General features: G+C 65.5%; 54 protein-coding genes, 2 tRNA genes and 1 pseudogene (2 of these 57 cut by a window edge). 23 read left to right on the top strand and 34 right to left on the bottom strand.

The genetic code is table 11. From position 1 onward, the window contains the following. Together H7K34_RS10705 and H7K34_RS10700 are read right to left on the bottom strand one after the other, a co-directional pair. A protein-coding gene (locus H7K34_RS10705) for an ATP-binding protein (RefSeq protein WP_264061871.1) crosses the window boundary here: on the bottom strand, nt 1–441 show its start. Its footprint begins 1,872 nt before the window's first position; the window shows 441 of its 2,313 coding nt (coding positions 1–441); the start codon lies at nt 439–441; its stop codon lies beyond the left edge, outside the window. A 156-nt stretch (nt 442–597) separates the two neighbouring features. Beyond that, the gene (locus H7K34_RS10700) at nt 598–1,308 is read right to left on the bottom strand and encodes an alpha/beta fold hydrolase (protein ID WP_264061870.1); all 711 of its coding nucleotides are present in this window, start codon (nt 1,306–1,308) and stop codon (nt 598–600) included. 188 nt (nt 1,309–1,496) lie between these two features. Here H7K34_RS10700 and H7K34_RS10695 point away from each other — a divergent pair, with 188 nt between their 5' ends. Both H7K34_RS10695 and H7K34_RS10690 read left to right on the top strand, forming a co-directional pair. Continuing rightward, nucleotides 1,497–2,441, top strand: coding sequence for a LysR family transcriptional regulator (locus H7K34_RS10695; RefSeq protein ID WP_264061868.1), 945 nt, complete (start codon nt 1,497–1,499; stop codon nt 2,439–2,441). Between the two features lie 195 nt (nt 2,442–2,636). Then, entirely contained in the window at nt 2,637–3,494 is an 858-nt protein-coding gene (locus tag H7K34_RS10690; RefSeq protein ID WP_264061867.1) for an alpha/beta fold hydrolase, read from the top strand. Between the two features lie 53 nt (nt 3,495–3,547). Here the strand turns inward: H7K34_RS10690 and H7K34_RS10685 are convergent, their stop codons facing one another. Beyond that, a complete protein-coding gene (locus H7K34_RS10685; RefSeq protein ID WP_264061866.1) occupies nt 3,548–4,567 on the bottom strand; it encodes a methyltransferase in 1,020 nt (339 codons plus the stop codon). Between the two features lie 1,565 nt (nt 4,568–6,132). Between H7K34_RS10685 and H7K34_RS10680 the strand changes: the two genes are divergently transcribed. Further along, nucleotides 6,133–7,317, top strand: coding sequence for an acyl-CoA dehydrogenase family protein (locus tag H7K34_RS10680; protein ID WP_264061865.1), 1,185 nt, complete (start codon nt 6,133–6,135; stop codon nt 7,315–7,317). 54 nt (nt 7,318–7,371) lie between these two features. Here H7K34_RS10680 and H7K34_RS10675 read toward each other — a convergent pair whose 3' ends face one another. After that, entirely contained in the window at nt 7,372–8,451 is a 1,080-nt protein-coding gene (locus tag H7K34_RS10675) for a DUF475 domain-containing protein (RefSeq protein WP_264061864.1), read from the bottom strand. A 221-nt stretch (nt 8,452–8,672) separates the two neighbouring features. Between H7K34_RS10675 and H7K34_RS10670 the strand changes: the two genes are divergently transcribed. The 3 genes from H7K34_RS10670 to H7K34_RS10660 are packed head-to-tail and all read left to right on the top strand — an operon-like array spanning nt 8,673 to nt 10,954. Next, nucleotides 8,673–9,884 carry a hypothetical protein gene (locus tag H7K34_RS10670; RefSeq protein ID WP_264062426.1) on the top strand — a complete coding sequence of 404 codons (1,212 nt, stop codon included), beginning with the start codon at nt 8,673–8,675 and terminating at the stop codon, nt 9,882–9,884. 13 nt (nt 9,885–9,897) lie between these two features. Next, nucleotides 9,898–10,599: a glycosyltransferase family 2 protein gene (locus H7K34_RS10665; RefSeq protein WP_108920277.1), complete on the top strand. Its 702-nt coding sequence runs from the start codon at nt 9,898–9,900 to the stop codon at nt 10,597–10,599. A gap of 13 nt (nt 10,600–10,612) precedes the next feature. Next, a complete protein-coding gene (locus H7K34_RS10660) occupies nt 10,613–10,954 on the top strand; it encodes a DUF2304 domain-containing protein (RefSeq protein WP_108920276.1) in 342 nt (113 codons plus the stop codon). On the opposite strand, the gene H7K34_RS10655 is transcribed toward H7K34_RS10660, so the two are convergent. Next, a complete protein-coding gene (locus tag H7K34_RS10655) occupies nt 10,951–11,895 on the bottom strand; it encodes an NAD-dependent epimerase/dehydratase family protein (RefSeq protein WP_264061863.1) in 945 nt (314 codons plus the stop codon). The two genes, H7K34_RS10660 and H7K34_RS10655, sit on opposite strands and share 4 nt — an antisense overlap. A gap of 32 nt (nt 11,896–11,927) precedes the next feature. Here H7K34_RS10655 and H7K34_RS10650 point away from each other — a divergent pair, with 32 nt between their 5' ends. After that, entirely contained in the window at nt 11,928–13,718 is a 1,791-nt protein-coding gene (locus tag H7K34_RS10650; protein WP_264061862.1) for a hypothetical protein, read from the top strand. Nucleotides 13,719–13,816: 98 nt separating this feature from the next. Here H7K34_RS10650 and H7K34_RS10645 read toward each other — a convergent pair whose 3' ends face one another. From H7K34_RS10645 to H7K34_RS10635, 3 genes are all read right to left on the bottom strand, one after another. Then, entirely contained in the window at nt 13,817–13,984 is a 168-nt protein-coding gene (locus H7K34_RS10645; protein WP_264061861.1) for a hypothetical protein, read from the bottom strand. A 128-nt stretch (nt 13,985–14,112) separates the two neighbouring features. Next, nucleotides 14,113–14,188: transfer RNA gene (locus H7K34_RS10640), tRNA-Thr, on the bottom strand. A 55-nt stretch (nt 14,189–14,243) separates the two neighbouring features. Beyond that, nucleotides 14,244–15,461, bottom strand: coding sequence for a DNA polymerase III subunit delta' (locus H7K34_RS10635; protein WP_264061860.1), 1,218 nt, complete (start codon nt 15,459–15,461; stop codon nt 14,244–14,246). Nucleotides 15,462–15,615: 154 nt separating this feature from the next. On the opposite strand from H7K34_RS10635, the gene H7K34_RS10630 reads away from it, so the two are divergent. Beyond that, on the top strand, nt 15,616–17,232 hold the full coding sequence (locus H7K34_RS10630) for an adenylate/guanylate cyclase domain-containing protein (RefSeq protein ID WP_264061859.1): 1,617 nt from the start codon (nt 15,616–15,618) through the stop codon (nt 17,230–17,232). Nucleotides 17,233–17,243: 11 nt separating this feature from the next. Here the strand turns inward: H7K34_RS10630 and topA are convergent, their stop codons facing one another. The 3 genes from topA to cspA form a co-directional block, all read right to left on the bottom strand. Continuing rightward, nucleotides 17,244–20,033 (bottom strand): type I DNA topoisomerase, encoded by a 2,790-nt coding sequence (gene topA, locus H7K34_RS10625; RefSeq protein WP_264061858.1) that lies wholly within the window; start codon nt 20,031–20,033, stop codon nt 17,244–17,246. Nucleotides 20,034–20,305: 272 nt separating this feature from the next. Beyond that, nucleotides 20,306–20,896 carry a hypothetical protein gene (locus H7K34_RS10620; protein ID WP_264061857.1) on the bottom strand — a complete coding sequence of 197 codons (591 nt, stop codon included), beginning with the start codon at nt 20,894–20,896 and terminating at the stop codon, nt 20,306–20,308. A 166-nt stretch (nt 20,897–21,062) separates the two neighbouring features. Continuing rightward, on the bottom strand, nt 21,063–21,266 hold the full coding sequence (gene cspA / locus H7K34_RS10615) for a cold shock protein CspA (RefSeq protein WP_090607448.1): 204 nt from the start codon (nt 21,264–21,266) through the stop codon (nt 21,063–21,065). Nucleotides 21,267–21,514: 248 nt separating this feature from the next. Between cspA and H7K34_RS10610 the strand changes: the two genes are divergently transcribed. Beyond that, a complete protein-coding gene (locus H7K34_RS10610; RefSeq protein ID WP_264061856.1) occupies nt 21,515–23,830 on the top strand; it encodes a DEAD/DEAH box helicase in 2,316 nt (771 codons plus the stop codon). 300 nt (nt 23,831–24,130) lie between these two features. Continuing rightward, entirely contained in the window at nt 24,131–25,168 is a 1,038-nt protein-coding gene (locus tag H7K34_RS10605; RefSeq protein ID WP_264061855.1) for a PAS domain-containing protein, read from the top strand. Here the strand turns inward: H7K34_RS10605 and H7K34_RS10600 are convergent, their stop codons facing one another. From H7K34_RS10600 to ssd, 7 genes are read right to left on the bottom strand one after another with little or no spacing between them, the layout of a single operon-like run. Beyond that, nucleotides 25,169–25,465: an Rv3654c family TadE-like protein gene (locus H7K34_RS10600; RefSeq protein ID WP_276059524.1), complete on the bottom strand. Its 297-nt coding sequence runs from the start codon at nt 25,463–25,465 to the stop codon at nt 25,169–25,171. A gap of 31 nt (nt 25,466–25,496) precedes the next feature. Continuing rightward, nucleotides 25,497–25,799 (bottom strand): TadE family type IV pilus minor pilin, encoded by a 303-nt coding sequence (locus tag H7K34_RS10595; RefSeq protein ID WP_264061851.1) that lies wholly within the window; start codon nt 25,797–25,799, stop codon nt 25,497–25,499. A gap of 23 nt (nt 25,800–25,822) precedes the next feature. After that, nucleotides 25,823–26,023 (bottom strand): DUF4244 domain-containing protein, encoded by a 201-nt coding sequence (locus H7K34_RS10590; RefSeq protein WP_108920268.1) that lies wholly within the window; start codon nt 26,021–26,023, stop codon nt 25,823–25,825. A gap of 24 nt (nt 26,024–26,047) precedes the next feature. Then, nucleotides 26,048–26,641: a type II secretion system F family protein gene (locus H7K34_RS10585; protein ID WP_264061850.1), complete on the bottom strand. Its 594-nt coding sequence runs from the start codon at nt 26,639–26,641 to the stop codon at nt 26,048–26,050. Continuing rightward, complete coding sequence (locus H7K34_RS10580) at nt 26,638–27,444, bottom strand: type II secretion system F family protein (protein WP_264061849.1); 807 nt, start codon at nt 27,442–27,444, stop codon at nt 26,638–26,640. Before H7K34_RS10580 ends, H7K34_RS10585 begins: the two co-directional genes overlap by 4 nt. Continuing rightward, a complete protein-coding gene (locus H7K34_RS10575; protein WP_264061848.1) occupies nt 27,441–28,616 on the bottom strand; it encodes a TadA family conjugal transfer-associated ATPase in 1,176 nt (391 codons plus the stop codon). The genes H7K34_RS10580 and H7K34_RS10575 overlap by 4 nt, the downstream gene beginning before the upstream one ends. Beyond that, nucleotides 28,613–29,662: a septum site-determining protein Ssd gene (gene ssd, locus H7K34_RS10570; RefSeq protein ID WP_264062425.1), complete on the bottom strand. Its 1,050-nt coding sequence runs from the start codon at nt 29,660–29,662 to the stop codon at nt 28,613–28,615. Before ssd ends, H7K34_RS10575 begins: the two co-directional genes overlap by 4 nt. Nucleotides 29,663–30,166: 504 nt before the next feature. Here ssd and H7K34_RS10565 point away from each other — a divergent pair. After that, nucleotides 30,167–31,024, top strand: a complete 858-nt coding sequence (locus tag H7K34_RS10565; RefSeq protein ID WP_108920546.1) for an HAD-IB family hydrolase — start codon at nt 30,167–30,169, stop codon at nt 31,022–31,024. Nucleotides 31,025–31,453: 429 nt separating this feature from the next. Here the strand turns inward: H7K34_RS10565 and H7K34_RS10560 are convergent, their stop codons facing one another. The 6 genes from H7K34_RS10560 to H7K34_RS10535 form a co-directional block, all read right to left on the bottom strand. Continuing rightward, a complete protein-coding gene (locus tag H7K34_RS10560; RefSeq protein ID WP_264061847.1) occupies nt 31,454–32,215 on the bottom strand; it encodes an oxidoreductase in 762 nt (253 codons plus the stop codon). A gap of 11 nt (nt 32,216–32,226) precedes the next feature. Further along, entirely contained in the window at nt 32,227–33,864 is a 1,638-nt protein-coding gene (locus H7K34_RS10555; protein ID WP_264061846.1) for a dipeptide ABC transporter ATP-binding protein, read from the bottom strand. Then, complete coding sequence (locus H7K34_RS10550) at nt 33,861–34,724, bottom strand: ABC transporter permease (RefSeq protein WP_264061845.1); 864 nt, start codon at nt 34,722–34,724, stop codon at nt 33,861–33,863. The genes H7K34_RS10555 and H7K34_RS10550 overlap by 4 nt, the downstream gene beginning before the upstream one ends. Then, on the bottom strand, nt 34,717–35,643 hold the full coding sequence (locus H7K34_RS10545; protein ID WP_264061843.1) for an ABC transporter permease: 927 nt from the start codon (nt 35,641–35,643) through the stop codon (nt 34,717–34,719). The genes H7K34_RS10550 and H7K34_RS10545 overlap by 8 nt, the downstream gene beginning before the upstream one ends. A 3-nt stretch (nt 35,644–35,646) precedes the next feature. Beyond that, the gene (locus H7K34_RS10540) at nt 35,647–37,269 is read right to left on the bottom strand and encodes a peptide ABC transporter substrate-binding protein (protein WP_372510764.1); all 1,623 of its coding nucleotides are present in this window, start codon (nt 37,267–37,269) and stop codon (nt 35,647–35,649) included. Between the two features lie 158 nt (nt 37,270–37,427). After that, entirely contained in the window at nt 37,428–37,973 is a 546-nt protein-coding gene (locus H7K34_RS10535; RefSeq protein ID WP_372510763.1) for a DUF4232 domain-containing protein, read from the bottom strand. A 131-nt stretch (nt 37,974–38,104) separates the two neighbouring features. Here H7K34_RS10535 and acs point away from each other — a divergent pair, with 131 nt between their 5' ends. Further along, entirely contained in the window at nt 38,105–40,063 is a 1,959-nt protein-coding gene (gene acs / locus H7K34_RS10530; RefSeq protein WP_264061841.1) for an acetate--CoA ligase, read from the top strand. Nucleotides 40,064–40,082: 19 nt separating this feature from the next. On the opposite strand, the gene H7K34_RS10525 is transcribed toward acs, so the two are convergent. After that, nucleotides 40,083–40,781: a S1 family peptidase gene (locus H7K34_RS10525; protein WP_264061840.1), complete on the bottom strand. Its 699-nt coding sequence runs from the start codon at nt 40,779–40,781 to the stop codon at nt 40,083–40,085. A gap of 209 nt (nt 40,782–40,990) precedes the next feature. On the opposite strand from H7K34_RS10525, the gene H7K34_RS10520 reads away from it, so the two are divergent. Next, complete coding sequence (locus H7K34_RS10520) at nt 40,991–41,533, top strand: phage holin family protein (RefSeq protein ID WP_264061839.1); 543 nt, start codon at nt 40,991–40,993, stop codon at nt 41,531–41,533. Continuing rightward, on the top strand, nt 41,534–42,484 hold the full coding sequence (locus tag H7K34_RS10515; RefSeq protein ID WP_264061838.1) for an alpha/beta fold hydrolase: 951 nt from the start codon (nt 41,534–41,536) through the stop codon (nt 42,482–42,484). It begins immediately after the preceding gene. A 7-nt stretch (nt 42,485–42,491) separates the two neighbouring features. Here H7K34_RS10515 and marP read toward each other — a convergent pair whose 3' ends face one another. The 4 genes from marP to nth are packed head-to-tail and all read right to left on the bottom strand — an operon-like array spanning nt 42,492 to nt 45,862. Continuing rightward, on the bottom strand, nt 42,492–43,685 hold the full coding sequence (gene marP, locus H7K34_RS10510; protein WP_264061837.1) for an acid resistance serine protease MarP: 1,194 nt from the start codon (nt 43,683–43,685) through the stop codon (nt 42,492–42,494). Nucleotides 43,686–43,690: 5 nt separating this feature from the next. After that, a complete protein-coding gene (locus H7K34_RS10505) occupies nt 43,691–44,536 on the bottom strand; it encodes an NUDIX hydrolase (RefSeq protein WP_264061836.1) in 846 nt (281 codons plus the stop codon). After that, nucleotides 44,533–45,168, bottom strand: coding sequence for a TlpA family protein disulfide reductase (locus H7K34_RS10500; RefSeq protein ID WP_264061835.1), 636 nt, complete (start codon nt 45,166–45,168; stop codon nt 44,533–44,535). Before H7K34_RS10500 ends, H7K34_RS10505 begins: the two co-directional genes overlap by 4 nt. Before the next feature lie 13 nt (nt 45,169–45,181). Next, the gene (gene nth / locus H7K34_RS10495) at nt 45,182–45,862 is read right to left on the bottom strand and encodes an endonuclease III (RefSeq protein WP_264061834.1); all 681 of its coding nucleotides are present in this window, start codon (nt 45,860–45,862) and stop codon (nt 45,182–45,184) included. Between the two features lie 161 nt (nt 45,863–46,023). Here nth and H7K34_RS10490 point away from each other — a divergent pair, with 161 nt between their 5' ends. Together H7K34_RS10490 and crp are read left to right on the top strand one after the other, a co-directional pair. Beyond that, nucleotides 46,024–46,410: a hypothetical protein gene (locus H7K34_RS10490; RefSeq protein WP_264061833.1), complete on the top strand. Its 387-nt coding sequence runs from the start codon at nt 46,024–46,026 to the stop codon at nt 46,408–46,410. Between the two features lie 87 nt (nt 46,411–46,497). Then, entirely contained in the window at nt 46,498–47,172 is a 675-nt protein-coding gene (crp, locus tag H7K34_RS10485) for a cAMP-activated global transcriptional regulator CRP (protein WP_036465140.1), read from the top strand. Between the two features lie 93 nt (nt 47,173–47,265). On the opposite strand, the gene H7K34_RS10480 is transcribed toward crp, so the two are convergent. Genes H7K34_RS10480 through H7K34_RS10470 form a run of 3 tightly spaced genes read right to left on the bottom strand, consistent with a single transcriptional unit; the run spans nt 47,266 to nt 48,698 of the window. Continuing rightward, on the bottom strand, nt 47,266–48,060 hold the full coding sequence (locus tag H7K34_RS10480) for an MBL fold metallo-hydrolase (RefSeq protein ID WP_264061832.1): 795 nt from the start codon (nt 48,058–48,060) through the stop codon (nt 47,266–47,268). A 5-nt stretch (nt 48,061–48,065) separates the two neighbouring features. Next, nucleotides 48,066–48,521 carry a RidA family protein gene (locus H7K34_RS10475; RefSeq protein WP_264061831.1) on the bottom strand — a complete coding sequence of 152 codons (456 nt, stop codon included), beginning with the start codon at nt 48,519–48,521 and terminating at the stop codon, nt 48,066–48,068. 15 nt (nt 48,522–48,536) lie between these two features. Continuing rightward, nucleotides 48,537–48,698, bottom strand: a complete 162-nt coding sequence (locus H7K34_RS10470) for a DUF4177 domain-containing protein (RefSeq protein WP_108920250.1) — start codon at nt 48,696–48,698, stop codon at nt 48,537–48,539. Nucleotides 48,699–48,808: 110 nt separating this feature from the next. Between H7K34_RS10470 and H7K34_RS10465 the strand changes: the two genes are divergently transcribed. Next, nucleotides 48,809–49,831: an ArsA family ATPase gene (locus H7K34_RS10465; RefSeq protein WP_264061830.1), complete on the top strand. Its 1,023-nt coding sequence runs from the start codon at nt 48,809–48,811 to the stop codon at nt 49,829–49,831. Beyond that, the gene (locus H7K34_RS10460; protein ID WP_264061829.1) at nt 49,828–50,985 is read left to right on the top strand and encodes an ArsA family ATPase; all 1,158 of its coding nucleotides are present in this window, start codon (nt 49,828–49,830) and stop codon (nt 50,983–50,985) included. The genes H7K34_RS10465 and H7K34_RS10460 overlap by 4 nt, the downstream gene beginning before the upstream one ends. A gap of 251 nt (nt 50,986–51,236) precedes the next feature. Here the strand turns inward: H7K34_RS10460 and H7K34_RS10455 are convergent, their stop codons facing one another. Beyond that, nucleotides 51,237–51,587, bottom strand: a complete 351-nt coding sequence (locus H7K34_RS10455; protein ID WP_108920246.1) for a WhiB family transcriptional regulator — start codon at nt 51,585–51,587, stop codon at nt 51,237–51,239. 361 nt (nt 51,588–51,948) lie between these two features. Between H7K34_RS10455 and ponA2 the strand changes: the two genes are divergently transcribed. The 4 genes from ponA2 (at nt 51,949) to H7K34_RS10435 (ending at nt 56,626) form a co-directional block, all read left to right on the top strand. Further along, entirely contained in the window at nt 51,949–54,369 is a 2,421-nt protein-coding gene (ponA2, locus tag H7K34_RS10450) for a transglycosylase/D,D-transpeptidase PonA2 (RefSeq protein ID WP_264061828.1), read from the top strand. Nucleotides 54,370–54,426: 57 nt separating this feature from the next. Beyond that, nucleotides 54,427–55,386 carry a metallophosphoesterase gene (locus H7K34_RS10445; protein ID WP_264061826.1) on the top strand — a complete coding sequence of 320 codons (960 nt, stop codon included), beginning with the start codon at nt 54,427–54,429 and terminating at the stop codon, nt 55,384–55,386. Continuing rightward, nucleotides 55,383–56,489 (top strand): L-cysteine desulfhydrase Cds1, encoded by a 1,107-nt coding sequence (gene cds1, locus H7K34_RS10440; protein WP_264061825.1) that lies wholly within the window; start codon nt 55,383–55,385, stop codon nt 56,487–56,489. Before H7K34_RS10445 ends, cds1 begins: the two co-directional genes overlap by 4 nt. Before the next feature lie 60 nt (nt 56,490–56,549). Then, a tRNA-Pro gene (locus tag H7K34_RS10435) sits at nt 56,550–56,626 on the top strand. Between the two features lie 53 nt (nt 56,627–56,679). Here the strand turns inward: H7K34_RS10435 and H7K34_RS10430 are convergent. Beyond that, a complete protein-coding gene (locus tag H7K34_RS10430; protein ID WP_264061824.1) occupies nt 56,680–57,243 on the bottom strand; it encodes a helix-turn-helix domain-containing protein in 564 nt (187 codons plus the stop codon). Nucleotides 57,244–57,298: 55 nt separating this feature from the next. Here H7K34_RS10430 and H7K34_RS10425 point away from each other — a divergent pair. Further along, nucleotides 57,299–57,671, top strand: a pseudogene (locus H7K34_RS10425) (benzoate/H(+) symporter BenE family transporter); it runs 850 nt beyond the window's last position.

Genomic DNA, 57,671 nt, shown 5'->3' with positions numbered 1-57,671 from the left:
GACACGAAGACCCGGAGCTCCGCGCAGCAGAACCGGCAGAATGTCGCGCACCGAGGCTAGGACGTGCTCGCAGTTGTCCAGCACTAGAAGCAGTGTGCGAGGTCCTAAAAACGTGAGCAGCTTTTCTCGCGGACCGATCGCCGACTGGTCGCTGATACCTAGGACGCTGACGAGCGCCGACTCCACCTCAGCGATATCGGCCCCGACGCTTAGCTCAGCGAGGCATAGCAGCCACGCCCCATCGGCGTAGCGGTCACGGGCACGGTAGGCCACCTCCAGCGCCAGCCGGGTTTTGCCCACACCACCGAATCCGGTGAAGGTCAGCAACCGGGTGGTCGACAAGCTTCGCTGCGCAGCAGCCATGTCCTGCCGGCGTCCCACGAAGCGGTTCAGCGGAGGATCAACGGGTATTCCGCGCCGATAGCCCACGACCTCGCTCACAAATGCAATATTAGGTCGCACACGTAGCGGCCTGTTCCGCTTGGCGCTCGCACACTTTAGCTCCGATCTCAATCACGTCTGCTTTGCTGGCTTTCGTTGCGGATGACAGCGGGGCCGACGGGGTGCTGTGAGCAGTTTTGCTCAGGCGCACACCGGTTACGTCTTTGACGCAGCCTCGATGATTAGCTCCGTCAGTTGGCCTGGGGCCGCAAGGAAGGGCGAATGACCGGTAGGCAGTCTGCGCACATGAGTTGCGCGCGCAGCGAGAGCTTCCTGCAGCCGGACCGGAACGGCACGATCCCTTTGACAAACAATGTAGGTGCTGGGCGCCGTGTGCCACGCGGACGCGGTCAAGGGCTGCTGAAAGCTCATGAAACTAATGGGTCGGAGTTTGGTCAGAGCTATGCGAACCTCAGCTGCAGGGACATCTTCATAAAGAATCTCGTGGGGCTTACCCGGGGAGACCACCTCGCCATCGATCACCCACCACTCCGGCACCCGACCGGAAGCCAGCCCCAGGACCGACTCGCCAATGTCGAGTGCGAAGGCTGCGAGATAAACCAGATGCCGCACCTGTTGCATGTGTGCCGCTCCCTGCGAGACCGCCGCGCCGCCATAGGAGTGAGCAACAACGACCACGGGACCGCCGATCTGTTCGATGCGCCTGCGGATGACGGCAGCGTCGTCATACAGGCCCTTCCGCGACGACCCAAATCCACTGGTGCTGGGGAGTTCGGCGACGTGTGTCCGCCAGCCGCGGGCAGCAAGTGCGGGTTGTACTTTGTGCCACGACCAGCGGCCATGCCAAGCGCCGGGAACCAATAGCACGTCAGGCCTTGCAGCCGCATCCACGGAAGCGTCGATCAAAGCGGTATCCCATCCGTGCAAGTACCTGATTTACGTTTTGAAATGAACAGCATCGCGGCATTACCCACTTCGCACACCGGTGCAATTACCCCAAGCCATACCTGTCGATATACCTGTCTTTGCTTATAACCATTGCGGGAGAGGGGTTTTCACCATGCATCTGCAAAACCATGAGCTACATTTGAAGAATGCCAACGTTGCGCGCTTTGGAGTGCTTAGTGGCTCTTGTGGAGCACGGCTCAATGAGTAAAGGCGCTGCCGCGATGTATATGTCGCAGCCAGCGATGTCGCATCACATTGCTGCCCTGGAGCGAGAATTGGGAGTTCCACTGGTTGAGCGGCTGTGGCGTGGGGTACGCGTGACCGCGGCCGGCCGCGCCGCCGCCGAGCAAGCACGCCTTGCGGTGCGGGCATCCGAGCGGGTGGTCGAAGTTGGCCAGCGTGTTGGCAGTGGTCAAGCTGGCCGACTGCGTATCTCTTGTGTTGAGACGATGACGGGGTGGTTGTTGGCACCCACGTTGCGCCTCTGGGCGTCTCAGCGCCCAGAGGTAAGCCTCGAACTATCAGAGTACACCAGCACTGACGTCATGGCCAAAGTCCTCGAGACGGGAGGAACGGATGTTGCCGTGGGGTCTCGGCCGGCTCAAACAGATGCACACGTCGCAGTCATCGGACAGCAGGAGATGGCAGTCGTAGCTCCTGCCGGACACCGGTTCACTGCCATGGCCGAGGTACCGATACAGGCATTCGTCGACGAGGCGTTTGTCCACTACGACCCCGCGAACGCGATGGCAGCGTGGATCGATCAATTTACTGCCTTTCACAAAGTCGTTTTGAAACCGGCCGTGCGGACCCGTAGTCCGCGCACAGCTGCGCACCTTGCCGCCGCGGGCCTCGGTGTGGCCATCGTCCCGGTATCTGCCCTGGCGCCACGACCGATCGGGGTCGTGCGGCGCCTGCGCCCGGTGGTCAAAGGTGACGTCGTCGCAATGGTCGCCACACCCTCCGACACGCTGGTAGGAGCATTCGTCACCGATCTCCAACATCGCGGAATTCCAAGTTGGTCGTGGCCCGCGGCAAATGAGTTGCTAAGTCAGGTGCCGGCACAGTCGCATCGACGAGTTGTCAGCTGATGCGAAAACACATTTATTGAATCATGTGAGAGTCGTATGTTCTTTTGCTGCAAGAGAACAGAACGGCAAGACCGAAGCGGTCGGCCCAAAGTTGTCTCGACGATATGGCCTACGCCACTGTTGGTAGTAAGGACTTGCACACATCTCGCTAAGTGGCCGAGAATCAGACCATTCCACGGCGGGGGGTTACGTTAGATGCGGCGCGACGGTCCACTAGCTCAAGGTTGGCACACGACTTCCATCAACGGCGTCAAACTTTCCTACGAAGTTGCGGGCAGTGGCCCGGTGTGCGTAGTGCACTCGGGTGGTCCCGGGATCAGTTCAGGGTATCTGCGTATGCCGCTACTTGCGGGGTATCTCACCATGGTTTACCTCGACCCAATCGGCACCGGCGAGAGTGACTTGCTACCGGGTGGCGAGTACGACATGGCCACTTACGCAAGCTATCTCGAGGCCTTTGTAAATCACCTCATGGTGCCGCAGCCGTTGATTCTCGGACATTCTCACGGTGGCATGGTTGCGTTGGAACTGGCGATGCAGAATCCGGGGCGTCTCGGCGGAGTCATAGCTTATGACGCCGCACCGGTGTACAACGACGAGCTGTGGGATGAGGCATTTCGCCAGATGGCAGCCTTTGCGCAGCGGTGGCCCGAGCGACCCGAAGCTATCAAAGCGGCCCGCGCATGGCACGCCACGGGCGGCGGCGAACCACACGCTGATGACAAGTTTCTCGCTGACGTCTTCCCCGCCTATTTCGCCGACTATCGGCAAACCTTGGCTCAGTCCAGTCTGCCCAGGCTCCAGATGACTTGGGATCCCAACAGAAAGAGCAAGCCATGGTCGGCAAGGGGCCGCCTCGGTGCCATAACAGCTCCCACGTTGCTCATCTGTGGTGATTTCGACTTCGTCTGCCCGCCGCGCTGGTCCAGAGAGATGCGCGCCGCCATAGGTGGTTCGCAGTTGCGCGAACTTCATAACAGCGGTCACTTCGGCCACCTGGAACAGCCCTGGGACTTCACTGACGCCGTGGTGAAGTTCGTTTGGGGACCCTAGTAAACGCGGTGGTTTCAGACGTCCGGGCTGTGTCTAGCGGCTAACATGTCGCGCTACTTCGCGACGGTCTCGATAACGTGGTAGCCACCGTGTAGCGGCTTGACACTACTGACACGCATCCCGGCTTGTTCGAACAGGTCCTCGAACTCAGACATGCCGCGCTCTTTACCACCGAGACCAAAGAGCATCACTAGATCCATCAGTGCGGCATCGATTGTCGCAGAATCATTTTCGAGGAGCATCTCAACGATGAAGAGCTTGGCGCCCGGATTCATTGCGCTCCGAATGTTGGTGAGCAAGGTTACGCATCTTTGGTCGTCCCAGTCATGCAAGATGAACTTGAGAAGGTACATATCGGCGCTCGGCACCGACTCGAAGAAATCGCCGGCGATCCCCGAGACCTGCTGTCCAAGCCCTCGGCGCTTGGCTTCTTCCACCGCCCCCGGAATCACGTGAGCGAGATCAAAAACGGCTCCCGTCAGCTGAGGGTTTTGCTCCACCAACTCACTCACGAAAATTCCGTTCGCCCCTCCAATGTCGAGCGCGTACTTCGCTGACCCCGGATCGATGACGGAAACAGCCTCGCGGATGACAGGTGTCGACAACTCGGTCATCGCTTCGGTGAATATCCGTCTCTCATCGGGGTGCGACGCGTAGTGTTCCCACAGATCTTGACCGAGCGCATCTGCTGTCTGGGTACGGCCTTGTGCGACGGCCTGAGGCAGACGAAAGCCGGGAAGCCAGAAGGCTTGTCCCATAGCGGCTTGCACATAGTGTTTGAGCGACTTGGAAGCATCCTGATGGAGCACACGAAGCGCCGGTGTCGTCGAAAATGTATCGGTAGTAACGTGGTAGCGGACCAATCCCATTGCCGCACCGGCCCGCAAGAGCCGAAAGAGCATAGCCGGGTCAACCGACTCGCGTTCGGCTATCTGCTGAGCACTCAAGGCCGCCTTCTCAAGGTGCTCGGCGATAGACAGGCTGGCCAAACAACGTATCGCTTGGCTTCCCCACGCTGCCATGACCAACCGGTAGATTCTTGTGTAGCTGTCGCTATCGCTTTCGATGTCCACCGAAGTGACTCCAATCTGTCGCGTTTAGTGAACGCTGAGACCGGCATCGAGTCTTCCTTCACGACCAACCTGCCTGTCGCCCTGCGGTATCCAATAAACACGTCACCGTTTACACACCACCGTATATGGCATCGGCGGCGCCGGCCAGTGACTTCTTGCGCGGGCGCACGTTGCGGTTTGACCAAGATGCACCGTCGGTACAATAGTCCGAGTCCCGCGGAGATTGATACGAATTATGCTGTCCCACAGTGATTTACATGTTGATTATCTCGACGTTGGCCCGATTGCCGGTGACACATATCGGAGTTTTTTGACTGTCGATGGAGTTCACCGGTTATTTGTCAAACATTCGTTTATTCGAGGCCGGCATAAGTGCGGACAACCTGTCCGGGGACAAATGTGAGCCATGGACGTGAGCGGCAGCAGCGTGTTTCTTTGAGCAATCCGTTGGCCCCGAACAGAAGTCGAAAACACAAGGGTGTGAGACACGCTCAGGCAATTGCCGGTCAGTACTCTCTGCGCAACCAGTTCTGGTCTTCAGCTTGGAATTGCAGGTAGTCCCCGAAAGCCATCAAGCTCGCGCGCCCCACATCACCGCCCCCGGGTTGCTGTCGCCCGGTTGCGCGGACGCGTTCGGATCGATCGAGGCACCTCTGCAGCAGACTGTTGGCGATCACACTCATCGTGTTGGTGTTGGTGTCGGCAGGGGTTTTGCGCGGGCTTGCGCCGCGCTGAAGTGCCCTGCGCACCGTACTTCGTCTCATCAGACCAATAACCGTCCGATCCTCTGCGTTATTTCCATATCGTTGCGCCGATAGCTCGCAATGCAGCAATTTGTTTGCGTGGCGCAAAGCGAGGAACGTAAATCCCTTGAACAGTAGTCGATTACGGCGCGCTCGGAGGCTTCGGCTCAGACAAGCTTGGAGCGCCAAGAGTACGCATAGGCGATGCTACCGACGGCGTTGTGACATGGTCGCTGGCATTCGAAAATTTGTAACTGAAAACCGCTTCAGCGAAAGCCACCACCGCCGATCCGGATTTCAGTGTCAACCGCAGCCTCGAGGATTGACGAGCCGTGGCGACACTGCGCCAGTGTCAAACGGTTGAAAGGGACACGGTTGACATTCGCCCGACTTGACCATCCCAAAGAATTTGGTGTGGTCTTCCTAACTGGTTGAGACACCTTTGGGGCTTCGTCACGGAGTCGAATCAAGCTATGGTGCAATCAAATTGGCTTCATAATGGCGATGGGCGGCGATGCGCTCCTCGCGTCCGAGGAGCAGGCGGGCGAGGTTGATGCAAGGTGCCCGCTAGGGCACAAGGGCGTACGGTCTGTCGCGTGAATATCAATCTCGGACTACCGCCGGAGGCCCAGACCGGATCGCGAATGAAATTGGGCGCAACGTGGTCGACGTGGGGCTTCACGGAGTTGTGGTTAGTCACGTGAAGCATCAAAGCGCTCCAAATCACGAGCAGACCAACCTGATTGACCGAGGAAGCAGCGACTGATTCGGTGATCGGCGGGCGAGCCAATGCTCGCCGTGCTGTTGAAAGGAGGGCTAGACATGACAGGATCCGACGTGCACCGCAATGGGAAGTTTCTCCACGCAGCGGACTTGTCAGTAAAGGCTGCGGCACTCATTCCTTGGATCGACGAGCGAGCCGCGGAGGCGGCCGCCGCCGCGACGCTGCCTGGTGACGTGATCGATGTCCTGGTTGCTCAAGGGTTCTTCCGCCTGGCTCTTCCGCGCAGTCTTGGGGGACTCGAACTCGACCCGGTCGCAACCCTAGTGGCGACCGAGACGTTGGCGTGGGGTGATGGTTCCACAGCGTGGGCGGTAGCAATTGGAAACAGCTCGTTTATTTTCGCCTGGCTAGATCAGGCCGTCGCAGCCAAGTTGTTGGCGGGTCGCGCTGGTCAGCCCGTAGCATCCATGCTCGCCCCGAGCGGCGACGGTGTCGAGGTGCCCGGTGGGTACCGACTGTCTGGACGCTGGCACTACGTGACCGGGTCGCCGCATGCATCGCTCTTTGTTGTCGGCTTCGCCGTCATAGGACCCGATGGGGAGGTCCAACACACATCGGGCGGTCCGGCATTCCGGTGGGCGGTGCTCGACGCCGCCGACGTGAGAATCGAGACCACCTGGCTGGGCGCTGCGGGAATGCGTGGTTCAGGCACCCATGACATCACTGCTCAGGATGTGTTCGTCCCAAACGCGCAGACGCTAGCGCCATTCGTCGGGCCGCCGCGAGTCGAAGGCCGCCTTTACCGGATGCCATTCTTCATGGGGACAGCAATGTTGACTGGAATCCCGCTCGGCGTGGCCCGGCGCGCCCTCGATGAGCTCAACACCCTATGTCGCCGGAAGACTCGAGAGGGCATGCTTCTGGCCGAGGATCCAGATATGCAGGTGAGGCTCGCCGAGGCAGAGGCCTCGTTGCGGGCCAGCCGCAGCTTCGTACTGGAAAGCCTCGAACGAATCTGGAAAGTCGTCCAGGTCTGCGATGCACCACTGGATCGTCGCATTGATTTCGCGCTGGCTGCTCAGCACGCAATGCGCAGTGCCGTTAACGCGGTCAACGTTGCCTTCGAAGTCGGCGGAGCGTCGGCAGCCAAGGCAGATTCGGTGATCCAACGGTGCTGGCGCGACGTCAACGTCATGAGCCAGCATGTTTCCTTTCATCGGGCGCGCTTTCGTGAGGCCGGCCAGGCTCTGTTGGGCGTGGTGGACGAAGTGCCCGACTTTTAGCCCCCAAGCCGGCGTCGACTCGTCGCCGGACAAATCGAGGCATAGCCGGAAGGCTCAGGAAGGCTCGGCGTCGCGCCGGTTGCGCAGCACGCTCCACCCGAAGGCCGCCCCGATGAAGACCACGCCCACCGAGGCGGTGGCGATTTCAGGAATCCGGTAGTGCTCCTCGATGGACAGCAGCATGATCACCGCCAGTGCGCCGATCGCCCAGTGCGCGCCGTGTTCCAGGTATACGTAACGGTCCAACGTCTGCTGCTGGACCAGGTAGATCGTGATCGACCGGACGAACATCGAGCCGATCAACCCCAGACCCAGGGCGATGACGATGGGGTCCGACGTGATCGCAAAGGCGCCGGTAACCCCGTCGAACGAAAACGCCGCGTCCAGTACCTCGAGGTAGACAAACAGCGTCAAGCCGGCCTTGCCCACCGCCAGGGCCGGCGCGGAGGCCTCGTCGCCGGCGACCTCCTGCGGGCGAAATGCCTGGCTCAAACCGTTGACGATCAGATACGTAACCAGGCCGAGCAGCCCGGCCGTCAGCACCGTCGCGCACTCCTCGGTGGAGTGGGTCAACTGCGTGCCGACCAGAACCAGCGCGATCGCGGTGGCCACCACCGGGACCTGTCCAAGCTGCCCGATGCGCGCAAATGGGATCTCAATCCACTTGAGCCACTTGATGTCTCGGTCATGAACAACGAAATCCAGGAACAGCATCAGCAGGAATATCCCGCCGAATGCCGCGATCTGCGGATGGGCCGCCAACACCAGCTTCTCGTAACTGGGCGAGCCGTCCGCGAATACCAGTGCGCCGTGTGGCGGCGGGTTGAGCGCCAAGTCCAGCGCGCGGACCGGGTGTACACCCGCACTCGCCCATACGATCAGCAACGGGAAGACGAGCCGCATACCGAACACAGCGATCAAAATCCCGATGGTCAAAAACATCTGCCGCCAAAACGAGCTCATCCGCTTCAGCACACTGGCGTTGATGATCGCGTTGTCGAACGACAGCGACACCTCGAGAATGGCCAGGGCTATCAACAGGAAGAGGGCATTGAGGCCGCCGTGCGCGTAACCGAGCGCGAGCGCCGCCAAGGTGACTAGCAGCGAAATCCCGAAGATGCGAGCGGCGGCCATAAGTCCTCCCTGACAGCCGACCACATTAGGGCGAACCCGGTCGTCGCCGCCAGCCATCGCACGCGCCGCACTTACTATTTTCAAATTGTGGCGATACTGGCGATATATCGGGGCAGCCGGCCGAAGGCGCCACCCCGGTGACCAAAGTCGGCGGCGCGGCGTCTCCCCTGGGCGCTGCCGGGGCCGCGGGAGTGGCACAGGGGCCGGTTGCACGCAGCAGCATGGCCCGGGTCGGCATCGCAACCGCGCTGACTGCGGTGTGCGGCTACGCGGTGATCTATCTGGCGGCTCGCGACCTCGCTCCGAGCGGCTTTTCGGTGTTCGGGGTGTTCTGGGGCGCGTTCGGCTTGGTCACCGGCGCCGCCTTCGGCCTGCTGCAGGAAACCACCCGGGAGGTGCGCGCCACTCGCTACATCCAGGCAGCGCCCACCCCCGGATCAGGTAACCACCCGCTGCGCGTCGCCGCGATGGTCGGCGTCGCCGCGGCCGTCGTGATCGCGGGCAGCTCACCCCTGTGGGGCGGGCGGGTATTCGTGGAACAACGCTGGCTGTCGGTGGTGCTGCTGTCCGTTGGCCTGGCCGGGTTCTGCCTGCATGCCACGCTGCTCGGCATGTTGGCCGGCACCGATCTGTGGACCCCGTACGGGGCGCTGATGGTGACCGACGCCGTCATGCGGGTGGCAATCGCCGCGGCCACGTTCGTGCTCGGCTGGGGGTTGACCGGATTCCTCTGGGCGACGGTGGCCGGCGCGGTGGCCTGGCTGATCATCCTGGCGGCGTCACCCGCGGCCCGCGCAACGTCGCGCCTACTCACACCCGGCAACACCGCGACGTTCTTGCGGGGCACCGCGCATTCGATCACCGCGGCCGGAGCCAGCGCGATCCTGGTGATGGGTTTCCCGGTGCTGCTCAAGCTGACGTCGAATGAGCTTGGGGCACAGGGCGGTGTGATCATCCTGGCCGTGACGTTGACCCGGGCCCCGCTGCTGGTGCCGTTGACCTCCATGCAGGGCAACCTGATCGCGCATTTCGTGGACGAACGCAGCAACCGGCTGCGGGCACTTATGGCGCCGGCGGCGATCATCGGCAGCATCGGTGCGATCGGGGTGCTGGCGGCCGGCTTGGTGGGCCCATGGCTGCTGCGGGTCGCGTTCGGATCGCAGTACGACGCCAGCAGTGCGCTATTGGCGTGGCTAACGGGCGCCGCGTTGTCGATCGCCATGCTGACGCTCACCGGTGCCGCCGCGGTGGCCGCCGCGCTGCATCGCGCGTACGCGCTGGGGTGGGTCGGGGCGACTGCCGCATCGGGACTGTTGTTGCTGCTGCCGCTGCCGCTGGAGACCCGCACCGTGGTCGCTCTGCTGTGCGGTCCGCTGGTCGGAATCGGCGTCCACCTGGTGGCGCTGGCGCGCGCCGGACACTTAACCGGCTGATCCTGGCTACCCTGTGAACATCGAAACGGATTATGCCGGCGCCTGGATCGTCATTCCCGCCTTCAACGAAGCCACGGTCATCGGCGAGGTGATCGCCGATGTGCGTTCGGTCTTCGACCACGTCGTGTGCGTCGACGACGGCAGCGCCGATGACACCGGCGAAATCGCCAGACGGGCGGGGGCTCATCTGGTCCGCCATCCGGTCAACCTGGGTCAGGGAGCGGCCATTCAGACCGGTGTCGAGTACGCCCGTAAGCAGCCCGGGGCGCGGCTGTTCGCGACTTTCGACGCCGACGGGCAGCATCGCGTCAAAGACGTGGCCGCGATGATCGACCGACTCGTCGCCGAGGACGTCGACATCGTCATCGGAACGCGGTTCGGCGGGCAGGAGAGCAGTCGGCCGCCACTACTGAAGCGGATCGTGCTGCAGACCGCCGCGCGGTTGAGCCCACGTGGTCGACGGCTTGGCCTGACCGACACCAACAACGGGCTGCGGGTGTTCAACAAGACAGTCGCCGACGGGCTGAACATTACGATGAGCGGCATGAGCCACGCCAACGAATTCATCATGCTGGTCGCCGAAAACCATTGGCGCGTAGCCGAACAGCCGGTTGAGGTGCTGTACACCGAATACTCGAAGTCGAAGGGCCAGCCGCTGCTCAACGGTGTCAACATCATTTTCGACGGGTTCCTGCGAGGGAGGATTCCGAAATGAAAAGGACCGAAAGATGAACTGGATCCAGGTGCTGCTGATCGGGTCGATCATCGCGCTGTTGATCTACCTGCTGTGGTCACGCCGCAGCTCACGCTCGAAAGCCTGGGTCAAGGTCGGCTACGTCTTCTTCGTGCTCGCCGGCATCTACGCCGTACTGCGGCCCGACGACACCACCGTGGTTGCGCACTGGTTCGGCGTGCGCCGCGGCACCGACCTGATGCTCTATGCACTGATCATGGCGTTCAGCTTCACCACGCTGAGCACATACATGCGGTTCAAGGACTTGGAGTTGCGCTACGCGCGCCTTGCCCGCGCCGTCGCGCTAGACGGAGCACAGGCGCCCCCGGCGCGCTAACCCGCGTGGGCGTGCCGGAAGAACTCGACCGTGCGAAACACGCCCTCTTTGAGGTCAACTTGCGGCTTCCAGCCCAAAACCCTTGCTGCCGAAGTGATATCGAGGCACGACCGCTGCAGATCGCCGAGCCGATCCGGGTGATAGTCCGGGTCGTCGGGCCCCCCGACGGCGTTCGCTACCGCGCTGTGCAGTTGCCGGTCGGAGGTCTCAATTCCGGTGCCGATGTTGAAGCGCTGCCCGCTGCCGGCTTTCCCGGACGCCTTGACGAAAGCGTCCACGACGTCGTCGACGAACACGTAGTCGCGCGTCTTGGCGCCGTCCCCGAACACCTTGGTCGGCTTACCCGACAGCAGCGCCTGCGCGAAGATCGCCACCACGCCTGCTTCGCCGTGCGGGTCTTGGCGCGGGCCGTAGACGTTGGCCGGCGCGATGTGCGAACAATCCAGCTCGTACAGATGCCGGAAAGTGTTCAGGTAGATCTCGCCGGCCACTTTGCCCGCGGCGTACGGCGACGCCGGGTCGGTCGGCACGGTTTCGGGAGTGGGGTACTGCGACGGGGTGCCGTAGATGGATCCTCCCGACGAGGTGTGCACGACCTTGCGAACACCGGCGCGGCGCGCGGCCTCGGCCAGCCGTACCGTCCCGACGACGTTGACCGAGGCATCAAACTGCGGGTCGGTCACCGAGTGACGAACGTCGATCTGCGCCGCCAGGTGGAACACCACCTCGGGACGGTGCTCGGCCAGGATCGCTTTGAGGTCCGCGGTCACGATGTCCGCCTCGACGAAGACATGAGCGGAATTGTCGGCCAGATGCTCGAGGTTGCTCGCCTTGCCCGACGAGAAATTGTCCAGGCTCACCACCGAATGGCCGCCCGCCAGCAGGCGGTCGACCAGCGTGGACCCGATGAATCCGGCTGCCCCCGTAACCAGTGCGTGCACCGGCTCACCATACCGACCGGTAAGAAATAACCATGCCCGCCGCCATCAGCCGGATGCCGCCGGTCGCCCTCGCAGCGGCCGGGCTGATCGTCGTCCAGCTGGTCATACGCGCGGTCCTGGCATTCGGCGGCTACTTCTACTGGGACGACCTGATCCTGATCGGGAAAGCCGGAACCGAGGGCCTGCTGTCGCCGTCGTACCTGTTCGACGACCACGACGGTCATGTGATGCCGGCCGCCTTCCTGATCGCAGGCGTGCTGATCCGGCTGGCTCCGCTGGGCTGGACCGGGCCCGCCATCAGCCTGGTGGTGCTGCAGCTACTGGCCTCGCTGGCGCTGCTGCGCGCGCTGTATGTGATCCTCGGCTGGCGTCGCGTGCTGCTGATCCCGCTGACGTTCGCGCTATTCACCCCGCTGGGGGTGCCGGGGTTCGCGTGGTGGGCAGCGGCGCTGAACTCGCTGCCGATGCTGGCGGCGCTGGCCTGGGTGTGCGCCGACGCGGTGCTGCTGGTGCGCACCGGCAACCAGCGCTACGCGCTGACCGGGCTGCTGATCTACCTGGGCGGGTTGCTGTTCTTCGAGAAGGCGGCGGTGATCCCGTTCGTCGCGTTCGCGGTGGCCGCCCTGCTCTGCCAGGTACGCGGCGAGAGGCCCGCGCTGCTGACGGCCTGGCGTGGGGCCTCGAGGTTATGGGTCTCGTCGCTGATCCTGACGGTCGCGTGGGTGGCGATCTACCTTGCGGTGGTCAACCAGCAGCGCTGGAGTTCCGACCTCGCGATGACCGGGGATCTGGTGTCGCGGTCCATCACCCACGGCATCGTGCCGGGGCTGGCCGGCGGGCCGTGGCAATGGGGCCGCTGGGCGCCGGCCTCCCCCTGGGCTACTCCCCCGCCGCTGGCGATGGCGGTGGGCTGGCTGGTGCTGATGGCGGTGCTGGCGCTGACGCTGGTCCGCAAGCAGCGCATCGGCCCGGTGTGGCTAACCGCGGCCGGTTACGCCGTGGCCTGCCAGGTGCCGATCTATCTGATGCGCTCGTCGAAGCTGACCGCACTGGAACTCGCCCAAACCCTGCGCTATTTACCGGATCTCGTCGTCGTACTGGCGCTGCTGGCCGCGGTAGGCCTCTGCGCGCCGAATCGGTCCCTCGGCGCGCGTTGGCTGGACGCGTCACCGCAACGCGCCGTCGTGACAACAGTCTTAGCGGTGTTGTTCGTGACCAGCAGCCTGTACTCGACAGCGACATTCCTGACCAGTTGGCGCGACAACCCGACTCAGGCCTATCTGCGCAATGCCCAGTCCAGTTTAGCTGCGGCGCATGCGAATTCGACTGCCCCACTGCTGGATCAGGAGGTCGATCCGCTGATTCTGCAGCGGGTAGCTTACCCGGAGAATCTTGCCAGCCACATGTTCGCCCTGCTGCGGGATAGGCCGGACTTCGCCACCGCAACAACGCAATTGCGAATGTTCGACAGCTCCGGGAGCTTAATCCCGGCGAGAGTCACCTGGATACGCACCATCAAGCCGGGCCCGATGCCGCAGTGTGGCTATTTCGCACAGCCGGACAAACCGGCGCGGATGTTGCTCGACGGGCCGCTGTTGCCGGCCGATTGGACCGTCGAATTCAACTATCTGGCCAACAGTGACGGCTCGATGACGGTCTCGCTGTCGGAGGGGCCCGGCGTCAAGGTTCCGGTGCACCCGGGACTCAACCGCGTCTACGCCCGGCTGCCCGGTGCCGGCGACGCGATCATGGTCAGGGCGAACACCACCGCGCTGGCCCTGTGCGTCGCGTCAGGCCCGGTGGGCTTTCTCGCGCCGGCTTAAGTCGCGTGCCTCGCCCTCGGCGCCGAACGTGACGGTGCAGTCACGCACGGGCTCGAACGTGACTGTGGCGTCACGTTCGACGAAATCGTGGCGAGTCTTCAGAAGCCGTGCCGCATCCCGCGGTAGGTCCACCAGGCGGTGGCCATGATCGCGATCGTCAGTGCGAGAGCCAACAGAACTAAAGCGTCTCCAAAGGCCAGCAACATGATGATTCCCGCCAAGATCCAAACTGCCTCACCGATCGGGCAGTGGGATTCCTGCCGCATGTCAGCCTCACTCGAAGTGGTAGTCACCCGTTGATGTGACAACTAACCGCTGTAACGCGGCAGCGATGGGAAGGCTGCCCGATCCGGGGCCGCGGTGACTCAACTCACTGTGGAATCCACTGGTTCGATGGAGCCGCCTGGGGGAATCGAACCCCCGACCTATTCATTACGAGTGAATCGCTCTACCGACTGAGCTAAGGCGGCGCACCCTCTAGCTGGGCGGCACGAGTCTACGGCAGGCGGGCTGGCCCGCCCAATTTCAATCCCGCAGTTCCTGCCCGATGGTGGCCACCATCGCGTCGACGGCGAACTTGGGCTTGACGTTGACCGCCAGCGCTTCGCGACACTGAAGCACGGCCTCGATGCAGCGCAGCAGGCGCTCGGGCGCGGCATGAGCGGCCAGCGCTGCCACCCGCTCGGCCATATCGGGATGGTTGGCCCGCACCCCGCCCGCATGCGCCGAAACCACCAGCGCGTCCCGGAAGTAGGTGGCCAGGTCGATCAGCGCCCGGTCCAGCGCATCGCGCGATGCCCTGGTCTGGCGCGACTTCTGCCGTCGCTCAAGGTCCTTGAACGCGCCCGTGGCGCCGCGCATCGCCCCGGCGGTGCCCTTACCGGTGCCGCCGGCCCCTAGCGCCGTCCGCAGCTCTTCGGTCTCGGCCTCGGCACGGTCAGCGGTCAATACGACCGCCTCGGTTTCGGCCGCCGCCACCAATTCTTCAGCGGCCGCATAAGTGCGCGCCGGAGTTGCGGCATCGCGCACCAGCCCCAGCGCCCGCTCTCGTCGCTCCCGGGCCTCCGGGTCGGTCGCGAGCCGGCGCGCCCGCCCCACGTGACCGCCGCTGACCGACGCCGCCCAGCTCGCCGTGTCGGCGCTCAGTCCGTCGCTATCGATCAGCACCTGAGCGATCGACTCGGTCGACGGGGTCACCAGTGCGACGTGCCGGCAGCGGGACCGCAGCGTGACCGCGATGTCCTCGGGATCGACCGACGGCGCACACAGCAGGAACACCGTCGACGGCGGCGGTTCCTCGACCACCTTCAGCAGCGCGTTGGCCGCACCTTCGGTCAGCCGATCGGCGTCCTCGACCACCACGATCTGGCGGTACCCGGTGGTCGGGCGCCGCGACGCGATCTGCACGATGCCGCGCATCTCATCGACGCCGATGGACAGGCCCTCGGGGATCACCCGCCGGACGTCGGCGTGGGTGCCGGCCATCGTCGTCGTGCAGGCCCGGCACTGCCCGCAGCCAGGGCCCCCGTCTTCCGAAGAAGAGGTGCACTGCAGCGCGGCCGCAAAGCACAGCGCCGCGATCGAGCGCCCCGAACCCGGCGGGCCGGTAATGAGCCACGCGTGTGTCATAGTCCCGCGGTCCCCGTTGCTGTGATCGGGATCACCGTGGGCGGCGCGGGCGGCGGCGAGCAGCTCGGCCTCCACCGCTTCTTGGCCTACCAGCCGCGTAAACACTCCGGACATCACTGGCAACACTAGTGAGACGGACCGACCTCTACCGACTGGCAACCGTATCGCGACAATTCCGTGATCTTTGCGGCATTTCGCCAGGATCCGATGACTTGCCGAAGCATTTACGGGTTACCGGGTAGTCCCTGCCGACCGATACGGTGTGTTGGTGGCAACACCGGGTGCTCTGCCCGGGCGAATCGGCGCGTTCGTCCGGTGGGTAGTGCGCACCCCGTGGCCGCTGTTCTCGCTGAGCATGCTGCAGGCCGACATCATCGGCGCCCTGTTCGTGCTCGGGTTCCTGCGCTATGGGCTCCCCCCCGCCGACCGTATTCAGCTGCAGGATCTGCCAACGCTGAACCTGACGATCTTCGCCAGCTCGTTGGTCGTCCTGTTCCTCGTCGGCGTCGTGGTCAACCTCAAACTGCTGATGCCGGTTTTCCGTTGGCAGCGCCGCGACAACATGCTCGCCGAGGCCGATCCGGCGGCCACCGAACTCGCCCGTAGCCGCGCGCTACGCATGCCGTACTACCGCACCCTGAGCACCGTTGTGTATTGGTGCATCGGTGGTGTGGTGTTCATCGTGGCCAGCTGGTCGGTGGCCAGGTTCGCAGCACCGGTCGTCACGGTGGCGACCGCATTGGGAGCGGCGGCCACCGCGATCATCGGCTATCTGCAATCCGAACGAGTATTGCGGCCGGTGGCGGTCGCGGCATTGCGCAGCGGGGTGCCGGAGAACGTCAAGGCGCCCGGTGTCATCCTGCGCCAGATCCTGACCTGGATGCTGTCCACCGCAGTGCCGCTGCTGGCGATCGTGCTGGCCGTGGTGGCCGACAAGGCCTCGCTACTGCACGCCGCACCGGAGAGCCTGTTCAACCCCATCCTGTTGCTGGCCTTGACGGCGCTGGGCGTCGGGTTGATCAGCACCCTGCTAGTGGCGATGTCGATCGCCGATCCGCTCCGCCAGCTGCGCTGGGCACTCTCGGAGGTGCAGCGCGGTAACTACAACGCGCACATGCAGATCTACGACGCCAGCGAGCTGGGTCTGCTGCAGGCCGGATTCAACGACATGGTGCGCGACCTGTCCGAGCGGCAGCGGCTGCGCGACCTGTTCGGTCGCTACGTCGGCGAAGACGTGGCCCGCCGGGCGATCGAGCGCGGCACCGAGCTTGGCGGCCAGGAGCGCGACGTCGCGGTGCTGTTCGTCGACCTGGTCGGCTCGACCCAGCTGGCCGCGACGCGACCGCCCGCCGAGGTGGTCCACCTGCTCAACGAGTTCTTCCGGGTGGTGGTCGACACCGTCGGCCGCCACGGCGGCTTCGTCAACAAGTTCCAGGGCGATGCCGCGCTGGCTATCTTCGGCGCACCCATCGAGCACCCGGACGCCGCCGGGGGCGCACTGGCCGCCGCCCGTGAGTTGCACGACGAACTCCTGCCGGTGATCGGTGTGGCCGAGTTCGGCATCGGGGTGTCGTCCGGCCGGGCCATCGCGGGCCACATCGGCGCGCTGGCTCGCTTCGAGTACACCGTGATCGGCGACCCGGTCAACGAGGCGGCGCGACTGACCGAGCTGGCCAAACTGGAAGCCGGCCACGTACTGGCGTCGGCGATCGCGGTCAGCGGCGCGCTGGACGCCGAGGCGTTGTGCTGGGATGTCGGCGAGGTGGTCGAGCTACGCGGTCGCGCCGCACCCACTCAGCTGGCCCGGCCACTGAATCTGGCTGTCCCCCCGGCAGTTTCGGCCCCACAGCCCATCGTCGAAGAAGTGTCCAGCGAAATCATGTGATCGCGCGGGCGCTAACTGCGCTTGGCGGCCTTTTTCGCCGGAGCTTTGCGCGCGGCCTTCTTCGCCGGCCGCTTCACCGGACCTCGGGCCCGACGGTCGGCGAGCAGCTCGGAGACGCGCTCGTCGGTGATCGACGCCACGTCGTCGCCCTTACGCAGGCTGGCATTGGTCTCGCCGTCGGTGACATACGGACCAAATCGACCGTCCTTCACCACCATTGGCTTACCCGACGCCGGATCATTACCCAGCTCGCGCAACGGCGGGGCGGAAGCACTTTGCCTGCCACGACGTTTCGGCTCGGCGTAGATCTTCAGCGCCTCGTCGAGCGTGATCGTGAACATCTGCTCCTCGGTCGCAAGCGAACGAGAATCGGTGCCGCGCTTCAGGTATGGGCCATAGCGCCCGTTCTGTGCGGTGATCTCCTCGTTCGACGCAGGATCGACACCGACCACCCGGGGCAGTGACAGCAGTCTCAATGCGTCTTCGAGCGTGACGGTCTGCAGATCCATGGTGCGCAGCAGCGAGCCGGTGCGGGGCTTGGGGCCGGTGGGCTTCTTGCCCTTCTTCGCCGGGGCCGCATCACCGTCCTCCGGGGGCGGCTCCGGCAAGACCTCGGTCACATACGGTCCGTAACGACCGTCCCTGGCCAGGATTTCGTGGCCGGTCTCGGGATCGGTGCCCAGCGAGCGACCCTCCTGCGGTGTGGCGAAAAGCTCCTCTGCTACCTCGAGCGTCAGCTCGTCAGGAGTCAGCGAGTCGTTGAGGTTGGCGCGCTGAGGCTTTGACTCACCGTCGTCGCCGGCGATCGTGCGCTCCAGGTACGGCCCGTTCTTGCCTACCCGGACATAGACCGGCCGACCCTGCGCATCGTCAAACAGCTTGATGGAGTTGACTTCTCGGGCATCGATGCCCTCGAGGTTGACCCCGACGAGCTTTTTGAGTCCACCGGCGCGTGCCACTGAGTCCTGCACGCCGTGGTCGCCACCGAAGTAGAACTTGTTGAGCCAGTTGGTGCGTTGCTCGCTGCCCGAGGCGATCGCGTCGAGCTCGTCTTCCATCGCCGCGGTGAAGTCGTAGTCGACGAGCCGGCCGAAATATTGCTCGAGCAGACCGGTGACGGCGAACGCCACCCACGAGGGCACCAGCGCGCTGCCCTTCCTGTGCACGTAGCCGCGGTCCTGGATCGTCTTGATCGTCGGTGTATACGTCGACGGGCGGCCGATACCCAGCTCCTCGAGGGTCTTTATCAAAGACGCCTCGGTATAGCGGGCCGGCGGGTTGGTGGAATGACCGTCGGGGGTGAGCTCGAGGGCGGCCAGCCGCTGCCCCTCGGTTAGCTGTGGCAGCCGCCGCTCGGCGTCGTCGGCCTCGCCGCCGGCCAACTCGTCCACCGTTTCCACATAGGCCTTGAGAAAGCCGGCGAAAGTGATGGTGCGGCCGCTGGCCGAGAACACCACCTGCTGGTCGTTCGATGCACCGGCGATCCGCAAGCTCAGCGTGGTCCCGCGCGCGTCGGCCATCTGCGAGGCCACCGTGCGCTGCCAGATCAGCTCGTAGAGGCGGAACTCGTCGCCGTCGAGTTCACGGCGCACCGCATCCGGCGTCGCAAAGGTCTCACCCGCCGGGCGGATCGCCTCGTGGGCCTCCTGGGCGTTTTTGACCTTCCGGGTGTACTGACGCGGCGACGGGGACACGTATTCGTCCCCGTAGAGCTGACTGGCCTGAGTGCGCGCCGCGCTGATCGCCGACTGAGACAGCGTCGTCGAGTCGGTACGCATATAGGTGATGTAGCCGTTTTCGTAGAGGCGCTGGGCAATGCTCATCGTCCGCTCGGACGAGAAACGCAGCTTGCGGCCGGCCTCCTGCTGCAGCGTCGACGTCATGAACGGCGCGTAGGGCCGCCGGGTGTAGGGCTTCTCCTCGACCGAGGCCACCGACAGCTGTGCGCCGCGCAATCCGGTGGCGAGCTCGGTGGCCCGCGCCTCGTTGAGCACCACGACTTCGTCGGCCTTGCGCAGCGTGCCCAGCGAGTCGAAATCACGGCCGGTGGCGACCCGCAATCCGTCGACGGAGGTCAGGCGGGCGGTGAAGGTGGGTGGCTGCGCGTTCGCGTCGGACACGCTGGCGTCCAGCTGGGCGACGATGTCCCAGTAGGACGCGCTGCGGAAAGCCATCCGGTCCCGCTCACGCTGCACGATGATGCGGGTGGCCACGGACTGCACCCGGCCCGCCGACAGCCGGGGCGCGACCTTTTTCCACAGCACCGGACTGACTTCGTAGCCGTACAGCCGGTCCAGGATGCGACGGGTTTCCTGCGCGTCGACCAGGTCGATGTCGAGGTCGCGGGGGTTTTGGGCGGCCTCGAGGATGGCTGGCTCGGTGATCTCGTGGAACACCATCCGCTTGACCGGAATGCGCGGCTTCAGCGTTTCCATCAAGTGCCAGGCGATGGCCTCGCCCTCGCGGTCACCATCAGTGGCGAGGTAGAGCTCGTCGACGTCCTTGAGTAGGCCCTTGAGCTCGGTGACCGTGCTCTTCTTCTCAGGGCTGATGATGTAGAGCGGTTCGAAGTCGGCGTCGACGTTCACTCCGAGCCGGGCCCAGGGCTCCGACTTGAACTTGGCAGGCACGTCGGCGGCGGCTCTCGGCAGGTCGCGGATGTGTCCTCGCGACGACTCGACGATGTAGGTGGAGCCCAGGTAACCCGCAAGTTTGCGCGCTTTCGTCGGCGACTCGACAATGACAAGTCGCCTCCGGCTGCCATTGCCGCTGTTGTCGCGGTCTAATGTCGGGTCAGCCACCTGCGCTTACGCTCCATCTCTCTCTCGGCCTCCGTTCGAGACCGCCCTGCAGGAAGAATGACAGGCGGACGTCCGAAATTCCGCTGAAATTCAGATACGCCGACGTTCCTTCCCCTTCAGGCACCTGACAATTTCGCACCCATAGGCGGGCCGACGCAAACCGACTCTCCGAAAACGCAGGTCCTAGCGACGACGGAACACGATTGGCGGGTGCAGCGCCGCGCGCCGGGGAATCCTGGATCCGGTCCGCTCGCATATCCCGGGTCGCACGGCTAAACCTGCGGCCACAACGCCAACGCTTCGGCGCCGTCGGGGTGTTCCCCCACGTTCTCTACCAGCCGCGATAGCCTGCGACGGCCGCTGATCCGCAACGCCGGGCGGCCGCCGCGGGTACCGATCAGGGTGGGCGCGATCCCGACCCGCATCAGGGCCGACGCCAGCGGCGAATGGGTGTCGGGAGCGTGTGGATCCAAACCCAGTTGGTAGTGATCGCCTTCCGGCGTGCCGGCCACGATGGTCCACGCCCGCAGCTCGCGCGGCCCGGGCAGCCAGCGCGGTGGCACCGTCTTAACCGCGCCGCGGGTCCATTCGGCGGCGATCGCGGTCAACGACGGGTCGATCGCCGTGCGCACCAAGGGAGTTTCCTCGTCCGTACTGCCGATCTCGGGGACCAAGCCGGCCTCGTCGATCATGTCGGCCAGCGCCGAGGCGCGCCAAAGCTGATCCACGACCACCGAAAGCCGGGCACCACGGGCCTGCCCGCGACCCACCGTTACGATCTGGCCAGCAGCCGCCAGCACTCCACACAGATCGGCGACCGCGGGCGGCACCGCTTCCGCCGTGAAGAAGGAAAGCTGGCTCACCACACCGACAGTAAGCCAGGTCGTCCATCCCCGCTTCCAGGCATTCGGCGCGCCGGGTCAGCCACACCCGGGTGGCGGTGGCGCACCCGTGAATAGATAGTGAAAACCCCCCGGCAGAACCCGCTAAGCGGATTGCACGGGGGGTTTTCGTCAGAATCTGCTCGAATTAAGCGGAGCGGACTCCGGTGGCCTGGGGGCCCTTAGGGCTGTGGCCGATCTCAAACTCGACCTGCTGATTTTCTTCGAGGGTGCGGAAGCCCGAACCCTGGATCTCCGTGTAGTGGACAAAAACGTCCGCGGAACCATCTTCAGGGGCGATGAAGCCGAACCCCTTCTCCGCGTTGAACCACTTCACAGTTCCCTTCGGCATTTCTCGATCTTTCCTTTTCTTCAAGGTTCGGTGCACCGCGTTTGGGCGCACCGGGCCCGTTGTCACCGCCATACCTCACGGAGTAGTCGGAACTTCACCCGACCGTTAACCTCGCAGGAACCGCGGGTCGCAACGTCGATCCTGCGAAGTTTTGACACGAACACAGAAGCTACGACCGCAAACAGTCAATCATGTTCGTCGCGTCGGCGACAGACTTGTGTTCCTGATGGATTCTGGGAGGGTGCGACGTGGCGAGTTTCGGCAGCGGCCTGCTGGCCGTCGCGCTCGCCGGCAGCGCACCGGACGAGCATCCGCTGCGCCACGTCGCGGAGCTGCCGGCGCGCGCCGGGCGGCTCCATATTTGGCCGGAATGGGCCGAACCCGACGTCATTGCGGCCTTGACCGACCGCGGTATCAGCGCACCGTGGTCACACCAGGCGCGGGCCGCCGAATTGGCTCACGCCGGCCGTCATGTCGTGGTCAGCACCGGTACCGCCTCGGGCAAGTCGCTGGCATATCAACTGCCCGTTCTCAATGCGCTGGCGACCGATCCGTTGGCCCGGGTGCTGTACCTGTCGCCGACGAAAGCCCTCGGTCACGACCAGTTACGCACCGCGCACACGCTGACGTCGGCTATCCCGCGCCTGGCCAACGTCGCGCCAACGGCCTATGACGGCGACAGCCCCGCCGAGGTCCGCCGCTTCGCGCGCGAGCGTTCCCGATGGCTGTTTTCCAACCCCGACATGATCCATTTATCCATTTTGCGAAATCATCCGCGCTGGGCGGTCTTACTGCGCGGCCTGCGCTATGTGATCGTCGACGAATGTCATTACTACCGCGGCGTCTTCGGCTCGAACGTGGCGATGGTGCTGCGCCGCCTGTTGCGTCTGTGCGCGCGCTATTCGACCGCGCCGACGGTGATTTTCGCCAGCGCGACGACGGATTCGCCAGGTACGACGGCCGCCGAACTGATCGGCCTGCCAGTTGAAGAGGTCACCGAAGACGGCTCCCCGCAAGGTGCTCGCACCGTGGCGCTATGGGAACCGGCCCTGCGCACCGACATCACCGGCGAGCATGGCGCCCCGGTGCGACGCTCCGCCGGCGCCGAGGCGGCGCGGGTGATGGCCGATCTGGTCGCCGAGGGGGCCCAGACCCTGACCTTCGTTCGTTCGCGGCGCGCGGCCGAATTGACCGCGCTGGGCGCCCAAGCGCGACTGGACGACGTTGCCGAGGGGCTGTCGCAGACGGTGGCGTCATACCGGGCCGGTTATCTCGCCGAGGACCGCAATGCGCTGGAACGCGCGCTGGCAGAGGGCCGCTTGCGGGGCTTGGCCACCACCAACGCGCTGGAGTTGGGAGTCGACATCGCGGGGCTGGATGCGGTGGTGCTCGCCGGGTTTCCCGGGACGGTTGCGTCGTTCTGGCAGCAAGCCGGCCGGTCGGGCCGGCGCGGACAGGGCGCGCTGGTGGTGCTGATCGCCCGCGACGATCCGCTGGACACCTATCTGGTGCACAACCCCGCGGCGCTGCTGGACAGGCCGGTCGAGCGGGTGGTGATCGATCCCGCCAATCCCTACCTCCTCGGCCCGCAACTGCTGTGCGCTGCAACAGAATTGCCCCTCAAGGAGGAGGAGGTCCGGGAGCTCGGCGCGACGCGCGTGGCCGACGGGCTGGTCGACGACGGGCTGCTGCGGCGGCGGGACGGCAAGTACTTTCCGGTGCCCGGTCTAGAACCGCATGGCGCGGTGGACATCCGAGGCACTGCGGGCGGCCAGATCGTCATCGTGGAGGCAGATACGGGACGACTGCTGGGCAGCACCGGGACCGGTCAGGCGCCCGCCTCGGTCCACCCGGGGGCGGTATATCTGCACCAGGGCGACAGTTACGTGGTCGATTCGCTGGATTTCGAGAGCGGAATGGCCTTCGTACACGCCGAGGATCCCGGCTATGCGACGTTCGCCCGCGAAATCACCGACATCAACGTCACCGGCAGCGGCGAGCAATCGACTTTCGGTCCGGTCACCCTGGGCGTGGTGCCGGTCCGGGTCACACACCAGGTCGTCGGGTACCTGCGTAGGCGACTGTCCGGGGAGGTGATCGATTTCATCGAGCTGGACATGCCCGAACACGTCCTCGACACCACTGCGGTCGTGTACACGATTACTCCGGAGGCGTTGGCGCGCAACGGGATCGACGCAACTCGGATTCTTGGCTCGTTGCACGCCGCCGAACACGCGGCCATTGGACTGCTGCCGTTGGTGGCCAGCTGCGACCGCGGTGACATTGGCGGGATGTCCACCGCGCTGGGCCCGCTGGGTGAGCCCAGCGTCTTCGTCTATGACGGGTATCCGGGCGGGGCAGGATTCGCTGAACGCGGCTTCCGGAAGGCTCGCACTTGGTTGAGTGCCACGGCCGCGGCCATCGAGGCATGCGAATGTCCGATGGGCTGTCCGTCGTGTGTGCAGTCCCCAAAGTGTGGCAATGGCAACGACCCGTTGGATAAAGCGGGAGCGGTGCAGGTGCTGCGACTAGTACTTGCGGAGTTACCGGAAAGATCGCGCTGAGCAACCCGATAGACGGCGACCGACCCCTCGACGGTCGACCTCCACGGAAGTGCATACAACAACCGCCGAATGCGTCTCCTCTTTACTAAAGAAACGCCAGCATGTTGTCTCAAAGCGCGACCAACGGCCGGAGCAGAAAACCTACCAAGGCTGAGATCTCGAATGCAAACTTATCAGTAACTTAGCGGCGCCGAAGCCGAATCGCCGTTATCCGAGCTGGCGACATCGCGGGATTTGCTGGAGCGCTGACAGCACGCCCGCACAACCACGAATCCGCGTCGGCGCCCTAAAATCGACTGCATGGCCCACGACTGGTTGCTCGTGGAGACACTGGGGGACGAGCCCGCCGTGGTATCTCAGGGGCGGCAACTCAAGAACCTTGTCCCCATCACGACCTTCCTCCGCCGCAGTCCCCATCTTGCCGCGGTCCGGACCGCGATCGCCGAGTCGATGCGCACCGGCCAGAGCCTGACCAGCATCACTCCCAAGCGTGATCGCGTGATTCGCACCGAACCGGTGGTGATGTCCGACGGCTGTATCCACGGCGTGCATGTGTGGACCGGCCCTGCCGACATCGATCCGCCCGAGCGGCCGATTGCGGGCCCACTGAAGTGGGACCTCACCCTTGGGGTGGCCACCGACACCCGGGAGTCGCTGGCCATTAGCGGCAAGAATCCCGAAGTCGAAGTCACCTTTGGCCGAGCGTTTGCCGAAGATCTCCCTTCACGTGAGCTCAATCCGAACGAAACCAAAGTCCTTGCCATGGCGGTCAAGGCGGAGCCCGGCCAAACAATCTGCAGCACTTGGGATCTCACTGACTGGCAGGGAAATCCTATCCGGATTGGTTTCATTGGCCGCAGCGGGCTCGAGCCCGGGCCGGACGGCAGAGACCACCTCGTCGCACGGGCGATGAACTGGCGCGCCGAACTCAAGGGGCCGGTGGTCTCCACTGATGACCTGGCCCTGCGAATCCTCGACGGGCTGCGTCAGGCCGGAGTGCACCGGGCGCTCGTCGACCTGAACAACTGGACCCTGTTGAAATGGCTCGACGAGCCTTGCACCTTCTACGACTGGCGGGGCTCCGATAAGGACAGGCCGAAGGTCCATCCCGAGGACGTGCCCCAGATGTCAGCCATGACCAAGGAATTCGGCAAGGGAACGACCAGCCGCGTGCTGCGGATGCGTGGCATCGACGGCAATTGGGTGCCCGTGCACGTGACGGCCAATCGAGTGGAACTCGAGCCGGACACCTTCGTCGGTCTGGTCTCGCTGCGATTGCCCAGTGACGAGGAGCTCGCCGGCGCCGGCCTGCCAAGTGAGCCGGACGACAACGGCTGATCACGCCGCGTCGACCGGCCCGGCCCGCGCGGCGGCCTGGGCCACACCGGCGAACGGCACCGCCACGTGAACGATGACGACGACGTCGAGATCGTCCACCCGGCAGACGACGTCGTCGACCCGCATCGCGCGGGCTACCACACTCGCCCGGACGCAGGCCGCCCCCGTTCCAGCAGGCAGCCGCGCCGCGGCAGCCAACGCGGCCAGATCGGCAGCCGCTTGAGCACGATGGCGTGCCACCACCACCGAACCGAGGTATGCCCCGGCGCCCGTGACGCACAGCAGCACCGCGAGCATCGCCACCGCCAGCACGGTCGCCGAGCCGCGATCATCGCGACGGCTCTGCCGCCGACACGGCCCTAGCCCTAATATCCAACGTGGGCAACGCCTTTGAGTGCGCAACGACCGTCGCCACAAGGAAGTCACCGTCGCGGTGCAACGAGACTTGCGCTCCCCCCGGCGCGATCCGGCGCGCCGCGTCGACTGCGGAATGTTCGTCACCGCGGGCGGCCAGCCGGGCGGCTTCGCGGGCGGCATCGACACAGCGGACTTGCATTGACACAGCCGTGATCCCCGCCAGGCATCCCACCAGCACGACGACCAGCGTGGCGATTGCCAATGCGCCTTCCACGGTGCTCGAACCGGCACAGCCGGCTAGACCTTGGTGTTGAGCGCGCGCCCGATGATGTTGGTCAACGCCGACACGATTGAATCGCCGGTGACGACCGTGTACAGGATCGCGCCGAAGGCGGCCGCGGCGATGGTGCCGATGGCGTATTCGACCGTCGACATCCCCGACTCGTCGGTGGCCAGGAGCGTCATCCGCGCGATCACTACGCGAAACATGTTGATCATCAATGCATCCCCTCTGTTGCGGCGTCACAGCAAGCCCGACTGCAGAACATCTCCGGCCAGCCCCGCCACCACCGGGACAATGCCCAGGCAGACAAATGCCGGCAGAAAACACAGGCCGAGCGGTCCGGCGATCAGCACCCCAGCCCGCTCGGCGGCCGCCGCGGCGGTGTGCGCGGCGTCGTGACGAGACTGATCGGCCAGTTCCGCGACGCCGCCGGCCAGCGCTGCGCCCGATGACGCCGACCGCCGCGCAAGTCGCAGTAGCGCATCGGTCTGCACATCGACCACAGCCTTTGGCGACATCGACCATGCGACAGCGGGATCGGCGCCCAGAGCCAGCAGATCAGCGGCCCGCCGCAACACCCGCGCGAGCTTCGGCGGCGCGGACGCTGCGGTAGCGCCCGCCGCGGTCGACACGGCCATGCCCGCCGCTAAGCACACGGCCAGCACGTCCAGGCTGGACGCGACCGCCAGCGGGTCGGATCGATGAGCGGGCGCTTCGGTCAACCCAGGCCGCACCCGTTGCGCGCGAGCGGTTGTCCCGGCGCGCGCCCGCACCACCGATGGGCCGGGGCCGATCAGCAAGGCCACCGCGAGCAATACCGCCGCGGCGCTCATGCCCCCGCTCCAGCACGCTCGATGATTCGGTCCGACCACAGCAACCCGCCGCACGCGAGCACCGATCCGACAAACAACAGCCATCCCCCGGCGTTCCCGCTGAGCAAGAAGCCCAGTGGACGAGCCCCGATCAGTTGGCCCAGCAAGACTCCAAGCAACGGCAGGCACGCCAGTATTGCCGCGGTGGCACGCGCCCCGGCCATGCCCGAGCTGACCCGTGCCGAGAATCGTTGATACTCAGCGATATCGCGCTGCGCGGTACGCATCAGGGTGGCGATCGCTAGGCCGTGAGCGCCGGCCAGCTGCCAGCACACCGCCAGTCGATGCCAATGCGCTGGCTGGGCTGACGATCGTGCGGCGGCGCGCAGGCCGGCCGTGACGTCGGCACCCAATCGCGCCCGGGCTGCGACGGCATGCAGTGCCACGGCAACCGCACCAACGGTTTCGCCGGCGGCCACCTCGAACGCCTGCACCGGATTCGAGCCGACGCGCAGCTCTCCGACCAACACATCGAGCGCGGCTTCCAGCGTCCGGCCCTCCTGCGTCGCGCGCCGGATCTGGCGTCGGCGACGGTAGCGCACGCCAGCCGTGCCGGCCACCACCGCGGCGGCCAAGACCGTCGCCAGCGGCAACAACGCCGCGGCCACGACAGCGGTGCAGACGGTGACGCCGCCGGCCCCGCGCGCCCCGACCATGACCCGTCGGTGCGCTGGGGTCGCCACGGCGATTCGTGGCCGCGGTGATGACGGAAACACCCAGAGCGCCAATGCCAATAGCAACGCGGCGGTCGTTAGGCCGTTCATGCCGGCAACCGGCTTCGCAGCAAACGATGCAGTTCGTCCGCTTCGTCGGTCATGCCTTGCTCTGCCTGCCACGCCGTGATCGCCCGGACGCGCCCGTCGACTGGGCGCAGCACCGCGATCTCGGCGAGCCAGCGCCGACCCTGTCGATCGCGGGCGACGTGCAGCAGCACCTGCACCGCCGCGGCGAGCTGGCTGTGTAAGGCCGCGCGGTCCAGACCGCCAAGCGCGCCCAACGCCTCCAGCCGGGCGGGAACCTCACCCGGATTGTTCGCATGCACCGTGCCCGCCCCGCCGTCGTGCCCGGTGTTCAGCGCCGCCAGCAGGTCTACCACTTCGGCTCCCCTGACCTCGCCGACCACGATGCGGTCCGGCCGCATCCGCAACGCCTGCCGGACGAGTTGGCGCACCGGAACCTCGCCCACGCCTTCGACATTGGCGCACCTTGCGACCAGCTTCACCAGATGTGGATGCCGGGGCGCCAATTCGGCGGCATCCTCGACGCAGACCATCCGCTCGACCGGGGATACCGCGCCCAGCATGGCCGCCAGCAAGGTTGTCTTTCCGGCGCCGGTGCCGCCACAAATCAGGAAGGCCAACCGCGCCGCGATGATGTCGGCCACCAACGCGGCCGCCCGGGGCTCGATGGCGCCCGCCGCGATCAGGGCCGCCAGATCCTGGGTAGCCGGCCGCAACACCCGCAGCGACAAACAGGTGCCGCCGGCCGCCACGGGCGGCAGCACCGCGTGCAATCGGACAGCAAACCCGCCGGCACCGAATCCAGTCAGCTGTCCGTCGACCCACGGCTGGGCGTCATCGAGGCGCCGGCCGGCGGCCAACGCCAGCCGCTGCGCCAACCGCCGCACGGCCGCCTCGTCGGCAAATCGGATGTGGCTGCGTCGCAAACCGTTTCCATCGTCGACCCACACGGCGTCGGGCGCGGTGACCAGGACGTCGGTGGTGCCGTCCGCGCATAGCAGCGGTTCGAGGATGCCGGCGCCGGTCAGCTCGGTCTGTAGCACCCGAAGATTCGCGAGCACCTCGGTATCGCCAAGCACCCCGCCGGACTCGGCCCGAATCGCAGCGGCCACCACGTTGGGCCTCAGCGCAGAACCCAGCGGAGCCGATTCGGTGGCCAGCCGCTCCCGCACCCGCTCGATAAGCGATCCGCTCACGCCGCCCTGACTTTCGGCCCAGATCCCGTGCGCGGCAGCACCGCTAACACTCGGCGGGCCGCCGCCGTCAGCGCGGATCGCCGCCCCAACCGCAGCCCTCCGCGTTCCAACTGCTCCGCCAGTTGCGGCTGCGCTCTCATCGACGCGAGCAGCGTCACCCCGGTGATGTCGGCGACTTCAGCCGCCCGCAAGCCGCCCGGCGCTGGACCCCGAACAACCAACCCGAGGTTGGGATTGATCGCGGCCAGCACCGGGGCGATCGCCGCGGTCGCCGCGCACGCCCGGACGTCACATGGACTGACGACAACGACCAGGTCCGCGGCATCCAGCGCGGCTTGGCTGGCTTCGGTCAGCCGGCGGGGCAGATCGCACACGACGGTGACTCCCCCACGCCGGCCCGCATCGATCACCGCGTCCACGGGCTTGGCGTCCAGCTCGTAGCCGCGCCGTGTGCCCGACAGCAAGCTGATACCTCCCAGCCGCGGCAACGCGTCACGCACGGCCAACCAGTTGAGGCGACCGCCCTGCAATGCCAAGTCGGGCCAGCGCAAACCCGGCGTCGTCTCAACGCCGAGCAACAAATCGGCGCCGCCACCCCAAGGATCGAGATCGACCAACAGCACCTCGCCGGCGGCCCGAGCCAGCGCGGCCGCGAACAACGAGGCACCCGCACCGCCGCACCCCCCGATCACCGCGACAACCTCGCCGCGCGATCCGTCGTCTCGGATCGAATCAGCGGATTCGGCGAGCTCGCGAATCAGTTCATGTTCCTGCCCGGGCAGGAACATGACGTGTTGGGCGCCGACCGCAACTGCGGCCGACCAAGTTGCCGTCGTGGGTTCGGCGGCGCTCAGCACGCTGACATGAGCGCGGCGCGGCATCCCCGCACGCCCACAGCGCTTCGCGGCCGCCTCATCGAGCACCACCGCCGCAGCCGCCGACCACGTTTTCCTCGCCACCGGCGAACCCCCGGCGTGGACCACTCGAACGCCGACGGCCGCGGCCACCCGGTCCAGCTCGTCACGCAAGTTGGCGTCGGTCAGCACCGCCAAGACGCCCGAGGAATCTCTCGCCGCGGTGCCGGAGGTGGTAGCCATCCCACCACCGTGCGGGCAGCTGAGGATGGGACACCAGTCCCAAAGCAGGATTTGTGGAGAGACACGGAAGTGTGCACAAACCGATCGAGTGGGCGGATTCCGGCGCGATAGATAACACCGTGCCCGCAACCCGCCGCAGGCCCTTACAGAGGGCCTGACAGAAGAAAGTAATCCTGGGAAACTTACCCCAGAAAAGGGACGACCCCCGCCAGTGGGGGAGGAGGCGGAGGTCGTCGTGCATCAGCCCCGGGGGGTCGGGCTGATGCACCCTCGGCTCAGGCCGAGTAATGCTTACTATACACACGACAGTGCGGACTGACGCAAGTGGCTGTTTTTTTCAGAACAACACTTTGAGCCGCAAAAACACCGTTGGCCTCGTCTGTTACATCCCGTTCGCCGCGCACTGCGGGACAACACCGCGGACTCGCCTGCCGACCGACCTATGCTGTGTCGGTGACCGTCTCCGACCCGGATGCGCATCAGCAAACCTCGGCGCGGACCACCGCACCCGGCAGTCCGCACGCCCGCACCGCGGCCTTCTTCGACCTGGATAAGACGATCATCGCCAAGTCCAGCACGCTGGCGTTCAGCAAACCGTTCTTCGACCAGGGTCTGCTCAATCGCCGGGCCGTGCTGAAGTCCAGTTACGCCCAATTCATCTTTCTGCTCTCTGGTGCCGATCATGACCAGATGGACCGAATGCGGACCCACATGACCAACATGTGCACCGGCTGGGACGCCGCTCAGGTCAAGTCGATCGTCAACGAAACGCTGCACGACATCGTGACTCCGCTGGTGTTCGCGGAAGCCGCGGACCTAATTGCCGCGCACAAATTATGCGGCCGCGACGTCGTGGTGGTCTCCGCCTCCGGCGAAGAAATCGTCGCGCCGATCGCCCGCGCGCTCGGCGCAACGCATGCGATGGCGACCCGGATGGTGGTCGAGGACGGCAAGTACACCGGCGAGGTCGGCTTCTATTGCTACGGCGAGGGCAAGGTCCAAGCGATCCGCGAGTTGGCCGCCCGCGAGGGCTATCCGCTGGAACATTGTTACGCCTACTCGGACTCGATCACCGACCTGCCAATGCTCGAGTCCGTCGGACATCCGAGCGTGGTCAACCCGGACCGCGGTTTACGCAAGGAAGCGACCGAACGCGGCTGGCCGGTATTGAGTTTCTCGCGACCGGTGTCTCTGCGAGACCGGATTCCGGCCCCGTCGGGAGCCGCGATCGCCACCACAGCCGCGGTGAGTATCACCGCGCTGGCGGCCGGCGCGGTGACCTACTCGCTGTTGCGGCGCTTCGCGTTCTAGCGTCGCGCCGCGGCGCCAGCAAACCTACCAAGCGATCGATTCGATAACCGCTTCGCAACATTCGCACAATTGGGCCTTGCTGTGCTAAGGCTCCAGTAGTACAAAGGAACCACGGAAGCCCGGTAAGGCCTAGGTCGACCCGGAAGAGAAGGTTCGTTCTCCCAACCCGGGCGCCCAGCACGGTACTCGGCACCCACGCGGAGTCATAGCCGCGATAATGGCAGAAGTGTTGTGGGCCTGCGTAATTGCGAAAAAGCAGAAAGTACGAGCAGCCCTTTGGGTGGGGTTGTGACTTGAAGCGTCGCAAGATCGCCGAGGCCACCCACGCAACCCCACAGATGCACGCTTGGTAACCGAGTTCCGTGCTAGCGGGCGGCGGACCGAATATTTCGGAACGCCGCCCGCTCTACATGTGTTGACCCGGTTGGTTCAACTTTTCCCCGGCAACGCCTCGGCGATCGACAACGCTTCTTGCGCGCCGGCCTGCAGCGCCCGGCAACACAGCACCAGCCAGGCACCGACGCCGCGCGGCGCGCCTTCGGCGAATCCGCTTGCGGCGGACCGATAGTCGCCGGGCTTGCGCATCCAGCTCACCTCGGGCACACCCAGTCCGTGCGGATCCAGCCCACTGGCGATGGTCACCAGCCGAGACACCGCGCGTGCCACCACGCCATCCGCGCTGCCAAAGGGCTTGAGCGTCAGCAGTTCTCCGTGCGCGACCGCGGCGACTACCGGCGCCGGCACCTGCGTGCGACCGGACACCAACTCGGCCAGCAGCTCGAGACGCGGCCCGATCTCGGCGTCGGCCCGCGGTCGGCCCAATTGGTCATCATCGACCTGGTCGGCGGCGGCCAGCATGTGTAGCCGGGCCAGCGCCTGCAACGGCGCCCGTTGCCAGATACCGACCAGCGCACCCCCGCCGCCCTCCAGTGCCTGAGCGACTCGCAGCGCGCCGCCGAACACCGGATCGTTGACGCCTGAACTGTCCGCCAAGTCCTCGAACCGCACGGGCCCGCCATCGAGCACCGACGAAGCGCGAGCCGCCCGCAACGAGGCCTCGGCGGCGGTTACCGGCCAGCCCCGCAGGTTAGCCCGATGCCGGTGAGCGCGGCCCAACGCGTCGCGGGCCCGGTCACTGGCCTCGGCGACGCCGGGGAGCTCCATCAGCGGGGCGAGCGGGTCTGCCGTCACAGGTTGCCAACCTAGCGGTCAGGGGTGGACGCGCCGGGAATGGCCTCCAGCAATTGCCGGGTGTACTCGTGGCCGGGGTTGCTGAACAGCTCCTCAGTGCCCGCATGCTCCACGATCTGGCCCGCCCGCATCACCAGGACATCGTCGGCGATCTGCCGGATCACCGCCAGGTCGTGGCTGATGAACAGGTAGGCAAGGCCCAGCTCGGCCTGTAGCGAGGTCAGCAGGTCCAGGATCTGCGCCTGCACCAGCACGTCGAGCGCCGATACCGCCTCATCGCACACCAGCACCTGCGGGCGCAGCGCCAACGCCCGCGCGATTGCGACCCGCTGGCGTTGGCCGCCCGACAGCTCGCGCGGCAACCTGCCGAGCACCGACGACGGCAACGCCACCTGGTCAACGAGCTCGCGCACCGCCTTCTCGCGTTGGGTCCGGTCGCCGACGCGATGGATCCGCAACGGTTCCTCGATGGCGCGAAACACCGAGTACATGGGGTCCAGGCTGCTGTAGGGGTTCTGGAACACCGGCTGCACGCGACGACGAAAAGCCATCATCGCGTCCCGGTTCAACCCGTCGGAAATCTGAGTGCCGTCGAAAACGACTGTGCCCGAAGTCGGTTGGAGTAGGCCCAGTGCCATCCGGGCGACCGTCGATTTCCCCGAACCCGATTCCCCCACGATGGCCAGGGTGCTGGCCCGGCGCAGCCGGAACGACACGGCGTCGACGGCGCAGAACTGAGTCCGCCGCCACGGTGCGCCGTGCGACTCCCGGTAGACCTTGGTCAGCTCCGAGGCGACGAGGATGTCAGCGGCACCGGTGACGGCCTGCCGACGTGCCGGCGCCGAACTCCGGACCGTCAGCGACGGCGCCGCAGCCACCAGCCGGCGGGTGTACTCGTGCCGCGGATCACGCAGGATCGACTGTGCAGCACCGGATTCCACCACCACCCCCCGGTTGACCACGACCACCCGCTCTGCCCGTTCGGCGGCCAGCGCCAGGTCATGAGTGATCAGCAACAGCGCGGTGCCCAATTCGTCGGTGAGGCGCTGCAAATGGTCGAGCACCTGCCGTTGCACCGTGACATCCAGCGCGGATGTCGGCTCATCGGCGATCAGTAGCTGCGGATGACCCGCCAGCCCGATGGCGATCAGCGCACGCTGGCACATCCCGCCGGACAACTGGTGCGGGTACTTGGCCGCCTGCTTCGCCGGATCCGGCATGCCGGCCTGGGCGAGCAGCTGCACGGCTCGGTGGCGTGCCTGCCGGCCATCGGTATTGGCCCGCAACGCTTCTGAGATCTGGAATCCTACCTTCCAGACGGGGTTGAGGTTGGTCATCGGGTCTTGGGGTACGTACCCGATGCGACGGCCTCTGATCGACCGCAGCAGTCGGCGGTCGGCTTTCCGACCAGCCGAAGTGATGTCGATCCCGTCGAAGGTGATGCGACCGGCCGTGATCCGGCCACCGGGAGCCAGCAGCCCAAGGATCGCGGCGGCAGTGGTGGATTTCCCCGATCCTGATTCACCGACCACGGCGACGGTTTGGCCACGCATGACGCTTAGATCGACGCCGCTGACCGCTGGGGCATGGTCGCCGAACTTGACTTCCAGGCCCTCAACTTTCAGCAGCGGCGATTCCACGGTGCTCATGCCCGCCTCGCTCGCGACGCCGGATCCAGGGCGTCGCGCAGGGCGTCACCCATCATCATGAATGCCAGCACCGTAATCGCCAGTGCGCCCGCGGGATAGAACAAGATCGGTGAGCCGGCCCGCAGCCGCGTCTGCGCGAGGTTGATATCGCCGCCCCACGACACCACCGAGGTCGGCAGCCCGACGCCGAGATAGGACAGCGTGGCCTCGGTGACGATGAAAGCCCCCAGCGCAATGGTGGACATCGCGATCACCGGGCCCACCGCATTAGGCAATGCGTGCCGCAGCAAGGTTTGAAACCTGCTCAACCCCAATGCCTTAGCCGCGAGGATATAATCGCTGGCCCGCACCTCCAATACCGCGCCGCGCGCGATCCTGGCCACCTGCGGCCAGCCGAACAACGCCAGGATGGCGATCACCGTCCACACCGTGCGATGGTGCAGCACCTGCATCAGCACGATCGCGGCCAGCAGCAGCGGCAGCCCGAAGAACACGTCGGTAATGCGCGAGACCAGCGCGTCGAGCCAGCCCCCGTAGAAGCCGGCCAACGCCCCCAGCGCCCCGCCGACGACGAACACCAGCAGGGTGGCGCCCAACCCCACCGTGACCGACGCGCGAGCCCCATAAATGGTGCGCGCGTAGATGTCGTGCCCTTGCAGGTCGGTGCCGAACCAGTGCACCGCCGACGGGCCGAGCAGGCTTTGGCTGGGATCGGCGTAGCCGGGGTCGGCGTGGGTGAACATCGCCGGAAACAGCGCGACCAGAACAATGGTCAGGATCAGCGCAGCGGCGACGACGAATTTCGGACGCCGGTGCAACCTGCGCCAGGCCTCGCCCCAAAAGCCGGAGTGTTCAGCCATAGCGGATCCTCGGGTCCAGGGCCGCATAGAGCAGGTCGACCAGCAGGTTGGTGATCAGATAGATCAGCACCAGCACTGTCACGATCGAGACGACGGTCGGCGCCTCCTGCCGGGTGACGGCTTGGTAGAGCACGCCGCCGACACCGTGAATGTTGAAGATGCCTTCGGTCACGATGGCTCCGCCCATCAGCGCACCCACATCGGCACCCAGGAACGTCACCACCGGGATCAGCGAGTTGCGCAGAATGTGCACGGTGACGACCCGCGGCCGCGACAATCCCTTCGCCGTAGCGGTGCGGACATAGTCGGCGTGCGCGTTGGCGGCCACCGCCGATCGGGTCAACCGCACCACGTAGGCGAATGACACTGAACCCAAGACGATTCCGGGCAGCAGCAGGCGCGCGAAGGTCGCCCGCTCGCCAACGGTGACCGGCGCGATGCCCAGCCGTACCCCGAACAGGAATTGGGTCAGGAACCCCAGCACGAAGATCGGGATCGCGATAATGATCAGTCCGGTGATCAGCACCGTGGAATCGAACAGCCCACCCTGGCGCAGCCCGGATATCACGCCGAACCCGATCCCGAACACCGCCTCCACGATCAGTGCGATCAGCGCCAGCCGGATCGTCACCGGAAAAGCGTGTGCTAGAACGGCACTCACCGGTAGCCCGGAATAGGCGCGGCCCAGGTCGCCGTGCAGGACGCCGCCCAGGTAGTGCAGGTACTGCAGCAGGAAAGGATCGTCGAGGTGGTAGCGCGCCCGCAGTTGGGCGGCGACCGCCGGGGTCAGCGGCCGGTCTCCGGCGATCGCGGCCAGCGGGTCGCCGGGCAGCAGGAACACCATGCCGTAGATCAGCAACGTCGCGCCCAGGAAGACGGGCACCATGACGGCGATCCTGCGCGCGATGTACCACCCCATGGCTCAGGCCTTGACGATGTTCTCGTAGTCGGGCATCCCGTTCCACGTCACCTTGACGTCGCTGACTTCCGGCGACCATCCGAGAACGGCGATGTAGTACCACAGCGGCACAGCGGGCATGTCGCGCAACAGGATTCGCTGTGCGACATTGGCAAGCACGTCCGCCTGCTGCAGGTTAGGCGCCGCCTCGGCGGCCGCTAGGCCGGCGTCGAACTCCCCGCTGGAGTATCCGACGTCGTTGGATCCCGCACCGGTCGCGTACAGCGGGGCGAGGAACTCGATCATCGACGGATAGTCACCGATCCAGCCGGCCCTAAACGCGGTGTCGATGGTGCGGTTGGTGATCTGGGTGCGAAACCCCGCGAAAGTGGGCTGCGGCGCGCCGACGGCATCGATGCCCAGCACATTCTTGATGCTATTGGCCACCGCATCCACCCATTCCTGATGGCCACTGTCGGCGTTGTACGCGATGGCGTAGCGCCCGCTCCACGGCGAGATCGCGTTGGCCTGCGCCCAGAGTTGCCGCGCCCGTTCGGGGTTGAAGTCCAATGCGTCATTTCCCGGAATATTCGGGTCGAAACCCGGCAGGGATCGGGCCGTGAAATCGCGGGCTGGGCTGCGGGTGCCGTTGAAGATCTGCTGACAGATCTGCGAGCGGTTGACGGCTGCCGACAGCGCCAGCCGGCGCAGCCGGCCCTCCTCACCCCCGAAGTGTGGTAGCCGCAACGGCGTGTCGAGAGATTGGCTGACCGCGACCGGGCCGCTCGTGGCATTCCCGCCCAAGTCGCGCTGGTAGATCGTCAGCGCGCTGGACGGAATCGTGTCCAGGACATCGAGATTGCCGGACAGCAGATCGGCATACGCGGTATCGAGGTTGCCGTAGAACTCGAACCTCAGGCCCTTGTTGTGGGGTTTACGGTTACCGCGGTAATCGGGGTTCGGTTTCAAGTCGATCTTGACGTTGTGCTCCCAGGCCGGTCCATCCGGACCGTCGGCCAGCTGGTAGGGGCCGTTCCCGATCGGATTGCGCCCAAATGCCGCCATGTCCCGAAAGGCCTTGTCCGGCAACGGGTAGAACGCCCCGTGACCAAGTCGCAAGGTGAAGTCGACGGTCGGCGCCCGCAACCGCACGGTGAACTCGAGATCGTTGACCACCTGCAGCCCGGACATCGTGGTCGGCTTTCCGCCACCCGGGGCGCCGGCGACGTCGTCGAATCCGGCGATGGGACGGAAGAAGTCCTGTTGCAGTTGGGCATTGGTGCTCAGTGCACCGTAGTTCCACGCGTCGACAAACGAATGCGCCGTCACCGGCGACCCGTCCGTGAACTTCCACCCAGGTTTGAGGATGATCCGATAGTTGATGTTGTCGGTGGTCGCGATCGACTGCGCCACCTCCGGCGAGGGTTTGCCGTTGGCGTCGTAGGACACCAAGCCGGCGAACAGCCGGTCCAGGATCCGTCCTCCAAGGCTGTCATTGGTGCCGGTGGGGATCAGCGGGTTGGGCGGTTCCCCGCCGTTGACGACCACCAGATCGGGGCTCAGGGCGCCACCGCCGCAGCCGGCCAACGGCGCGATGATCAGCACGATGACGGCAGCAAAAACCGGCCAGACCGGCCTGCTCGGCATCCAACGCATGACAGCGACCCTAGGGCCTGCGGTCACGTCGGCCGCAAAAGGACCGCCGGCGAAGTGCGTCATCTCACGTCGACTAACCCTAGGGTTTCGCGATGGGGGTCGCGGTTCTCGCCTCGGGGGGGCGCCGCCTACGTGGCCGGTAGGTACGTCTAGTGAACGTCGGTGATGGGATGCACCTGCAGTTCGCAGGCATCGATCGTCGCCGGCACGGTGAGCACGATGATCGTGTCGGGTGGGTTGACCCGCAGCTCGGTGTAGTTGGGGCATGCGGTGCCCTTGCCGTCGACCGCCATGCCCTCCACGACGGCCTGCCCCTGTGCGGCCAATGACAACGTGACGGTGGGTGGCACATCGACATTGCTCGGCAAACCACCCAGGTAACCGCGCGGCGTCGGCCTGGCATGAAGATCCGGCCCACCGGAGCCCGTCTCGACCGCGGGATAGCCGGTGAGCGTGCACGGCTCCCCACCACCGGCGAGGCTGAACATCAGCATTACCGCGCGGTGGCCCATCGCCCCCTCCGTCGGGGAGGCGATCACGGCGACCTGGTCGGACTTGCACGGCACTGCCTGTTCGCCGCTCTCAACCGGAACCGCCCACGACTGCGGGCCCAGCACCGCCGCGACCGTGTAACTCGTTGCAGCCGCGGCAAAGCTAAGGAGCAAACGGCGGGCGCGCCGTCCGCGAGGTTCCAGCACAAAGGTGATTATGCGGTATGACAACCCCGTTTACCCCCGGATTGAAGCGCGCGGGTTCAACTGGCGAGGCTAGGCTCTCAGACGGCTGACGAGCTCGAACCCCGGCCCTCGACACAGGAGAGAAGCCAGTGACCGCCACACACACCGAAGGCCCGTCGTCGTACCCGCCGCCCGCGCAATTCACCGAGCAGGCCAACGCTGGTGAGGACCTCTACCGCGAAGCTGAGCAGGACCGGCTGGCGTTCTGGGCCAAGCAGGCCGACCGGCTGGCGTGGGCAAAGCCGTTCACCGAGGTGCTCGACTGGCAGCCGCCGTACGCCAAATGGTTTTCCGACGGCAAGCTCAACGTCGCGTACAACTGCGTGGACCGCCACGTCGAGGCCGGCCTCGGCGATCGGGTGGCAATTCACTGGGAAGGCGAGCCGGTCGGTGATAGCCGCAGCCTTACCTACTCCGATCTGCAGGCCGAGGTCTGCAAAGCCGCGAACGCGCTGACCGATCTCGGTCTGGTCGCCGGCGACCGAGCCGCCATCTACATGCCGTTGATTCCGGAAGCCGTTATCGCGATGCTGGCCTGCGCGCGGCTCGGCGTCATGCACAGCGTGGTGTTCGGCGGTTTCACCTCGAAGGCCCTGCGGGCCCGGATCGCCGACGCGCAGGCCAAGGTGCTGATCACCAGCGACGGGCAGTTCCGCCGCGGTAAGCCGGCGCCGCTTAAGGACAACGCCGACGAGGCCGTCGCACCCGGACCGGACGGCGAGAGCTCAATCGAGAAAGTTCTGGTGGTGCGGCGCACCGGAATTGACGTGTCCTGGGACGACGACCGCGACGTGTGGTGGCACGAGGTCGTGGATTCCGCGTCGCCAGAACACACTGCGGCGCCCTTCGACGCCGAGCACCCGTTGTTCCTGCTGTACACCTCGGGCACCACGGGCAAGCCCAAGGGCATCGTGCACACCAGCGGCGGCTACCTGACGCAGTGCTGCTACACGGTCCACACCATCTTCGACGTCAAGCCGGAGAGCGACGTGTTCTGGTGCACCGCCGACATCGGCTGGGTCACCGGGCACACCTACGGCGTCTATGGTCCGCTTTCCAACGGCATCACCGAGGTGCTCTACGAGGGCACACCCGATAGCCCCGACCGCAACCGGCATTTCCAGATCATCGAAAAGTACGGCGTAACAATCTATTACACGGCGCCCACCCTGATCCGGACATTCATGAAGTGGGGCCGTGAAATCCCCGACGCCCACAACCTGTCCAGCCTGCGGCTGCTCGGATCGGTCGGCGAGCCGATCAACCCGGAAGCCTGGCGCTGGTACCGCGAAGTGTTCGGCGCGGACACGCTGCCGGTGGTCGACACCTGGTGGCAGACCGAGACAGGCTCGGCGATGATCTCGCCGCTGCCGGGAATCGCTGCGGCCAAACCGGGTTCGGCGATGACGCCGCTGCCGGGCATCTCGGCCAAGATCGTCGACGACCACGGCGACCCGCTGCAGCCCGACGCCGACAACGCCAAGAACGTCACCGGATATCTCGTGCTGGACCAGCCGTGGCCGTCGATGCTGCGTGGCATTTGGGGTGATCCCGATCGCTACCGCGACACCTACTGGTCCAAATTCGCCGACAAAGGCTTCTACTTCGCCGGGGACGGCGCGCGTTTCGATCCCGACGGTGCGATCTGGGTGCTGGGCCGCATCGACGACGTGATGAACGTGTCCGGCCACCGGATCTCGACCGCCGAGGTTGAGTCGGCGCTCGTCGGTCACTCCGGCGTCGCCGAGGCGGCGGTGGTCGGGGTCACCGACGACACCACCGGCCAAGCCATTTGCGCGTTCGTCGTCCTATGCACCGGCTACGACGCCCATGACCAGACCATCGACGAGCTGCGTATCCAGGTGTCCACGGAGATCTCGCCCATCGCGAAGCCGCGGGAAGTCCACGTCGTGCCGGAGCTGCCGAAGACCCGCAGCGGCAAGATCATGCGCAGGCTGCTGCGCGACGTCGCCGAAAATCGCGAGCTCGGTGATACATCGACATTGCTCGATCCGGGTGTGTTCGAGGCGATCCGGGAAGCCAAGTAAGGCCGCAACGCCGAATAGCTCAGGCCGGTATCGGGACGAAGCCCGCACCAGCCCGGTGTTTGGCATTGATGTCGGCCAGCACCGCGTTGAACGACACCACCACCGCCGGGGTGTGTAGCGGGATGTACTTGACAACACAGGTCGGCAGGCTGTCACTGAACGCGCCGTGGATCATCCCCACCAGCAGGTTGTCAACGGTCACCGGCCCCCCGGAGTCACCGGGCCGGCCACAGACCTGCATCACGATCGTGCCCGGATCCTGGCCGGGCCCCCAGGTGACGCCGCATGAATTCCCGGTGGTACGGCCCTGCTTGCAGGCGATCTGACCGAACACCGGCTCCGGACCGACGCCGTCGATCACAAAGCCGTTGTAGTTGGCCACCGGCACCACCTTGGCCCGATCGAATTTGATCACCGCGTAGTCCAGGGCGTCGTTGCCCGCAACCATCGTTCCGAGTACGCCTCTGCCTTCGGCTGCCTCGGACGCGACCTGAGCGCCCGGGCCACCACAGTGCGCGGAGGTGAACCCGATTAGGTCACCGGCGGCATCGCCGCCGATGGTCGTCAGGGTGCACATTGTGTCTCCGTTGATGACGATGCCCGCACCGCCACCCATCGGGACCCGGTCGTCGGCCGCCGCGACGTTTGCGGGCAATCCCGGCAGCAGCAGGAGCACCACCACCAGCATCGCCACAAAGCACCGATGTGCCGTCTGCAATGCGCAACTCCCGTCACTGGCCGACTGTCGGAGAACAGCTGCGCCAGTCTAAATGATCACCCCAGCACCCCTCTCGCTGTGCGAATAGCGGTTTCGGGCATTGACCGCGACCGTAGGTCGCCGGGCCTCGCGGTCGTCGGCTGGCCTCGTCTGGCATCGCAACGCATGGCAACATAAACCGCGACGACAGCGAACCGAGAGGACCGTCTGTGAGCAAAGTGGATCGCAAAAATGGTGTGCCGAGCACGCTGACCACGATTCCGTTGGCCGACCCGCATGCCAGCCACGGCGAGCCGTCGATCGGTGACCTGATCAAAGACGCGACGACTCAGGCATCAACCCTGGTGCGTGCCGAGGTCGAGCTGGCCCGAGCCGAAATCGTCCGCGACGTAAAGAAGGGCCTCACCGGCAGCGTCTTTTTCATCGCTGCTCTGGTGGTGCTGTTCTACTCCACCTTCTTTTTCTTCTTCTTCATTGCCGAGCTCCTCGACACCTGGCTGTGGCGCTGGGTGGCCTTCCTGATCGTCTTCGCGATCATGGTTGTCGTCGGGGCCGTGCTGGCGCTGTTCGGCTATTTGAAGGTGCGGCGCATCCGTGGGCCACGCGAGACCATCGAATCGGTCAAGGAGACGCGCACCGCGCTCACCCCGGGCCATGACAAGGCTGCCGACGCGACCAAGCAGCTCACCGATGCGCCCGGTAAGCACGCCAAGACCGCGGACGCCCACCCCACCGACCCCTCAGGTTGGTAGATGGCAGTACCAGATCCGTCGGTAGTCCGCATCGACGGGCCGTGGCGCCATTTGGACATGCACGCCAACGGCATTCGATTCCACGTCGTCGAGGCGTTACCGACCGGCGCGGGCGTACCGGCTGCGGCTGCGGCACGACCCCTGGTGATGCTGCTGCATGGTTTCGGTTCGTTTTGGTGGTCCTGGCGTCATCAGCTACGCGGGCTGACCGATGCCCGAGTGGTCGCGGTCGACCTGCGCGGCTATGGCGGCAGTGACAAGCCGCCCCGCGGTTACGACGGCTGGACCCTCGCCGGTGATACGGCCGGACTCATTCGCGCGCTTGGGCATTCGTCGGCGACGTTGGTCGGCCATGCCGACGGCGGTTTGTCGTGCTGGACTACCGCGCTGCTGCATTCACGGCTGGTGCGCGCCATTGCCCTGATCAGCTCGCCGCACCCGGCCGCGTTGCGGCGATCGACATTGACGCGCCGCGATCAGGGCTCCGCGCTGCTGCCGACGCTGCTGCGCTATCAACTCCCGGTTTGGCCCGAGCGCCTGCTGACCCGCGACAACGGCGCGGAGATCGAGCGGCTCGTCAGCAGCCGCAGCTCCGCTAAATGGGTTGCCTCCGAGGACTTCTCGCAGACAATTGGCTACCTGCGCACAGCCATCCAGATTCCCGGGGCCGCGCACTGTGCACTGGAGTATCAGCGCTGGGCGGTGCGCAGCCAGCTGCGCGACGAAGGACGGCGATTCATGAAATCGATGTCCCGACAACTCGGCGTGCCACTACTACACCTGCGCGGCGACGCCGATCCCTACGTGCTGGCCGACCCGGTCGACCACAGTCAGCGCTACGCGACGCAGGGTCGCTACGTATCCATCACCGGCACAGGGCATTACAGCCACGAAGAAGCCCCCGAAGAAATCAACAAACATCTGATGAGATTTTTCGAGCAGGTGCACTGACGCCGGATCAGCTGACGCAGTTCCCGGTCGCCACCTGTTGAGTGTCACCGATCTTGGCCATCTGACTCGCGACCTCGCCCGCCGTCAAGACAAATCCGGTGTCGGGATCGTCGACGGCGGCGCCGAACACCACACCGAGTACGTGACCGCTCAGATCGATCAATGGTCCACCCGAATTGCCTTGCTCCACATTGGCTCTGATGGTGTAGACGTCGCGGGTGACCGGCGCCGGGTCCCGGTAGATGTCGGGGCCACTGAGCTTGATAGCCTCACGAATCCTGGCCGGGGTCGCAGTAAAGTTGCCCCCGCCCGGATAGCCCAGAACCACCACGTTGGCACCGGTTTTGGCTTCCGATTCGCTAAACGCCAGTGGTGGCGGCGGCAAGTTCGGGATGGCAAGAATCGCGATATCGACCGACGGGTCATAAGACACCACGGTGGCGTCCAACGGATTACCGCTGGCGTAGATCTGGACGCTGCTGGACCCGGCCACCACGTGCGCATTGGTCATCACCCGATCGGGTGCGATCACGAATCCCGTGCCCTCCAACACTTTTTGGCAGCTTGGTGCCAGGCTGCGCACCTTGACGACGCTGGGTGCCGCGGCCGTCACCACCGGATTGGTGGCCAGCGCGGGATCCGGTGATTCGACAGGGATCACCGGGGTACGGCTGAACGGCTCCAGCACCGCGGGCAGGCCCGAGGTATTCAGCAGTGCCGAAAGGCGTTTGGGGACCGTCTTCAGCCATGGGGGTGCGATGTCGTTGACCTCGGCGAGCACCCGGGAACCGCGAACCGCGGCCGCCAGCTCGGGTTGGTCCTTGGATTGGGTGAGCGGTGTTGCCAGCAGCCACGCGGCCGTCAGCACCACGACGAGCTGCACCCCCACCCCGATGACCGAGTCGACGGTTCTGATTGTGCGACTGTGGATTGCGCCGCGAACCGCGCGTCCCAGCACCACGCCGGCGACCTCGCCGACGACCACGAGCGCAAGAATGAGAAACAGTGCGCCGAACAGCTTGGCGCGCGGCGCGGTGATATGACTGACGATGTGGGGCGCCAGCAACACACCAGCGATCGCGCCCAGCAGCACGCCGACAAACGAGAACAGGGAACCCACCGCGCCCGAACGCCAGCCGGAGATGGCCGCGATGAAGGCCACGGCGAGAACGGCGATATCGAGCCACTGGGACGGGGTCATCGAGTTCACCGCGCGCCGCCCTGCCTACCGACCAGAACCATCGCGTCGTCGAGTTCACGTACGTCGTTGGTGTCCCAGGGCTTTGCCCAGCCGGCGACATCGAGCACCGCAGAGATCACCTGGCCAGTGAAACCCCAAACCAACATCTGGTTCAGCAGAAACGCCGGGCCGGCCCAACGGTTGCCGAGGTCGCCACGGTAGACCATCAGCCGGTTGTCGGGATTGATGAAGGCGCGCACCGGAACCCGCGACACGATCGCCGTTTCGGCCTCGTTGACCACGGCGACAGGTCCGGGATCGGGCGAGTAGGCCAGCACCGGAACGACATGGAACTGCGACGGAGCGATGAACGTCTTTTCCATCGTGACCAGAGGGTGCAGCCGGGTGACATCGATCCCGGTCTCCTCGTGGGCTTCTCGCAGTGCGGTGTCCACCGGTCCGTGATCTTCGGCGTCGAATGCACCGCCGGGAAACGCCGCCTGGCCCGCATGGTGTCGCAGCGACGAAGCCCGCACAGTAAGCAGCAGGTCAGCGTCGTCGGGCACACCGCCGTCGGCCGGTCCGGACTCGGGACCCGAAAACAGAACCAGCACAGCGGCCTCGCGGTCGTCGCGGTGGGCGGATGCTGTCCTCGCCGCGGTCACCATCGCCAACACGTCGGCCGGCAGCCGGCGCCGGTAGGCGTCTGGCATCTGACCCACGTTGTCCAGCAATGGACGCAACCAGGATGGGCAGACATCGGGCGTGAGGGGAACCGTCCCCGGTGCGCGGGCGGCACCCCCAGCACTCACCGGCGCCTCCTTGTCGGGTCCACCTGCCCAGCTGAGTTTCGGGCCGCCGAACTCGGTCATGCCTCGTTTCCGACCGCGGCCGCGATCTCGTCGGCAGTCACGAAATCCCGCAGCAGCGTCTGGGCAACGCTACCGTCCGGCCGTAGCACCACCGTCGCGGGCACCACATTTGCGACCTTGAGTGCTGCAGCGATCAGCCGCCGTCCATCCTGCAAGGTCGGGAGGCGAACACCCAGCTCCGCCAACCGCAACAACGCAGCGGTCTCATTCTCGTCTTGATGCACGGTCACCACCACGACGTCGGATCCGACGCGTCGCTGATATTCAGCCATCGCGGGCAGTTCGGCCGCGCACGGCGCGCACCAATACGCCCACAGATTGATGACCACCCGGCGTCCGCCCAGGGCCCGAGCGACGTCGACGGTGGATCCGTCGCCGGCGCAGTCGACCAGCACCGTCTGCAAGGCCGCCGGACCGGGAGCATTACCCGGCGCAGGGCACGGCAGCAGGTTCGCCCGTGCCCGCGGACCGGCCAGCGCGGCCGGTGTGTCGGCGTCGCGATGTTCGCGATTGGGCGACGGCCGGCCCGGCGTGGTCGTCGGGGACTCGTCGCGCAACTGGGCGACCAGCGCGGCCGTCAGCGCGACCACCACCGCCAAGATCGCGATGGTCCAGCGAGTTCTCGAGGTCAACGTCGCGGCCGTATTACAGCCCGACCAGGGAGAGCAGATGCTCGGCTTCGGGGCCCTGCACCAGCGGCGCCGCCAGCGCCGGTTCGGTAGGGCCGAGGCCGAACGATGGGCAGTCTTTCGCGAGAACGCAGACGCCACACGCCGGTTTGCGCGCGTGGCACACCCGGCGGCCGTGGAAGATCACTCGATGGCTCAGCAGGGTCCATTCCTTGCGTTCGACCAGTTCACCGACCGCGTGCTCGATCTTGACCGGGTCCTTCTCCTCGGTCCAGCGCCATCTGGCCACCAGCCGCTGGAAATGGGTGTCGACGGTGATCCCGGGGATGTCGAAGGCGTTCCCGAGGACGACGTTGGCGGTTTTGCGCCCGACCCCGGGCAGCGTCACCAGCTCGTCCATGGTCGAGGGCACCTCGCCGCCGAACCGCTCGACCAGGGCTTGACCCAAGCCGATCAGCGAGCTCGCCTTGTTGCGGAAGAAGCCAGTGGGACGGATGAGGTTTTCTAGCTCGTCGCGATCAGCTTTTGCATAATCGACCGCCGATTTGTATCGCGAGAATAATGCCGGCGTTGTCAGGTTCACCCGTTTGTCGGTGCTTTGCGCTGAAAGAACGGTGGCCACCGTCAGTTCCAGCGCCGAAGAGAAGTCCAGCTCGCAATGTGCGTCTGGAAACGCCTGTGCCAGTGTGCGATTCATCCGGCGCGCGCGACGCACCAAACCAGCTCGAGTTTCAGAAGACCAGCGCCGGGCAAGTCCGGAATCAGGCGCGGCGGGCGTTGATTTCGCACGCCCAGACGGCCTTGCCACTGTCACCTACGACAGAGTACTGATTTCGTGATCTCGCTGAGACCTTGGGCATGTTTACTCTCCTTGTGTTGTGGTTGCTGGTCGCCTGCGTACCGGGGCTGTTGATGCTCGCTGCGCTCGGCCTCGGTCGGCTCGAAAAGGAACTCGCCCGTGAGTCGATCACGGCGACCGACGTCGACGAGTTTCTGGATCAGGCGCGGGCCATGGACATGCACACGCTGGCCCGCGAAGGGATGCCGGAGGCGCTGGAATATCTGCATCGCCGTCAGGCCCAGCAGCTCGCGCTTTCCCCACCGCCCAGCGGCCGGCATCGCGCCGAATCGCTGCTCGCGACCGCTTTCACCGAGCCCCCGGCTCGTGCTGTACCCATGCGAATACACGCGCATTCAGGCGCAAATCCGCAATTTGAGGCGACTAGACACGTCAATCGTGTGTAGCGTTGGCACGTTGGCCTACCTCTAGACTCGTCACACGGGCGAGGCAGGCACCCAATATCACTTCGTTGGAAAGTTGAAGAGGGCAAAGTGGACGAGATCCTGGCAAGGGCAGGAATCTTCCAAGGGGTTGAACCCGGCGCAGTCACCGCGCTGACCAAGCAATTACAACCCGTCGACTTCCCGCGTGGACACACCGTTTTCGCGGAGGGGGAGCCAGGCGATCGGCTATACATCATCGTCTCGGGGAAGGTCAAGATTGGTCGCAGGTCACCCGATGGCCGGGAGAATCTGCTGACGATCATGGGGCCGTCGGACATGTTCGGCGAATTGTCGATCTTCGACCCGGGACCCCGGACTTCGAGCGCCACCACGATCACCGAGGTGCGCGCGGTATCGATGGACCGTGACGCGCTGCGGGCGTGGATCGCCGATCGTCCCGAGATCGCCGAGCAACTCCTTCGGGTGTTGGCTCGACGGCTCCGTCGCACCAACAACAACCTGGCGGACCTGATCTTCACTGACGTGCCCGGCCGAGTGGCCAAGCAGCTGCTGCAGCTCGCACAGCGTTTCGGCACCCAGGAAGGTGGTGCGATGCGGGTCACCCACGACCTGACACAGGAGGAGATCGCCCAGCTGGTGGGCGCTTCCCGGGAGACGGTCAACAAGGCGCTCGCCGATTTCGCCCACCGCGGCTGGATCCGCCTGGAGGGCAAGAGCGTGCTGATCTCGGACTCCGAGCGGCTGGCTCGCCGAGCAAGGTAGTTCGCCGAGCCGGTAAATTTGCGGGCAGCTACTCGAGCTTTGTCTGCGAAAATACTCGAGCTTTGTCTGCGAAAACTCAGTCTCGACGCAGGCTCACTCCTGCTGCAGATAGTCCAATTGCGCCTGCACGGACCACTCGGCCGCGTCCCAAAGCTTCTCGTCGACGTCGACATAAACGTGTTCGACGACCTGGCGGGCGGTCGCGTCGCCACCGAGCTCCCGCAGCGCGGCTCGCACCTGGTCCAGGCGCTCGTGGCGGTGCGTCAGGTAACCCGTCGTGACGGATTCCAGGTCGGCCAGGTCGGGCCCGTGGCCAGGCAACACGGTGCGCCGGCCCAGACCCCGTAGTCGTCGCAGCGATTCCAGGTAATCGGTCAGGCTGCCGTCTTCGTTGTCGATGACGGTGGTGCCGCGGCCGAGCACGCTGTCCGCCGTCAATACCGCGTCTTCGAGCAGAAATGACAGCGAATCGGCGGTGTGACCCGGCGTCGACATCACCTTGATCTTCAGGCCGGCCGCATCGATGACCTCGCCGTCGACCAGCTCACCGCCGAAGCCGCGCAGGAAGCCGCTGCCCGCCGAGCGCACGGTCGCGCCGGTGAGCTCGACCAGCTTGTCGATGCCATCGGTGTGGTCGCCGTGCCGGTGGCTGATCAGGACCAGGGCGATGCGGCCCAGCGCGGCGATCCGGGCGATGTGCTCGTCGTCGTCGGGCCCGGGATCCACGATGACCAGCTCATTGCTGTGTGGACCGCGCAACACCCAGGTGTTGGTGCCGTCCAGCGTCATCAAGCCGGGGTTGTCAGCCAGCAGGACCGAGGCAGTGTCGGTGACCGCCCGCAACCTGCCGTATGCGGGATGGGTCAGCGGCTCAGCGGTCTCGGCCACGGCCGTTAGCCGACCTCCACGATCAGCTCGACTTCGACGGGCGCATCCAGTGGCAGCTCGGATACACCCACTGCCGAGCGCGCGTGCGCACCTTGGTCGCCGAACACCTCAGCGAGCAGGTCGGACGCGCCGTTGACGACGCCAGGCTGGCCGTTGAAGCCGGGAGCGGAGGCGACGAAGCCGACAACCTTGACCACCCGGGTCACCGCGTCGATGCTCACCAGCGAGTTCACCGCAGCCAGCGCGTTGAGCGCACAGGTCCGCGCCATCGCCTTGGCGTCTTCGGGGCTCACGTCGGCACCGACCTTGCCAGTGCCCGCCAGCTTGCCGTCCGCTATCGGCAGCTGGCCCGAGGTGTAGACCAGATTGCCGGTCCGCACCGCGGGAACGTAAGAGGCCAGCGGCGCAACCAATTCCGGAAGCGTGACACCGAGTTGCCCCAGCCGGGCCGAAGCTTTCATCTGCTCGAGTCCTCTTTACTTGGGGCGCTTCAGGTAGGCGACGTGTTGCTCGCCGGTGGGTCCGGGCAGCACGGCCACCAGCTCCCACCCGTCGGCGCCCCATTGGTCGAGGATCTGTTTGGTGGCGTGCGTCAACAGCGGAACCGTGGCGTATTCCCATAGGGTCGGTTGGCTCATGACGCGAGCTTATCGGTCGGTCTTGGACGGCAAATGGGCTGCCCGGTAGACCGCAATCAGACGTAGCTACCCGATTTGCGGGGGGCCAGAAGGGCTCGGGCTAGCATGCGATGGTGGCAACCACTTCTACCGGCAACGCTGCTGTCGGCTGGCCGGCACGCCTGTCCAAGGCCCGCTTGCATTTCGTCACCGGCAAAGGCGGTACGGGCAAATCGACGATCGCGGCCGCGTTGGCGCTGACCCTGGCGGCCGGGGGCCGCAAAGTCCTGCTCGTCGAAGTCGAGGGTCGCCAGGGAATTGCGCAACTCTTCGATGTTCCGCCGCTGCCCTACGAAGAGGTGAAGATCGCGACCGCCGAGCGAGGCGGCCAGGTCAATGCCCTCGCGATCGACATCGAGGCCGCGTTTCTGGAATACCTCGACATGTTCTACAACCTCGGCCTCGCCGGACGCGCGATGCGTCGCATCGGCGCAGTCGAATTCGCCACAACGATCGCGCCCGGTCTGCGCGACGTGCTACTCACCGGCAAGATCAAGGAGGCGGTGGTGCGCCTCGACAAGGACAAGCTCCCGGTTTACGACGCGATTGTCGTCGATTCTCCACCGACCGGCCGGATCTCACGCTTCCTGGACACCACGAAGGCAGTGTCCGACTTGGCCAAGGGTGGGCCGGTGCACTCGCAGGCCGACGGCGTGGTGAAGTTGCTGCACTCCGACCAGACTGCCATTCACCTCGTGACCCTGCTGGAAACGCTGCCGGTGCAAGAGACACTGGAAGCTATTGAGGAACTTTCCGAGCTGCAGCTGCCGATCGGCAGTGTGATCGTGAACCGCAACATCCCGTCGTATCTGGAGCCCCGCGACTTGGCAAAGGCCGCCGAGGGCGACATCGACGCGGACGCGGTGCGCACCGATTTGAAGAAGGTCGGAATCGAACTCGCAGACAACGACTTTGCCGGCTTACTGACCGAAACCATCCAGCACGCCATCCGCATCACCGCACGTGCCGAGACCGCACAACAGCTCGACGCGTTGAAGGTGCCGCGGCTGGAATTACCCGCCATCTCCGACGGAGTCGACCTCGGCAGCCTGTATGAGTTGTCGGAATCGCTTGCACAGCAGGGAGTTCGATGAGTATTGCACCGAAAGCCCTTGATATGGCGGCAATTCTGGCTGACCGGGCCAACCGCGTGGTGGTGTGCTGCGGCGCGGGCGGCGTGGGCAAGACGACCACCGCAGCAGCGATGGCATTGCGCGCAGCCGAATATGGCCGCACCGTATGCGTTTTGACAATCGACCCGGCCAAACGGCTCGCGCAGGCGCTGGGCGTCAATGACCTCGGCAATACTCCGCAGCGGGTGCCGTTGGCTCCCGAAGTCTCTGGCGAACTGCACGCGATGATGCTCGACATGCGCCGCACCTTCGACGAAATGGTGATGCAATACTCCGGCCCGGAGCGGGCACAAGCACTGCTGAACAACCAGTTCTACCAAACCGTTGCCACCTCGCTTGCCGGCACGCAGGAGTACATGGCGATGGAGAAACTCGGCCAGTTGCTTGGCGAGGACCGCTGGGACCTGGTGGTGGTGGACACTCCCCCGTCGCGCAATGCGCTGGATTTCCTAGATGCGCCCAAACGGCTGGGCAGCTTCATGGACAGCCGACTGTGGCGCCTACTACTCGCACCGGGCCGAGGAATCGGTCGATTGGTCACCGGCGCAATGGGTTTGGCGATGAAGGCGCTGTCTACCATTATGGGTTCGCAGCTGCTCAGTGACATAGGGACTTTCGTGCAATCGCTGGAAGCCACCTTCGGCGGCTGGCGCGAGAAGGCGGACCGCACGTACGCACTGCTGAAAAGACGGGGCACTCAGTTCGTCGTGGTGTCCGCGGCCGAACCCGACGCGCTGCGCGAGGCGTCCTTCTTCGTCGACCGGCTGTCGCAAGAGAGCATGCCGCTTGCGGGACTCATCTTGAACCGCACCCATCCACTGTTGTGTTCACTGCCAGTAGAGCGGGCTATCGACGGTATCGAGTCACTCAGGTCTGACGCGGACCCCGATGCCGCGTCGTTGGCCAGTGCCGTGCTCAAGATTCACGCGGACCGAGGCCAGACCGCTAAGCGGGAGGTCCGGCTGCTGTCCCGATTCACCGGGGCCAATCCGAATGTGCCGGTCGTGGGCGTTCCATCGCTGCCATTCGACGTATCGGATCTGGAAGCCCTGCGTGCGCTGGCCGATCAGATCACCGCGGTCGGCGATGATGCGGCCCGCGCTGCGGACCGCTGAGCACTCGCAAAACGGGAGCCTTTACGGCCTGTTCAACCGGTCGCTAAGCACCTGCCAAAAACTAGGTACGCTGGCGAGCACTGCGCACAAGCCCAGCTATGTCGGCGAAATGCTATCGCGCACAAGCCAGTTGGCGCCAGAGCTGGCTATTGAACATACGCTGAACCAAGCCAGCGGTGTAACAGAAATGTAATAGTGTGGTTCGGCCTAACAGTGCGCCTGGCTATGCCGGCACACCAGCGGTCGGAGAGTCAGCTGACGCCCCGGCTCCTGCGCTTGTCGAAGAAATCGGACCACGATACGACCTCGGGGTGCTGCTTGAGCAGTGCCCGGCGCTGCCGCTCGGTCATGCCGCCCCAGACGCCGAACTCAACCTTGTTGTCGAGCGCGTCTGCTCCGCATTCCTCCATCACAGGGCAGTGGCGGCAAATCACCGCTGCCTTACGCTGGGCGGCTCCCCGGACAAAGAGTTCGTCCGGGTCAGTGGTCTTACATAGAGCTCTGGACACCCAGGCAATTCGTTCTTCGGCGTCCACACTGTGCAGCACCCCCTGTGCTGCCGCAATGTTGGTTCGGCGTGCTGCCGGTCGTGTTCCTGACACGAGCTGTTCCCTTCCTCCCGGTCGCAATTTACGACCGCCCTCCTCGGGTGGCAGATCGTTGATGCGATCCACGCCACACTGTGCGGATCGGTGTTACCTGAATCTCACCGTCTGTATAAGTTAGGTGGTCAGGGGCCAATTGCGCAACAGTCTGATAACGCTTTTTTTGGGACGGGCGTGCCGTCTTGTTGTTGAGCGTAGGCGCAGCCATGGGATCGAGTACCCCTTTTCGGTGGCTGATATGTAACTCAATCGATAACTTCCCATCCCCATCGTCAACAAAGCCGCTGGTCACGAGATCCTGATCCGCTGTGCGGATCGACGGAGCGTCGGACGAGAGGCGGCGGTTACTGTAGTACGCATGTCAGACCGCCCGCCGGCAGCTCTCACGATTCTTAAGCTTGCTGGGTGCTGTTTGTTGGCCAGTGTGGTCGCTACGGCGCTGATGTTCCCAATGGCGGGCGGGTTAGGACTGATGTCAAACCGGGCTTCCGAAGTCGTCGCCAACGGCTCGGCCCAACTTCTCGAGGGACAGGTGCCCGCGGTCTCGACGATGGTCGACGCGAAGGGCAACACCATTGCGTGGCTATATGAACAGCGCCGGTTCGAGGTGCCCACCGACAAGATCGCCAACACAATGAAGCTGGCGATCGTCTCGATCGAGGACAAACGATTCGCCGAGCACAACGGGGTGGACTGGAAGGGCACGCTGACCGGGCTGGCCGGCTACGCGTCCGGCGACGTCGGCACCCGAGGCGGCTCGACGATCGAGCAGCAGTACATCAAGAACTACCAACTCCTGGTCACCGCCAAGACCGATGCTGAAAAGCGCGCTGCCGTCGAAACCACCCCCGCACGCAAGCTGCGGGAGATCCGGATGGCGCTCACGCTCGACAAGACCTTCACCAAGCCGGAGATCCTGACCCGCTACCTCAACCTTGTCTCCTTTGGTAACGGCTCGTTCGGGGTGCAGGACGCCGCGCAGACCTACTTCGGTATCAACGCAGCCGATCTGAACTGGCAGCAGGCGGCGCTGCTGGCAGGCATGGTGCAGTCGACCAGCACACTCAACCCGTACACGAACCCCGACGGTGCGCTGGCCCGGCGAAATCTGGTCCTGGACACGATGATCGACAACCTGCCCCAGGAAACCGACGCGTTGCGCGCCGCCAAGGCGACGCCGCTAGGGATATTGCCGCAACCCAACGAGCTTCCCCGGGGCTGCATCGCGGCCGGCGACCGCGCGTTCTTCTGCGATTACGTCCAGGAGTACCTGTCGCGCGCCGGGATCAGTAAGGAACAGGTGGCCCGCGGCGGCTACCTGATCCGCACCACCCTGGACCCTGACGTGCAGATCCCGGTCAAGACGGCCATCGACAGGTTCGCCAGTCCGACCCTGCCCGGCATCTCGAGCGTGATGAGTGTGATCAGCCCGGGCAAGGAATCGCACAAGGTGATGGCGATGGCCAGCAACCGCACCTACGGACTCGACGTCGACGCCGGCCAGACCATGCGTCCGCAGCCGTTCTCGCTGGCGGGTGACGGCGCCGGGTCGGTGTTCAAGATCTTCACCACGGCCGCGGCGCTGGACATGGGTATGGGTATCAACGCCACCCTCGACGTGCCGCCGCGGTTCCAGTCCAAGGGCCTGGGTAGCGGAGGGGCCAAGGGCTGCCCCAAGGACACCTGGTGCGTCATCAACGCCGGTAACTACCGTGGGTCGATGAACGTGACCGAGGCGTTGGCCACCTCGCCCAATACCGCGTTCGCCAAGCTGATCTCACAGGTCGGGGTCACGCGCACGGTAGACATGGCGATCAAGCTCGGGCTGCGGTCCTACGCCGATCCCGGCACCGCCCGCGACTACAACCCCGACAGCAACGAGAGCCTGGCCGACTTCGTCAAGCGGCAGAACATCGGGTCGTTCACGCTCGGCCCGATCGAGGTGAACGCGCTCGAGCTGTCGAATGTCGCGGCCACGCTGGCGTCCGGCGGTGTGTGGTGCCCACCGAACCCAATCGACAAGCTGATCGACCGCAACGGAAATGACGTCGCCGTGACCACCGAGACCTGTGATCAGGTGGTGCCCACAGGCCTGGCCAACACCCTGGCCAACGCGATGAGTAAAGACGCCACGGGCGGCGGTACCGCGGCCGGTTCGGCCGGCGCCGCGGGATGGGATCTACCGGTGTCGGGCAAGACGGGCACCACCGAGGCCCACCGCTCCTCCGGGTTTGTCGGGTTCACCAGTCACTACGCGGCGGCCAACTACATCTACGACGACTCCACCACGCCGACGGACCTGTGCTCGTCCCCACTGCGCCATTGCGGCGAGGGCGACCTGTACGGCGGTAACGAGCCCGCACGTACCTGGTTCACCGCGATGAAGCCGATCGCCCTGAGCTTCGGCGACGTCAAACTGCCGCCGACCGACCCCCGCTACGTCGAGGGGGCACCCGGCTCACGAGTGCCGAGCGTCGCCGGCATGGACGTGGACTCGGCGCGCTCGCGCCTCAAAGACGCGGGCTTCCAGGTCGCCGACCAAACCAACTCGGTCAACAGCAGCGCGAAGTTGGGCGAGGTGGTCGGGACGTCGCCGACCGGAAATACGATTCCCGGCTCGGTCGTCACCATTCAGGTCAGTAACGGCATCCCGCCGCCACCGCCTCCGCCGCCGGATGGTGCGCCGCTGCCGATCGGTTCGCAGGTCGTGGAGATTCCTGGGCTGCCGCCAATCACCATTCCGCTGCTGGCGCCTCCGCCGCCACCACCGCCCCCGTAGGCAACGCGAAGGCGCGACACGTGCTCGTGAGTCCGCGGCCGGCAGTAGGCTGCGTGCATGGCTGATGTTTTGCCCGCCCTGATCCGCACCGGCGCCGTCGCGGTCGGTTCGACCATCGCCGGCATCGGTTACGCCGCGGTCGTCGAGCGCAATGCCTTTGTTCTGCGCGAAATAACCATGCCGGTCTTATCGCCGGGTTCCACACCGCTGCGGGTACTGCATCTCAGCGATCTGCACATGATGCCCAACCAGCGTCGCAAGCAGGCCTGGCTGCGCGAGCTGGCCGGCTGGGAGCCCGACCTGGTCGTCAACACCGGCGATAACCTGGCCCACCCCAAAGCGGTGCCGGCGGTCGTGCAGGCGCTCGGGGATCTACTGTCGCGCCCGGGTGTCTTCGTCTTCGGCAGCAATGACTACTTCGGGCCGCGCCTGAAGAACCCGTTGAACTACCTGACCAACCCGTCGCACCGGATAAAGGGCGAGCCGCTGCCCTGGCAGGATCTGCGGGCAGCGTTCACCGAGCGTGGCTGGCTCGACCTCACGCACACTCGCCGCGAGTTCGAGGTGGGCGGCCTGCACCTCGCCGCCGCGGGCGTAGACGACCCGCACATCGACCGCGACCGCTACGAGACGATCGCCGGTCCGGCCAGCCCCGCGGCGAACTTGCGACTGGGACTGGTCCACTCCCCCGAGCCGCGCGTGCTGGATCGCTTCGCCGCCGACGGCTACCAGCTGGTGATGGCCGGACACACGCACGGCGGCCAACTGTGTCTGCCGTTCTACGGCGCGCTGGTGACCAACTGCGGCCTGGACCGGTCCCGCGCGAAGGGGCCGTCACGCTGGGGCGCCAACATGCAGTTGCACGTTTCGGCGGGCCTGGGCACCTCCCCGTTTGCGCCAGTCCGGTTCTGCTGCCGGCCCGAAGCGACCCTGCTGACGTTGATCGCCGCCCCGATGGGTGGCCGCGACTCCCGCAGCGACCTGGGCCGCACCCAGCCCGCGGCATCGTTGCGTTGAACGACAGGACCCAGATCGCGATCCACAGCCACTCACGAAGCTGGGCGGACAACGCGATCCGATTGATCGAAGCCGATGCCCGTCGCAGCGCCGATACCCACCTGTTGCGCTACCCGCTGCCGGCGGCCTGGGGCACGGATGTCGACATCGCGCTGTATCTCAAGGACGAGTCGACGCACATCACCGGCAGCCTCAAGCACCGGCTGGCGCGGTCGTTGTTCCTCTATGCGCTGTGCAACGGCAGGATCGGCGAGGGCACCACGGTCGTCGAGGCGTCGTCGGGTTCGACGGCGATATCCGAGGCCTACTTCGCGTCCCTACTGGGGCTGCCGTTCGTCGCCGTGGTCCCGGAGAGCACCAGCGCCTCCAAGGTGGAACTAATCGAATCACAGGGCGGCCGTTGCCATTTCGTGCAGAACTCCAGCGAGGTGTACGCCGAGGCGCAGCGCGTCGCCCAAGATGCCGGCGGCCACTACATGGACCAGTTCACCAACGCCGAGCGAGCCACCGACTGGCGCGGCAACAACAACATCGCGGAGTCGATCTTCGCGCAGATGCGCGACGAGGAGTACCCGATTCCGGAGTGGATCGTGGTGGGTGCGGGCACCGGCGGAACCAGCGCGACCATCGGCCGCTACATCCGTTACCGGCGGCACGCCACCGGGCTGTGCGTCGTCGACCCGGAGAACTCCGCGTTCTTTCCCGCCTACGCCGAACAGCGCTACGACCTGGTGATGAATGCATCGTCTCGCATCGAGGGGATCGGCCGGCCGCGGGTCGAACCGTCGTTTCTCCCCGATGTCGTCGACCGGATGGTCGCGGTGCCCGACGCGGCGTCGATCGCGGCCGCCCGCCATGTCAGCGCCGTACTGGGACGACGGGTGGGGCCGTCGACGGGCACCAATCTGTGGGGCGCTTTCGGGCTGCTCGCCGAGATGGTTGCCGCGGGCCGCAGCGGCTCGGTGGTCACGCTGATCGCCGACAGCGGCGACCGCTACGCCGACACCTATTTCAGTGACGAGTGGGTCGGTGCTCAGGGCCTCGAACTCACCGGTCCCGCCGAGGCGCTGGTCGACTTCGAGCGCAACTGCAGTTGGACGTAGCCCGCAGCCAGCGGTTTGGCGAGTCGACGGGCGGGTGCGATACGCTGTCGTGGCTTCAAGCGGGGTGTGGCGCAGCTTGGTAGCGCGCTTCGTTCGGGACGAAGAGGCCGTGGGTTCAAATCCCGCCACCCCGACCATGAAACAGGTTCTCGATGCGCATTTCGAGAACGCCTAAGCAATTTGCTCTTGCCTACCTGGTGCGTTTTCCCGCGCCAGGCTTGCCCGACTCAGATTGGTGCGGTGAGCGGATCACCAGCACGGCATCCACCGGCACGTCATCGAGTGCAGCGTAGGTGTGGGGCACGTCGCTGATCCAGTCGGCCGATGCGCCCGCGGCCAACTCCACCTCCTCACCGGCGCGCCCGACAGCCGCCCTGCCCGCAGTCACGAGCAGGTGCTCGACGACATCGCGTCCGTGTGCGGAGGAACGATGCCGGGCGCCGACGCCAAGCTGCAGACGGTAGATCTCAACGGTGCCGTGCTCACCTTCGGTGACGTCAAGCAGGCTGATGGCGATCCCTTCTGCTGCGACGCGTGTTCCGCGGCGACCGTCAAGCAGTGTCGCTAGCGGCAGCCCCAGCGCGCCGGCGACCGCGTACAGCGTCCCCAGCGTTGGGCTGCGCGCGCCGTTCTCGATCTCCGATAGCGATCCCTTGCCGATGCCCGCCGCTGACGACAGTGCCGCGAGCGAAAACCCGCGGGCCTGGCGCTCAGCGCGCACCCGGGCGCCCACCACGACCGACAGGTCATCCATGGTCTAACCGTAGCCAGAGTTCCATAAACAGAACACCCGAGCTACAGTTCTGTTTATGGAACTCCGCCAGCCGATTCACGCGGGACTAAGCATCGCCCTGGTGGGCTACACGAGCGCGTTCGCCGTCGTTATAGCGGGCCTGCAAGCGGTGGGCGCCAGACCCAAGCAGGCCACTTCGGGGCTGGCGGTGCTGTGCGTCACCATCGGGCTGGGCACGCTGTGGCTGAGCCTGCGGCATCGGATTCCGATCACGCTAGCCTGGTCGACGCCGGGCGCGGCGGTGCTGGTCAGCACCGGAGTGGTGCACGGCGGATGGCCGGCCGCCGTTGGAGCATTCCTGCTCACCGGAGCCCTGGTATTGCTGACCGGCGTCTGGCCGCGGATGGGTGCGTTGATCTCCGCGATCCCGGCGCCGATCGCACAAGCGA

Source organism: Mycobacterium montefiorense (genome assembly GCF_025823255.1).
Lineage (GTDB): Bacteria > Actinomycetota > Actinomycetes > Mycobacteriales > Mycobacteriaceae > Mycobacterium > Mycobacterium montefiorense.
Note: the sequence above shows the minus strand (reverse complement) of the source record. Positions and strands in the feature narration are given on the sequence as shown.

Excerpts from the sequence above, each read along its gene's own strand:
- H7K34_RS10430 (WP_264061824.1), bottom strand. The coding sequence starts at position 57,243 with ATGGATGACCTGTCGGTCGTGGTGGGCGCCCGGGTGCGCGCTGAGCGC.
- H7K34_RS10465 (WP_264061830.1), top strand. The coding sequence starts at position 48,809 with ATGGTGGCAACCACTTCTACCGGCAACGCTGCTGTCGGCTGGCCGGCA.
- H7K34_RS10695 (WP_264061868.1), top strand. The coding sequence starts at position 1,497 with ATGCCAACGTTGCGCGCTTTGGAGTGCTTAGTGGCTCTTGTGGAGCAC.
- H7K34_RS10605 (WP_264061855.1), top strand. The coding sequence starts at position 24,131 with ATGGCCCACGACTGGTTGCTCGTGGAGACACTGGGGGACGAGCCCGCC.
- H7K34_RS10675 (WP_264061864.1), bottom strand. The coding sequence starts at position 8,451 with ATGGCCGCCGCTCGCATCTTCGGGATTTCGCTGCTAGTCACCTTGGCG.
- H7K34_RS10540 (WP_372510764.1), bottom strand. The coding sequence starts at position 37,269 with ATGCCGAGCAGGCCGGTCTGGCCGGTTTTTGCTGCCGTCATCGTGCTG.
- H7K34_RS10585 (WP_264061850.1), bottom strand. The coding sequence starts at position 26,641 with ATGAGCGCCGCGGCGGTATTGCTCGCGGTGGCCTTGCTGATCGGCCCC.
- H7K34_RS10670 (WP_264062426.1), top strand. The coding sequence starts at position 8,673 with ATGGCCCGGGTCGGCATCGCAACCGCGCTGACTGCGGTGTGCGGCTAC.
- H7K34_RS10505 (WP_264061836.1), bottom strand. The coding sequence starts at position 44,536 with ATGACCGAGTTCGGCGGCCCGAAACTCAGCTGGGCAGGTGGACCCGAC.
- H7K34_RS10690 (WP_264061867.1), top strand. The coding sequence starts at position 2,637 with ATGCGGCGCGACGGTCCACTAGCTCAAGGTTGGCACACGACTTCCATC.
- marP (WP_264061837.1), bottom strand. The coding sequence starts at position 43,685 with ATGACCCCGTCCCAGTGGCTCGATATCGCCGTTCTCGCCGTGGCCTTC.
- H7K34_RS10460 (WP_264061829.1), top strand. The coding sequence starts at position 49,828 with ATGAGTATTGCACCGAAAGCCCTTGATATGGCGGCAATTCTGGCTGAC.
- cspA (WP_090607448.1), bottom strand. The coding sequence starts at position 21,266 with ATGCCGAAGGGAACTGTGAAGTGGTTCAACGCGGAGAAGGGGTTCGGC.
- H7K34_RS10635 (WP_264061860.1), bottom strand. The coding sequence starts at position 15,461 with ATGTCCGGAGTGTTTACGCGGCTGGTAGGCCAAGAAGCGGTGGAGGCC.
- H7K34_RS10470 (WP_108920250.1), bottom strand. The coding sequence starts at position 48,698 with ATGAGCCAACCGACCCTATGGGAATACGCCACGGTTCCGCTGTTGACG.
- H7K34_RS10550 (WP_264061845.1), bottom strand. The coding sequence starts at position 34,724 with ATGGCTGAACACTCCGGCTTTTGGGGCGAGGCCTGGCGCAGGTTGCAC.
- H7K34_RS10645 (WP_264061861.1), bottom strand. The coding sequence starts at position 13,984 with ATGCGGCAGGAATCCCACTGCCCGATCGGTGAGGCAGTTTGGATCTTG.
- H7K34_RS10660 (WP_108920276.1), top strand. The coding sequence starts at position 10,613 with ATGAACTGGATCCAGGTGCTGCTGATCGGGTCGATCATCGCGCTGTTG.
- nth (WP_264061834.1), bottom strand. The coding sequence starts at position 45,862 with ATGAATCGCACACTGGCACAGGCGTTTCCAGACGCACATTGCGAGCTG.
- H7K34_RS10590 (WP_108920268.1), bottom strand. The coding sequence starts at position 26,023 with ATGATCAACATGTTTCGCGTAGTGATCGCGCGGATGACGCTCCTGGCC.
- H7K34_RS10680 (WP_264061865.1), top strand. The coding sequence starts at position 6,133 with ATGACAGGATCCGACGTGCACCGCAATGGGAAGTTTCTCCACGCAGCG.
- H7K34_RS10475 (WP_264061831.1), bottom strand. The coding sequence starts at position 48,521 with ATGAAAGCTTCGGCCCGGCTGGGGCAACTCGGTGTCACGCTTCCGGAA.
- ponA2 (WP_264061828.1), top strand. The coding sequence starts at position 51,949 with ATGTCAGACCGCCCGCCGGCAGCTCTCACGATTCTTAAGCTTGCTGGG.
- H7K34_RS10545 (WP_264061843.1), bottom strand. The coding sequence starts at position 35,643 with ATGGGGTGGTACATCGCGCGCAGGATCGCCGTCATGGTGCCCGTCTTC.
- H7K34_RS10490 (WP_264061833.1), top strand. The coding sequence starts at position 46,024 with ATGTTTACTCTCCTTGTGTTGTGGTTGCTGGTCGCCTGCGTACCGGGG.
- H7K34_RS10580 (WP_264061849.1), bottom strand. The coding sequence starts at position 27,444 with ATGAACGGCCTAACGACCGCCGCGTTGCTATTGGCATTGGCGCTCTGG.
- H7K34_RS10555 (WP_264061846.1), bottom strand. The coding sequence starts at position 33,864 with ATGAGCACCGTGGAATCGCCGCTGCTGAAAGTTGAGGGCCTGGAAGTC.
- H7K34_RS10600 (WP_276059524.1), bottom strand. The coding sequence starts at position 25,465 with ATGCTCGCGGTGCTGCTGTGCGTCACGGGCGCCGGGGCATACCTCGGT.
- H7K34_RS10445 (WP_264061826.1), top strand. The coding sequence starts at position 54,427 with ATGGCTGATGTTTTGCCCGCCCTGATCCGCACCGGCGCCGTCGCGGTC.
- H7K34_RS10650 (WP_264061862.1), top strand. The coding sequence starts at position 11,928 with ATGCCCGCCGCCATCAGCCGGATGCCGCCGGTCGCCCTCGCAGCGGCC.
- H7K34_RS10515 (WP_264061838.1), top strand. The coding sequence starts at position 41,534 with ATGGCAGTACCAGATCCGTCGGTAGTCCGCATCGACGGGCCGTGGCGC.